General features: G+C 72.5%; 51 protein-coding genes (1 of these 51 running past the window's edge). 20 read left to right on the top strand and 31 right to left on the bottom strand.

Going from position 1 to position 56,091, the window contains the following annotated elements; all coding sequences use genetic code 11:
• Positions 1-815: the 3' portion of a cytochrome d ubiquinol oxidase subunit II gene (locus tag ACF08B_RS24390; protein WP_392319350.1), read on the top strand. Its footprint begins 226 nt before the window's first position; the window shows 815 of its 1,041 coding nt (coding positions 227-1,041); its start codon lies beyond the left edge, outside the window; its stop codon occupies positions 813-815.
• A gap of 51 nt (positions 816-866) precedes the next feature.
• Positions 867-2,633, top strand: coding sequence for a cation:proton antiporter (locus ACF08B_RS24385; RefSeq protein ID WP_392319349.1), 1,767 nt, complete (start codon positions 867-869; stop codon positions 2,631-2,633).
• 12 nt (positions 2,634-2,645) lie between these two features.
• On the opposite strand, the gene ACF08B_RS24380 is transcribed toward ACF08B_RS24385, so the two are convergent.
• Together ACF08B_RS24380 and ACF08B_RS24375 are read right to left on the bottom strand one after the other, a co-directional pair.
• Entirely contained in the window at positions 2,646-4,484 is a 1,839-nt protein-coding gene (locus tag ACF08B_RS24380) for a glycoside hydrolase family 15 protein (RefSeq protein WP_392319348.1), read from the bottom strand.
• Positions 4,485-4,593: 109 nt separating this feature from the next.
• The gene (locus tag ACF08B_RS24375) at positions 4,594-5,565 is read right to left on the bottom strand and encodes a DUF389 domain-containing protein (RefSeq protein ID WP_392319347.1); all 972 of its coding nucleotides are present in this window, start codon (positions 5,563-5,565) and stop codon (positions 4,594-4,596) included.
• A 273-nt stretch (positions 5,566-5,838) separates the two neighbouring features.
• Between ACF08B_RS24375 and ACF08B_RS24370 the strand changes: the two genes are divergently transcribed.
• Entirely contained in the window at positions 5,839-6,174 is a 336-nt protein-coding gene (locus tag ACF08B_RS24370) for a hypothetical protein (RefSeq protein ID WP_143611341.1), read from the top strand.
• A 9-nt stretch (positions 6,175-6,183) separates the two neighbouring features.
• On the opposite strand, the gene ACF08B_RS24365 is transcribed toward ACF08B_RS24370, so the two are convergent.
• The 3 genes from ACF08B_RS24365 to ACF08B_RS24355 all read right to left on the bottom strand — a co-directional run bounded on the left by ACF08B_RS24365 (position 6,184) and on the right by ACF08B_RS24355 (position 10,386).
• The gene (locus tag ACF08B_RS24365) at positions 6,184-7,170 is read right to left on the bottom strand and encodes a CorA family divalent cation transporter (RefSeq protein ID WP_392319346.1); all 987 of its coding nucleotides are present in this window, start codon (positions 7,168-7,170) and stop codon (positions 6,184-6,186) included.
• A gap of 155 nt (positions 7,171-7,325) precedes the next feature.
• The gene (locus tag ACF08B_RS24360) at positions 7,326-9,386 is read right to left on the bottom strand and encodes a discoidin domain-containing protein (protein ID WP_392319345.1); all 2,061 of its coding nucleotides are present in this window, start codon (positions 9,384-9,386) and stop codon (positions 7,326-7,328) included.
• 550 nt (positions 9,387-9,936) lie between these two features.
• A complete protein-coding gene (locus ACF08B_RS24355; RefSeq protein WP_392319344.1) occupies positions 9,937-10,386 on the bottom strand; it encodes a spore-associated protein in 450 nt (149 codons plus the stop codon).
• Between the two features lie 148 nt (positions 10,387-10,534).
• On the opposite strand from ACF08B_RS24355, the gene ACF08B_RS24350 reads away from it, so the two are divergent.
• A complete protein-coding gene (locus ACF08B_RS24350) occupies positions 10,535-10,978 on the top strand; it encodes a VOC family protein (RefSeq protein ID WP_392319343.1) in 444 nt (147 codons plus the stop codon).
• A gap of 31 nt (positions 10,979-11,009) precedes the next feature.
• Here the strand turns inward: ACF08B_RS24350 and ACF08B_RS24345 are convergent, their stop codons facing one another.
• The 3 genes from ACF08B_RS24345 to ACF08B_RS24335 all read right to left on the bottom strand — a co-directional run bounded on the left by ACF08B_RS24345 (position 11,010) and on the right by ACF08B_RS24335 (position 11,988).
• Entirely contained in the window at positions 11,010-11,183 is a 174-nt protein-coding gene (locus tag ACF08B_RS24345) for a hypothetical protein (protein WP_185091699.1), read from the bottom strand.
• Between the two features lie 25 nt (positions 11,184-11,208).
• Positions 11,209-11,565 carry a PRC-barrel domain-containing protein gene (locus ACF08B_RS24340; protein WP_392319542.1) on the bottom strand — a complete coding sequence of 119 codons (357 nt, stop codon included), beginning with the start codon at positions 11,563-11,565 and terminating at the stop codon, positions 11,209-11,211.
• A 72-nt stretch (positions 11,566-11,637) separates the two neighbouring features.
• Positions 11,638-11,988 carry a DUF3140 domain-containing protein gene (locus tag ACF08B_RS24335; protein WP_392319342.1) on the bottom strand — a complete coding sequence of 117 codons (351 nt, stop codon included), beginning with the start codon at positions 11,986-11,988 and terminating at the stop codon, positions 11,638-11,640.
• A 162-nt stretch (positions 11,989-12,150) separates the two neighbouring features.
• Here ACF08B_RS24335 and ACF08B_RS24330 point away from each other — a divergent pair, with 162 nt between their 5' ends.
• From ACF08B_RS24330 to ACF08B_RS24320, 3 genes are all read left to right on the top strand, one after another.
• Positions 12,151-12,357, top strand: a complete 207-nt coding sequence (locus tag ACF08B_RS24330) for a hypothetical protein (RefSeq protein WP_392319341.1) — start codon at positions 12,151-12,153, stop codon at positions 12,355-12,357.
• A gap of 174 nt (positions 12,358-12,531) precedes the next feature.
• On the top strand, positions 12,532-12,726 hold the full coding sequence (locus tag ACF08B_RS24325; RefSeq protein WP_093472014.1) for a hypothetical protein: 195 nt from the start codon (positions 12,532-12,534) through the stop codon (positions 12,724-12,726).
• Between the two features lie 291 nt (positions 12,727-13,017).
• Positions 13,018-13,974, top strand: a complete 957-nt coding sequence (locus ACF08B_RS24320) for a hypothetical protein (RefSeq protein ID WP_392319340.1) — start codon at positions 13,018-13,020, stop codon at positions 13,972-13,974.
• A 79-nt stretch (positions 13,975-14,053) separates the two neighbouring features.
• On the opposite strand, the gene ACF08B_RS24315 is transcribed toward ACF08B_RS24320, so the two are convergent.
• Complete coding sequence (locus ACF08B_RS24315; protein ID WP_392319339.1) at positions 14,054-15,766, bottom strand: RecQ family ATP-dependent DNA helicase; 1,713 nt, start codon at positions 15,764-15,766, stop codon at positions 14,054-14,056.
• A gap of 256 nt (positions 15,767-16,022) precedes the next feature.
• Here ACF08B_RS24315 and ACF08B_RS24310 point away from each other — a divergent pair, with 256 nt between their 5' ends.
• A complete protein-coding gene (locus ACF08B_RS24310; protein WP_392319338.1) occupies positions 16,023-18,101 on the top strand; it encodes a SpoIIE family protein phosphatase in 2,079 nt (692 codons plus the stop codon).
• 18 nt (positions 18,102-18,119) lie between these two features.
• On the opposite strand, the gene ACF08B_RS24305 is transcribed toward ACF08B_RS24310, so the two are convergent.
• Genes ACF08B_RS24305 through ACF08B_RS24270 form a run of 8 tightly spaced genes read right to left on the bottom strand, consistent with a single transcriptional unit; the run spans position 18,120 to position 26,619 of the window.
• Complete coding sequence (locus ACF08B_RS24305) at positions 18,120-19,055, bottom strand: NADP-dependent oxidoreductase (RefSeq protein ID WP_392319541.1); 936 nt, start codon at positions 19,053-19,055, stop codon at positions 18,120-18,122.
• A gap of 8 nt (positions 19,056-19,063) precedes the next feature.
• Positions 19,064-19,444: a nuclear transport factor 2 family protein gene (locus tag ACF08B_RS24300; protein ID WP_176985436.1), complete on the bottom strand. Its 381-nt coding sequence runs from the start codon at positions 19,442-19,444 to the stop codon at positions 19,064-19,066.
• Between the two features lie 5 nt (positions 19,445-19,449).
• Positions 19,450-20,493 carry a methyltransferase gene (locus ACF08B_RS24295; RefSeq protein WP_392319337.1) on the bottom strand — a complete coding sequence of 348 codons (1,044 nt, stop codon included), beginning with the start codon at positions 20,491-20,493 and terminating at the stop codon, positions 19,450-19,452.
• Between the two features lie 10 nt (positions 20,494-20,503).
• A complete protein-coding gene (locus tag ACF08B_RS24290) occupies positions 20,504-21,640 on the bottom strand; it encodes an acyl-CoA dehydrogenase family protein (RefSeq protein ID WP_392319336.1) in 1,137 nt (378 codons plus the stop codon).
• A 39-nt stretch (positions 21,641-21,679) separates the two neighbouring features.
• On the bottom strand, positions 21,680-23,590 hold the full coding sequence (locus ACF08B_RS24285; RefSeq protein ID WP_392319335.1) for a flavin-containing monooxygenase: 1,911 nt from the start codon (positions 23,588-23,590) through the stop codon (positions 21,680-21,682).
• Between the two features lie 35 nt (positions 23,591-23,625).
• The gene (locus ACF08B_RS24280) at positions 23,626-24,132 is read right to left on the bottom strand and encodes a flavin reductase family protein (RefSeq protein ID WP_392319334.1); all 507 of its coding nucleotides are present in this window, start codon (positions 24,130-24,132) and stop codon (positions 23,626-23,628) included.
• The gene (locus tag ACF08B_RS24275) at positions 24,125-25,354 is read right to left on the bottom strand and encodes a ketosynthase chain-length factor (RefSeq protein WP_392319333.1); all 1,230 of its coding nucleotides are present in this window, start codon (positions 25,352-25,354) and stop codon (positions 24,125-24,127) included. The genes ACF08B_RS24280 and ACF08B_RS24275 overlap by 8 nt, the downstream gene beginning before the upstream one ends.
• Positions 25,351-26,619 (bottom strand): beta-ketoacyl-[acyl-carrier-protein] synthase family protein, encoded by a 1,269-nt coding sequence (locus ACF08B_RS24270; RefSeq protein ID WP_392319332.1) that lies wholly within the window; start codon positions 26,617-26,619, stop codon positions 25,351-25,353. Before ACF08B_RS24270 ends, ACF08B_RS24275 begins: the two co-directional genes overlap by 4 nt.
• 251 nt (positions 26,620-26,870) lie before the next feature.
• Here ACF08B_RS24270 and ACF08B_RS24265 point away from each other — a divergent pair, with 251 nt between their 5' ends.
• Positions 26,871-28,175, top strand: a complete 1,305-nt coding sequence (locus ACF08B_RS24265) for a LuxR C-terminal-related transcriptional regulator (RefSeq protein ID WP_392319331.1) — start codon at positions 26,871-26,873, stop codon at positions 28,173-28,175.
• A gap of 96 nt (positions 28,176-28,271) precedes the next feature.
• Here ACF08B_RS24265 and ACF08B_RS24260 read toward each other — a convergent pair whose 3' ends face one another.
• Genes ACF08B_RS24260 through ACF08B_RS24250 form a run of 3 tightly spaced genes read right to left on the bottom strand, consistent with a single transcriptional unit; the run spans position 28,272 to position 30,248 of the window.
• Entirely contained in the window at positions 28,272-28,652 is a 381-nt protein-coding gene (locus tag ACF08B_RS24260; RefSeq protein ID WP_392319330.1) for a lipocalin-like domain-containing protein, read from the bottom strand.
• Positions 28,642-29,409, bottom strand: a complete 768-nt coding sequence (locus ACF08B_RS24255) for a cyclase family protein (RefSeq protein ID WP_392319329.1) — start codon at positions 29,407-29,409, stop codon at positions 28,642-28,644. Before ACF08B_RS24255 ends, ACF08B_RS24260 begins: the two co-directional genes overlap by 11 nt.
• Positions 29,406-30,248, bottom strand: a complete 843-nt coding sequence (locus ACF08B_RS24250) for an aromatase/cyclase (RefSeq protein WP_392319328.1) — start codon at positions 30,246-30,248, stop codon at positions 29,406-29,408. Before ACF08B_RS24250 ends, ACF08B_RS24255 begins: the two co-directional genes overlap by 4 nt.
• A 230-nt stretch (positions 30,249-30,478) precedes the next feature.
• Between ACF08B_RS24250 and ACF08B_RS24245 the strand changes: the two genes are divergently transcribed.
• The 3 genes from ACF08B_RS24245 to ACF08B_RS24235 all read left to right on the top strand — a co-directional run bounded on the left by ACF08B_RS24245 (position 30,479) and on the right by ACF08B_RS24235 (position 34,057).
• Complete coding sequence (locus ACF08B_RS24245) at positions 30,479-31,678, top strand: acyl-CoA dehydrogenase family protein (protein WP_392319327.1); 1,200 nt, start codon at positions 30,479-30,481, stop codon at positions 31,676-31,678.
• A gap of 42 nt (positions 31,679-31,720) precedes the next feature.
• Positions 31,721-32,809: a DUF6081 family protein gene (locus ACF08B_RS24240; protein ID WP_392319326.1), complete on the top strand. Its 1,089-nt coding sequence runs from the start codon at positions 31,721-31,723 to the stop codon at positions 32,807-32,809.
• A 309-nt stretch (positions 32,810-33,118) separates the two neighbouring features.
• A complete protein-coding gene (locus ACF08B_RS24235) occupies positions 33,119-34,057 on the top strand; it encodes an alpha/beta hydrolase (protein ID WP_392319325.1) in 939 nt (312 codons plus the stop codon).
• 98 nt (positions 34,058-34,155) lie between these two features.
• Here ACF08B_RS24235 and ACF08B_RS24230 read toward each other — a convergent pair whose 3' ends face one another.
• The 4 genes from ACF08B_RS24230 to ACF08B_RS24215 form a co-directional block, all read right to left on the bottom strand.
• Positions 34,156-34,740, bottom strand: a complete 585-nt coding sequence (locus tag ACF08B_RS24230) for a flavodoxin family protein (protein ID WP_093471988.1) — start codon at positions 34,738-34,740, stop codon at positions 34,156-34,158.
• 85 nt (positions 34,741-34,825) lie between these two features.
• Entirely contained in the window at positions 34,826-35,650 is an 825-nt protein-coding gene (locus ACF08B_RS24225; RefSeq protein ID WP_392319324.1) for a BTAD domain-containing putative transcriptional regulator, read from the bottom strand.
• Between the two features lie 342 nt (positions 35,651-35,992).
• A complete protein-coding gene (locus ACF08B_RS24220; RefSeq protein ID WP_392319323.1) occupies positions 35,993-36,727 on the bottom strand; it encodes a 4'-phosphopantetheinyl transferase family protein in 735 nt (244 codons plus the stop codon).
• Complete coding sequence (locus tag ACF08B_RS24215; protein ID WP_392319322.1) at positions 36,712-37,566, bottom strand: hypothetical protein; 855 nt, start codon at positions 37,564-37,566, stop codon at positions 36,712-36,714. The genes ACF08B_RS24220 and ACF08B_RS24215 overlap by 16 nt, the downstream gene beginning before the upstream one ends.
• Before the next feature lie 173 nt (positions 37,567-37,739).
• Here ACF08B_RS24215 and ACF08B_RS24210 point away from each other — a divergent pair, with 173 nt between their 5' ends.
• A complete protein-coding gene (locus ACF08B_RS24210; RefSeq protein ID WP_392319321.1) occupies positions 37,740-37,997 on the top strand; it encodes an acyl carrier protein in 258 nt (85 codons plus the stop codon).
• A 132-nt stretch (positions 37,998-38,129) separates the two neighbouring features.
• Here the strand turns inward: ACF08B_RS24210 and ACF08B_RS24205 are convergent, their stop codons facing one another.
• The 7 genes from ACF08B_RS24205 to ACF08B_RS24175 form a co-directional block, all read right to left on the bottom strand.
• On the bottom strand, positions 38,130-38,897 hold the full coding sequence (locus ACF08B_RS24205; protein ID WP_392319320.1) for an SDR family NAD(P)-dependent oxidoreductase: 768 nt from the start codon (positions 38,895-38,897) through the stop codon (positions 38,130-38,132).
• Entirely contained in the window at positions 38,894-39,910 is a 1,017-nt protein-coding gene (locus tag ACF08B_RS24200) for a carbohydrate kinase family protein (RefSeq protein ID WP_392319319.1), read from the bottom strand. Before ACF08B_RS24200 ends, ACF08B_RS24205 begins: the two co-directional genes overlap by 4 nt.
• A 1-nt stretch (position 39,911) precedes the next feature.
• Positions 39,912-41,075 (bottom strand): methionine adenosyltransferase, encoded by a 1,164-nt coding sequence (gene metK, locus ACF08B_RS24195; RefSeq protein ID WP_392319318.1) that lies wholly within the window; start codon positions 41,073-41,075, stop codon positions 39,912-39,914.
• A 115-nt stretch (positions 41,076-41,190) separates the two neighbouring features.
• Positions 41,191-42,153, bottom strand: coding sequence for an alpha/beta fold hydrolase (locus ACF08B_RS24190; protein WP_392319317.1), 963 nt, complete (start codon positions 42,151-42,153; stop codon positions 41,191-41,193).
• Positions 42,154-42,256: 103 nt separating this feature from the next.
• Positions 42,257-43,279 carry a TolB family protein gene (locus ACF08B_RS24185; protein ID WP_392319316.1) on the bottom strand — a complete coding sequence of 341 codons (1,023 nt, stop codon included), beginning with the start codon at positions 43,277-43,279 and terminating at the stop codon, positions 42,257-42,259.
• Between the two features lie 23 nt (positions 43,280-43,302).
• A complete protein-coding gene (locus tag ACF08B_RS24180; protein WP_392319315.1) occupies positions 43,303-44,562 on the bottom strand; it encodes an MFS transporter in 1,260 nt (419 codons plus the stop codon).
• Positions 44,563-44,587: 25 nt separating this feature from the next.
• Positions 44,588-45,436, bottom strand: a complete 849-nt coding sequence (locus ACF08B_RS24175; protein ID WP_392319314.1) for a glycosyltransferase — start codon at positions 45,434-45,436, stop codon at positions 44,588-44,590.
• A gap of 343 nt (positions 45,437-45,779) precedes the next feature.
• Here ACF08B_RS24175 and ACF08B_RS24170 point away from each other — a divergent pair, with 343 nt between their 5' ends.
• From ACF08B_RS24170 to ACF08B_RS24140, 7 genes are all read left to right on the top strand, one after another.
• Entirely contained in the window at positions 45,780-47,222 is a 1,443-nt protein-coding gene (locus ACF08B_RS24170) for a sugar transferase (protein ID WP_392319313.1), read from the top strand.
• Positions 47,222-48,301 (top strand): Gfo/Idh/MocA family protein, encoded by a 1,080-nt coding sequence (locus ACF08B_RS24165; RefSeq protein ID WP_392319312.1) that lies wholly within the window; start codon positions 47,222-47,224, stop codon positions 48,299-48,301. Before ACF08B_RS24170 ends, ACF08B_RS24165 begins: the two co-directional genes overlap by 1 nt.
• 29 nt (positions 48,302-48,330) lie before the next feature.
• A complete protein-coding gene (locus tag ACF08B_RS24160; protein ID WP_392319311.1) occupies positions 48,331-49,326 on the top strand; it encodes an NAD-dependent epimerase/dehydratase family protein in 996 nt (331 codons plus the stop codon).
• Positions 49,323-50,462 carry a DegT/DnrJ/EryC1/StrS family aminotransferase gene (locus tag ACF08B_RS24155; protein ID WP_392319310.1) on the top strand — a complete coding sequence of 380 codons (1,140 nt, stop codon included), beginning with the start codon at positions 49,323-49,325 and terminating at the stop codon, positions 50,460-50,462. Before ACF08B_RS24160 ends, ACF08B_RS24155 begins: the two co-directional genes overlap by 4 nt.
• Positions 50,459-51,148, top strand: a complete 690-nt coding sequence (locus ACF08B_RS24150) for an acetyltransferase (protein WP_392319309.1) — start codon at positions 50,459-50,461, stop codon at positions 51,146-51,148. Before ACF08B_RS24155 ends, ACF08B_RS24150 begins: the two co-directional genes overlap by 4 nt.
• Positions 51,145-52,263, top strand: a complete 1,119-nt coding sequence (locus tag ACF08B_RS24145) for a DegT/DnrJ/EryC1/StrS family aminotransferase (RefSeq protein ID WP_392319308.1) — start codon at positions 51,145-51,147, stop codon at positions 52,261-52,263. The genes ACF08B_RS24150 and ACF08B_RS24145 overlap by 4 nt, the downstream gene beginning before the upstream one ends.
• 115 nt (positions 52,264-52,378) lie before the next feature.
• Positions 52,379-55,939: a DUF4082 domain-containing protein gene (locus ACF08B_RS24140; RefSeq protein WP_392319307.1), complete on the top strand. Its 3,561-nt coding sequence runs from the start codon at positions 52,379-52,381 to the stop codon at positions 55,937-55,939.
• Positions 55,940-56,091: the final 152 nt, after the last annotated feature.

Raw genomic sequence — 56,091 nt, 5'->3', positions numbered from 1 at the left:
TCTTCCAGCAGGTGTTCGTCACGATGTGGCTGCCCCTGGTGCTCGCCGCCGTGGGCACCGTGCTGCGCGGCGCCGGCTTCGCCCTGCGCAAGCCCGCCCGGAAGCTGGCCGGCCGGCGCCTGTACGGAGCCGTGTTCGCCGTCGCCTCCCTGCTGACACCGTTCTTCCTGGGCGCCGCGGCCGGGGGAGTGGCCTCGGGCCGGGTGAACGCGACGACGACGGCCTCGACGGACGCCTGGGCCAACCCCACCTCACTGCTGTTCGGGCTGCTAGCCATCGCCGCCACCGCGTCGCTCGGCGCCGTCTTCCTCGCCGCCGACGCCCGCCGGTTCACCGCGCCGGACCTGGACGCCTACTTCCGGCGCCGGGCCTGGGGCGCCCTGGCCGGCCTCGCCGTCCTCGCCGTGATCACCCTGGTCGTCACCCACGGGGACGCCCCTCACGTGTGGCACGGGCTCACGCACGGCGTCGGCCTCGTCTTCGTGGTCGTGGCGGCGCTGGCCACCGCCGCCACCGCCTGGCTGCTGACCCGCCCCTCCGGAGCCTGGTCCCGGGTCACGGCCGTCGCCGCTGTCGCCTCGGCGGTCCTCGCCTGGGGCATGGCGCAGCGCCCCTACCTCATCCCCACCTCACTGACCGTCGCCGACGGCGCGGGCGCGCACACCACCATGCGCTGGCTGGGCTTCGTCACCCTCGTCGCGCTGGTGCTCGTGATCCCCACGGTCGTCCTGCTCTACTGGCTGGACACCCACGGCGAGCTGGAGAGCCTCACCGACGCCGACCTGCGGCGCGCCGGCACCGGTGACGAGGGCTGACCCGGCGGCGGACCGGCCGGTGCCGGGCGCGGGGGCGCGGGTGGAGTCCGCGTGACCACCGACGACATCCTGCTGGGCGTCGGGCTGACCGTCGCCCTCGCCGTCGGGTGCCAGATCCTGGCGAGCCGGCTGCGGATCCCGGCCCTGCTCCTGCTGCTGCCGGCCGGGTTCACCGCCGGGGCCCTGACCGGCGACATCCACCCCGCCCAGCTCCTCGGGCCGGCGTTCTCCCCGCTCGTCTCGGTGTCCGTGGCGATCATCCTCTACGACGCCGGGCTCGCCCTGGACCTGCGCCACCTCAGGGGCGCGACCCGCGCTGTCGTCGTCCGTCTGATGGTGCTCGGCGTGGTCCTCACCTGGGGAGCCGTCGTGCTCCTGGGACCGGCTCTGCTCGGTGTGCCGGTGGCCGTGGCCAGCATGATCGGGGTCATTCTCGTGGTGTCCGGGCCGACCGTCGTCGGACCGCTGCTGGAGCACGTCCGGCCGTCGGAGAAGGCGCGGCGGGTCCTGATGTGGGAGGGCACCCTGATCGATCCCGTCGGGGGCATCCTCGGCGCGGTCGCCTTCCACTCGATCGTCTCCGGGGGCCTGCGGAGCGGTCACTTCCGCTTCGGCGCGTTCTTCGCCGGCCTCGCCGTCGGGCTCGCCGGCGGGGCGATCGGTGCCGCGCTGCTCTGGTGCACCCTGCGCCGGCTGCGCCTCGGCGAGTCGCTGGGGACGCTCGCCCAGCTGGCCACCGTCGTCGCGGTGGCCGCGGGCTGCGACATGGCGTACGACGACACGGGCCTCATCGCCGCGATCGTCACCGGGCTGGCCGTGGCGAATCTGCCCGGGCTCGACATGCCCGCACGCAGGCCGTTCTTCGAGACGCTCGTCCAGCTGATCGTCGGCCTGCTGTTCGTCTCCATCTCGGCCACGGTGACACCGCGGTCCCTCGTAGGCGTGCTGCTGCCCTCGCTCGTGCTCGTCGCGGTGCTCGTCGTACTGGTCCGACCGCTGGTGGCCGTGCTGTCCACCGCTCGCACGGACCTCGTCGCCGGTGAACGGGCCTTCGTCGGCTGGATGGCCCCGCGCGGCATCGTGGCCGCCTCCACCGCCACGACCTTCTCCGCCTCGCTCACCGCCGCGGGGCTGCGCGGCGCCGGGAAGATCCTCCCCGTCACCTTCCTCGTCATCGTCGGAACCGTCCTCGTCTACGGGCTCACCGCGAAGCCGGTCGCCGGCCGGCTGGGCGTCAGGCCTCCCGAGCGGGCGCGTCCGCTGCTGGTGGGCGGCGACGGCTGGGTCGTCGAACTCGCGCGTGCACTGCGCACCGCCGGTGTGGACGTACTGATGTGGGCGGGCAGCTCACAGGAGCGGGAGCGGATCGAGCGGGCGGGGGTCGAACTGGCCGGCGGGGAGCTGATGGCCTTGGCCACCGAGCCGCAGGCGGAACTGGAGGGGGTCACCTCGGTCTTCCTGCTCACGGCCGACGACGACTTCAACGCGCTCGCCTCGATCCTCCTGGAGGACGGCGTCGACGGGCCGGTCTACCGCATCGCTCCGCCCCCGGGCGGCGAAGGCGTGGTCGCCCCCGGCACCGCCGGCCGCACGCTGTTCGGCCCGCGCCTGGTCCGCCACGCGCTCGCGGACCGCCACGGGCGAGGCGCCCGCTTCCACGTCCAGCCGGCGTCGGCGCCCCGGGCGCCCGGTCACGACGCCCTGTTCGTCGTACGGGCCGACGGTGCCCTGGAACCGGTCATCGGGGAGCCGTCGCTCGCCCCCGGGCGGCAGGGCGACACGGTCGTCCTGCTCGGACCGGTGCCGTCGCCCTCCTGAACCGGGCCCCGGCTACCGCTTCTCCAGAGCCTCGTTCAGGGTGAGCGCCGCGTCGATGAGGGCGAGATGGGTGAACGCCTGCGGGAAATTACCCAGTTGGCGGCCCGTCGGGTCGATCTCCTCGGAGTACAGGCCCAGATGGTTCGCGTACCCCATCATCTTCTCGAACACCAGCCGGGCCCGGGGGGTGCGCCCCGCGCGCGCCAGGGCGTCGACGTACATGAACGTGCACAGCGAGAAGGTGCCCTCGGAGCCGCGCAGACCGTCGGGCGAGGCCTCGGGGTTGTATCGGTAGACCAGGCTGTCGCTGACCAGTTCCTCCTCCATCGCGTCGAGCGCCGACGTCCACAGCGGATCCTCGGGGGTGATGAACCCGACCGTGGACATGCGCAGCAGCGCGGAGTCGAGCACGTCGCTGCCGTAGTGCTGCACGAAGGCCCGCCGTCCCTCGCTCCAGCCCTTGGCCATGACCTGTTCGTAGATCGCGTCCCGTGCGCTGCTCCAGCGGGCGGTCGAGGCCGGGCGGCCGTGCGACTCCGCGAGCCGCAGGGCGCGGTCGAACGCCACCCACGACATGACGCGGCCGTACGTGAAGTTCTTGCGGCCGCCGCGGGTCTCCCACAGCCCTTCGCCCGCCTGGTCCCAGTGGTCGACCAGCCAGTCGAGATTGGTCAGCAGGGAGGTCCAGCCCTGGTGTCCCAGCCTGATCCCGTGCCGGTGCGCGAAGTAGATGCTGTCCAACGCCTCGCCGTAGATGTCCAGCTGGAGCTGGCCGGCCGCGCCGTTGCCGATCCGCACCGGCGCCGAACCGGCGTAGCCCTCCCAGTGGTCGAGGGTCTCCTCCACCAGGTCGGAGGAGCCGTCGACCCGGTACATGATGTTCAGCGGGCCCGAATCGCCGTCACTGCCGGCCCGTTCCTTCACCCGGTCGCCCAGCCAGTTGATGAACGCCCTCGCCTCCTCGGTGAACCCCAGCCCCAGCAGGGCGTACACGGAGAAGGAGGCGTCCCGGATCCAGGTGAAGCGGTAGTCCCAGTTGCGTTCCCCGCCCAGTTGCTCGGGCAGCGCCGTCGTAGGGGCGGCCACCAGGGCACCGCTCGGGGCGTACGTCATGAGCTTCAGCGTGATCGCCGAGCGCTCCACCGTCTCCCGCCAGCGTCCCGAGTACTGCGACTGACTGAGCCAGGAGCGCCAGAATCTGATGGTCTCCTCGAAGAGCTCCTGGTACTGGGCGAGGCGGATCTGCCGCGGCGGCCCGTCGGGGGCCGACTCCAGGACCAGCCCCCGCTGCTGTCCGGCTTCCAGCGTCAGGGTGAAGTGCAGGTCGTTCCCCCGGTCGGTGAGGACGTCCACCAGCCGTTCGTCCTCCGGTTCGCGGATGGGGTGCACCGTGAGTTCCGTGCCGTCCTCCGCCGCGAAGAGCGCCCCGTGCTCGGTGATGTGCAACCGGTGCGCCGTACGGCCGTAGTCGAACCGCGGAGCGATCTCGACGTCGAACGTCATGGTGCCGCGCACACAGCGCACCAGCCGGACGAGGCGGTGGCTGGGGGTGGCGGTCGTCCCCGTCACGGGCATGAAGTCCAGGACCTCGCCCGCGCCCGCCTCGGTCATGAACCGGGTCACCAGGACCGCCGTGTCGGGCAGGTACAACTGCTTCGTCGCGTACATCTCGTGCACCGGCCGGACCGTGCAGTGGCCGCCCTTGTCCTTGTCCAGCAGCGCTCCGAACACGCTGGGCGAGTCGAACCTCGGCAGGCACAGCCAGTCGACCGTTCCGTCGGTGGTGACCAGCGCCGCCGTCTGCAGATCGCCGATCAGGCCGTGGTTCTCGATGAGCGGGTAGTCGTCCATCGGGCTGCCCCTTCCGGTGCGCGGTTCGCCCGAACGCGTCCCTTCGGATCAGCGTAAGCCGGGGATGCGGCGGCGGCCCGTCGGACTCGCGCCTGGTGATATGCCCAGGTCAGGATGGAGGGCCGGCCTGTCGGCGCCGCGTCTGCGCGGCAGCCCGGCGGGCGGCGCGGCGCCACAGGCGCCGCTGCAGACGCAGGGTGGCGACACCGACGGCCACGAGGACGATCACGTTCAGCAGCAGCTGCACCAGCGAACCCCACGCCTGGTGCCAGTCGGCGAAGGCGACCGACACCGCGACGTCCGAGGCGGCGGGGATCGTGGTCACGGAGATGAAGACCCCCAGCAGGGCGCTGCCGCGTGCCTCGGTGAGCGAGACGATGCCGACGACGCCGGCGAGGGCGGCCACGGCCACGGAGAAGAAGTCCGGCGTGTCGATCAGGTGGGACACGGGGCGCACACCCCGCTCGAAGGCGGGGGACTGCAGGCCGAAGGCCCGTACCAGGGCCGCGAAACCCAGCGTGACCACGATGGCCAGCAGAAAGCCGGCGGCCAGTGCCCGCATCCCCTCCCGCACCCAGGGGCGGCTACGACGGTCCAGGCCGAGGGCGACGCCGGTGATCGCGTTGTACTCCGGACCGACCACCATGGCCGCGACGATGAGGATCTGCGAGTTGGTCATGATGCCGACGGAGCCGATGAGGCCGGCGATGACCAGAAAGAGGTAGAAGGAGGGCGGATAGGTGCCCGCCTTGCGGATCCGGGCTTCGACGGCGGCCCACAGCGGCGCGTGCACGAGTGCGCTGGGCAGGCGGGTCGCGATCCGCTCGGCGCGGTCCGAGAACATCGTGTCGACGTCGTCGACGGCGATCGACCCCGTCCGGTCGACGCCCAGCTCGCGCAGATCGGCCAGGAGGCCGTTCGCGGCGCCCGTCAGCACGTCGCACTCGACCCAGTCGCCGTCCGGCACATGGGCACCCCGCACCACCGTGAGGTTGAGGACGCGGTCGTTAGGGGTGAGCAGGTCCAGGACCGGCCGGGTGAGGTCGGGCGGCACCAGCAGCCGGAAGTGGATCAGATCCATCCGCGACCTCCCGTGAGCGCGGACCGGCTCGGCACGGCGGCCTCGCCGGCACACGCCTCCACTATCGCCCGGCACGGCGGAACGCGCCGCCCGCGCGAGTCAGCGCCGAGCGGCCCGTCACCCGGCCGGACGGCCGGTGGGGGAGGGGCGGCCGTGACCGCGAACGTGACCGCAACGGTCGTACTCAAAAGGCGTGTCCGCCCGCTCTGGCGGATAGTGGTGGGCGGGAGGACTCCCCGGCAGCTTTCCCCGTCCCCCGGCACAGGAGGCTCGATGCCCGCTTCACGGTCCGTGGCCGCGCTCACCGGCATCGCCGTGCTCGGCCTCGCGCTCACCGCCTGCGAGGATCAGGCCAACGGTCAGATCGTCGCCCACAACGGCGCCCGGCACGTGCAGACCATCTCGAATCCGGTGACCGAGGGGTGCTACCGCTTCCGCGAGGGCGTGACCCGCGTCGACAACTTCACGACGAGCAGTCTGCTCATGTACACCACACCGGACTGCACGGTGCCGCCCGGCGGTGAGAGCATCTACCTGGACGGGCCGTCGTCCGACCAGGTCGTCAGGTCCACCGGCCTGTGGCGCAGTTTCTCCTTCGCCCCCGACTGACGCGCTCGCTCAGTCGTCGTCCAGCCCGTCGTCGCGGAGCCTGCGCCAGATGTGGGTGCGGTGCAGCACGTACATCGCGCCGAACAGGACGACCACCTGCAACGCGACCGCGAGCAGCCAGAAGACGGCCCTGCTCTCCATCTCGTCCGTCAGATAAGAGAAGTTCATGCCGAAGTACCCGGTGATGAACGTCAGCGGCAGGAAGATCGTCGACACGATGGCCAGCCGGTTGATCACGCCGTTCTGCTCACCCGACACCAGGGAGGAGTAGCTGGCGAAGGCGCGCCGGTTGGCCTCCTGGAGGGACTGGATGTCGGTGAGCACCAGCCGGCCGGTGTGCTGGAACTCCCGGGCGAGCCGCTGGCGGTCCTCCGGGAAGGCGCGGTTGAGCACCCTGCGGTTGATGAGCTCGTCCGTCGCCTGGAGGTAGGGCAGCAGGTAGTGGTGCAGCAGCGCGGAACGCCGCCGCAGCTGGGACAGGCGGTAGACCTGCTGGGGACGCCGGCTCTCGAACATCTCGTCCTCCAGGTCCTCGACCACCAGGAGGTCGGCGACCGCGGCCCGGCGAAAGGTGTCCAGGGCCTCCTCCAGCAGCAGGAACAGCAGGGACACGGTGTCGGGAGGGCTCTCCTGCCCGAGCCGGACGAGGAGACTCTCCAGTGGCTGGGCCGGCCCCCGGTGGAGCGTGATCAGGTGCCGCTCCGTCACGAGGACGTGCACGTGGTCCACCTGGCCGTCGTCGACGACGGGGACGACGAGTCCGGCCCGGTCGCCCAGGAACTGGGCCCGCGCGGGCTCACCCGCCCTGCCGAACCAGGGCGGAGACTCGGCCGCGAGTCCGAGCCCGTCGACGACCGGTCCCGCCTCGCTCGCCTGCTCGTCCGGCAGCTGGACGTCGACGAGCAGGAAATCGGACGCGGCGAGGCGGTCACGTGCCTGCGCCAGGTCCGTACGCGTGGTGGTCCCCGCGGGCATCGACACCACCGACACGATCATCTCGTCTCCCCGTCGCCCGTCGGCCGTAGCTTCCACGGGGGGCACACTCCGGCGTCCCCGCCGCCGACACACGCAGGCGCAGCGACGGGTGCCTCGAACGGGTGAGGGCGGCGAGGAGGTCGGTGGAAGCGCCGCCCGGGACGGGACGGCCGGGGTCAGCCGCTGTGGACGCCGACGTCGTACAGCGAGTAGCCCCACTGGGTGCCGCGTTCCGTGCCGGTGACCCGGACGTAGCGGGCCGGTGTGCCGGTGAACCGCGCGGTGTCGAGGCCGCCGTCACCGGAGGTCGTCGACCAGGCGGTCCGCCAGTTCACGCCGTCGGTCGACAGCTCGACGCGGTACGACTTCCCGTACGCGCGTTCCCAGTCGAGTGTGACCCGGCCGACCAGGTGGGTGGAGCCCAGGTCGATCCGCAGCCACTGCCCGTCGCTCCAGCCGCTGGCCCAGCGGGTGTCGCGGCTGCCGTCCACGGCCCGGCCCGGCGCGTAGCTGGTGAACGGGTTCCACTCGGTGGAACTGGCCGTCGCCGGTGCGTCCTTGGCGAGGTCGGTGCCCGCCTGGTGCCGCTCGGTCGCTCCCCAGGTACCGAGATAGGACTCCGCCCCACGGAAGAGGTCGTCCACCACGTCCTGACCGCCCACGAGGCGGATGTCCTCGATCCAGTCCGGTACGAGGCCGTAGTGCGCGGCTCCGTCGGTGTTCAGGTCCCAGGTGCGCTCGCCGGTGGTCTGCCGGTCGATCAGGGAGCCCCCGTCGACGCTGCGGAAGGGGTACCTGACGGGGTTGGCGGTGTCGGCACCGCGGGGTCCCGGCCAGCCGCCCACGCCGTTCATGTCCGTGCCGTAGCCGTACCCGACGTGGTACTTGTCGCGGAGCGCGTCCGTGCGCTTCGCCTCGGCGCTGAAGCCCTCCGAGCCGTGCATGTACTGGGCGATGAAGCCGCCGAGTCCGTAGACCCGTTCGGTCCAGTTCAGGTCCATCCAGCTGTGCGAGGAGATGACACCGGGGTAGGACTCGGCCTCGAAGATGTCGAGCACACGGCCGACGGCCTTGACGCTCATGTGGTCGACTTCCAGCATCATCTTCCGCTTCATCATGCCGCGTACGGCGTACTCGCCGAGGTCCGTGAGCCCGCGGGTGTTGCACCGGGCGTCCGCGGCGTAGGAGGGGACGGCCACGCCCGCCGGGAGCTTCGCCTCGGCGCCGGCGGCCGCGGCGTTGCCGATCGGGTTGTCGGCCTGCGGCCCCGCGCACTTCTCCGTCTTCCAGAAGGTGCCGGTGGACAGGAACTGCCCGACGTTGATCGCCGTCCCGAGGCTGCCCGAGTCGAAGCGCACCCCGCACAGCGCGTTGTCGAACTTGTGGCAGAGGAACATGCTGCGCACGCCCAGCGCGTACAGCTCGTCCAGCCCCGCGTCGATGTCGTGCCTGTCGCACTGCGCGATGTCCAGGACCTGCTTGCAGCCGAAGGGTTCGGAGGTCTCCACGCCGAGGATGACCGCCAACTTGCCCTGCTTGATCACCTCGCGGGCCTGCGCGCTGTCGGTGACGATCCGGAACCAGCCCTTGCCGGTGCCGCCGTACATCGTGTCGACGTAGGCCTGGAGGTCGTACGTCATCTTCGCCTGGAGCCGGATGGACGTCATCTCGTCGCAGCTGCGGTCCTTGAAGAAGTACACCGAACAGATCACGCCGTTGGTGACGAGGTCGTTGACGAGCACCCGCTGGCCGCCGCGCCAGGCCCGCTCCACCCACGCGTAGTAGTTCTGCTGGTGGGTCAGCGAGTCGTGCGCGGGCCAGTCCTTGAACGTGGGCCAGCCGACCGGGTCGTGCCGGCCGTCACCGCCCTTGGTGATGAAGTCGAAGACGGCGAGCGAGCCGTCGGGGTAGTGCTCCGGGCAGTCCTTGAGCGCGTCGGCGATCCCCGCGGGCGAGAACGTCTTGCCACAGATCAGGCGCCCGCCGAAACCCTCGTTGGCGAACAGGTGGTCGTGGGCGTCGACGAAGCCGCGCACCCTGCCCTGGGCGTCGGTGCCCGTGAACGGCTCGCCGGTGACATCGATCCGGGAGTCCGGTGCGGGCCGCGAGACCGGCACCCACCATTCGTTCGCCGCCGCGGAACTCGGCGTCGGGCCGAGGACACAGGCGAGTACGAGAAGGAGCAGCGACACGACGGTCACTTCTTTGCGGCGGTACGGCCTGACACCTGCGCTCACGACCCACGTCCCTCGGTCGGCGGTCCGATTGTCATGTACTGGGCGGTCTGCTGCCCAGGAAGGATCGCTACTGACGCGTAGGAAATCAAGACTCGTGCGGGGCGGGGGAGCGGCCGGGAGGCCGGGGGTGCCGACGTGAACTCGGCCGTCATCGTCGCCGTACGGCAGTGCACCGCTTCTCGAAAGGCCGGCTAAAACGTCCGGCACGCGCACGGAGCCGGCGGGAGGGGTACGTCGCTTCAGCGCCCGGACCGGGCGCGGTGAACGGATGTCGCGGATTCCGGGAGCATGGCCGTGTCGCGACGCGAGAACTAAAAGGAGGGCACCGGGAATCGCCCTCCTGACGTGAATTCCGTGAATCCGGTGAATCCGGTTCCGTGAAGGAACGGAAACCCTTGCGTGGTGCGCGGCTCGGCGGTTCTCCGGCTCCCCGAAAGCGCCGTGATCGACGAGCGCGAGCGAATGCGCGCAGGGAACGAAAGCCCCCTGGCACCTCACCGCCGCCCGGAACGGAGGGCGTTCCGGGCGGGGGTGGGGAATAGCCGGCGGGTCAGCGGGTGAACGTGACCCGGCTCTCCTTCAGAGCGGCGCAGTTGGAGCCGGTGACCTGCACGTACACGTTCTTGATCTGGCCGCCCCAGTCGACGCAGTGGGCCTTGCCGTAGACGTACGTCGGACCCGCGTACGAGGTGTACACGCCGTAGTCGTCGTCACCCTGATCGGTGTCGGAGACGTACACCCACGCCGACATGGAGAGGGCGGTGCCCGGGTTGTTGCGGATGGTCGTGACGCAGTTCTTGCCGTTGGTGGCGTTGTACGTCAGGTAGACGGTGCCCAGCGAGCCCACAGGTGCGGAGTTCACCGTCTTGTAGCTGCTCCCGCAGACCTTCTGCGGGGTGGTGTTGGCGGCCGCGGAAGCCGGGGCCGCCAATGCGGTCGTGGCTCCCACGGAGAGGGCCGCCAAGGCGGTGGCGGCCAGAGCGGAACGAGTGAATCGCATTTCTCCCCCTAGTAAGTCCTGGAGGTAATTGCTCCTTGCATCATGTGACCACCGAAGGAACGGATTGGTTGTACCGCTGTCCGCGGGATATTTCGAAACGGCGTCACGCCTCCGCGGTCCGCGGCCGGTCGGCGCCCAGACTGGGGTCATGGACGAAGGAGACGGCACCCTGCTGGCCCGCGGCCGGGTGGCGACCAGGCTTCCGGCCCAGGACCTGGACCGGGCCCGGCGTTTCTACGCCGAGCGGCTCGGACTGCGGCCCGCCGAGGAAGGACCCGGTGGGCTGCTGTACCGGTGCGGAGGCGCGGAGTTCCAGGTGTTCCACTCCGCGGGCGCCTCGTCCGGCGGCTTCACGCAGATGTCCTGGGAGGTCGACGACATCGAGGCGGTCGTCGCGGAACTGCGGCGGCGCGGCGTGGAGTTCGAGGAGTTCGGCCTGCCCTCCGTGTACGGCGGAGCGCACACCCGGGACGGCATCGTGGACGTCGAGGGGTACCTGAGCTCCCGTGCGCCGGGCCCACGGCGGGCGCGGGGCGCCTGGTTCCGGGACAGCGAGGGGAACATGCTGGGCATCGGTCAGGCGGTGGACTGACCCGGCCCGATGCGCCGGACGGCCGGCCGGGTCAGCGGACGATGCGGTGTTTCCGCCCACCGCGCCGGAAGCGCGTCGCGGCGTAGACGAGATCGAGGACGAGCACGACGGCGCCGATGATCAGCAGGAAGAACAGGCCGTGAACGGCGAACCCGATGATGCCCAGGACGAGGGCCACCAGAATCAGCAACAGGAACAAGACCATCGGATCTCCCGAGTCCCGCGGCGCGTCAGCGGCGGCCGAGACGTCGTTCGCCGCCGGCGCCCGTCGCGTAGTCCAGCTCGTAGTAGGCGAAGACGCCCGGCTCCTCGGCGGCGGGCAGTTCCCCGTCCGGGTCGATCGACGGGGCCTTCTTGACCACGTCCTTGCTGTGGGCGACCTTCACGTAGCCCGGCCCGACCGTGGCGCCGGGCAGGGGGACGAACGCCAGACGGCGGCGGGTGGGCATGCCCACGGTCACCGTGGCGAAGAAGGCCCGGTCGGTCGCCGTGTCCACGTAGACCGACTCCAGCGTGCCGATCTTGTGGCCGTCCCGGTCCACCACGTCGTGTCCCCGCCACTCACGGATGTCTCCAGCCTCGAACATCATGACCTCCACCAGCGGGGTACCCCCGATCGCGCGTGTGATGTCGGCGCCGGCCGAGCGGGGCCCGCGCGGTCAGCTCTCGTCCAGGGGGTCGTGCCCCCAGTTCATCAGCGAGTGCCGCCACCGGCTGTCCCGCACGTCCCCGGACGGGCGCTGCGCCAGGTGGCGGTGGACGTACCCGTTGACCTTGCGCATGTGGGCGTAGTCGGAGTCCGTGAGATCGCCCTTCTTCTTGCGCAGGATGTCGACGATGGCCCGGCCCGAGGCATGTCCGGTCGACTCGTCGCCGTCCTTGTGCTGCCCCGCCGACCACGACGCGTCGGTCGCCAGCCACTTCTCCAGGGCGGACGGTGTCATGTTGACCAGTTCGCCGAAGGCGTCCCAGGTCTCGCGCTTCTCGTCGTCGCTCGTCGTGTCGGCCACTGCCGCCACCTCTTCCTCCCGGGTGCGTGCGCCCTCCGATCCTGAGGGAGGGGCGCGGGGCCCGCACCCGGGAGGCCGGGACCGTGGGCGGGGCCCCCGGACCACCACCCGCCCGGGGGCCCTCCGCATGCGCCACGGCCCGGCCCGGGCGAAGGTGGCTCCATGGACCAGGTGACCGTGTTTCCGCCCGCGGAGGACGGTGGCCGCCGCGTCCGCATCGGCCGGTCCTTCGCCGGGATGGCGTACACGCTCATCGACATCGTCGAGTTCCTGCGGGCCGCCGGTCTGGAGGACGTCGAGCCGGCGGACGTCACGCACGCCGAGTGGATCGAGTGGCGGGGCGCCGGCCCGGAGGCCTGGGAGCACTGACCGCCCCGGGAACGCTCCGTCGGCCCGACGCCACCACTCTGTGACCAATTCCCTCGTCCGGTCGGCCTCAACTGGTCACCGGGCCGGCCCTCGGCATCGGATACTCGATCAGTCCATGATCGGCGGTCGCGGCCGGCGATCGCCGGCGCGAGCGCCCGAAAGGCAGATTCCCGCGTGTTCCACGAAACCCCGATCTTCAACCGCCTCGTCGCCGAGCGTGGTGACGTCCCCGCACAGGTCCGTGACGAGGCCAACCGCGTCCGCGACCAGCTGTCCCGGGTGCTGCCCTCGGCGCCCTGGCCCGTCGTCAACGTGCCGCGGCAGCGGGCGCACGCGCCCGGCGGGAACCTCCCGCCCGGCTCTCTGTGAGCAGTGCGGACCGATCGGCCGCGCCCGGACGCCGGGCGCCCGGAGAGGCCGGTGCCGAGCGTTCGGTCGCCGGCCTCCGCGCTGTCACCCCGCACCCACGCGTAGCCGTCCCGGACGCACGCGTGCCCGGCGACGTGCCGGACCGGCCCGCGCACCCGTGGCGCCGGAGCAGGCCACCCTACGAGCGGGTAACCGGGAGTTGAGACGTGTCATCACGCTCCTGAGTCGTGTAATCCATAACGATCTTGGCGCAAACCTTGCGTACCGCCCCGTCCCCTTTAGCCTCCCGGCATGGGATTTCTTTCAGGTCGCCGCAAAAGGTCGCGCCTTGCCCCGGAACTGGACGACCAGGACCTCGGCAAGCTTCTGAAGTCGCTGCTGGCGACCACGAAGACCGGGATGATCGCGACGACGGACCTGTGCGTGGCGCAGATCTCCCGGCTTTTCGACCAGGACCGCGGGGACTGGGACCGCCGGGCGCACCGGATGGGCGTACTCGCGGACTACCTGACCGAAACGCAGCTGTCGCGCGCGTGGGCCGCCCGCGAACCGCGCAACGCCGACGCGCTCGCACTGCACGCGTGGACGCAGGTCGAACGCGGTCGGCGGCAGGGCTTTCTGGAAGACGCCGACGCAACCGTGGACCTGTGCGTCCGGGCGGCCGAGACGTCCCCGGACGACCCGACCCCCTGGGTCATCCTGCTGGCGGTCGCCCGCCTGGAGGCCTGGGAGCAGTCGCAGGTCTTCGGCGTGTGGAACGAGGTCCTCGCGCGCGACCGCTGGAACCGCGAGGCCTATCTCGGCATGCTCGGCTACCTCAGCCCGGAGGAGGCCGGATCGCGCGTCCAGGTACTGGAGTTCGTGGATTCCCTGGGCCTGCGCATGCCGGCGAACGTGCCCTGCGTGGCCACGGAACTCACCGCGCAGGTCAACCAGTACCACTCGCTCATGGGCCGGGGCGGAGTGGAGGCACTGGTGGCCCGGAACCACTGGTCGCAGCCGATGGCCACGCAGGCCGTCGACAAGGTGGCCCACACGTGGGCGCAGCCGGGCTTCCTCCGCCACGCCAGGGCCCTCGCCGACCTCAACGTCCTCGCCTACGCGCTGATGGCCGCCGACCGGCGCCGGGAGGCCGGCGCGGTCTTCGAAGCGCTCGGCGGCGTCGTCACGGCGTGGCCCTGGCAGGCCGACGGCGACCCGCTGACCGAGTTCGAGCAGGCGCACCGCAGGGCCGCGGCCGGCATGTGACGACCGGTGCGGCCGACGGACCGGTGCAGGGCGGCCGTGCCTCCGACGCGCGTACGTCATCGGGGGGATGACCGCCCCGTCAGGAGTCGGGCCCTTGCCCGTCCGGTGCGTCCGTCACCGTGAGGAGGCCGTCCTGGCCGGCCAGGGCGTCCAGGGCGAGTGTCCGGTAGCCGACTTCGTCGAAGAGCACGGTGATGCGGTCCCTGTCCTCGCTCAGCACCGTCCCCCGGCCCCACCCCTGGTGCCGTACCGCGGCCCCGACGGGATAGCGGCCGGTGTCCGGATGCGCCGGACGACGCTCGCCCGGCGTCCCGTCACCGCGCCCGGCCTCCGGCCCGTCACAGACGTCGCAGCTGCCGCACGGCTCCTGGTACTCCTCGCCGAAGTAGCCCAGCAGGAAACGCCGTCGGCAACCGGTCGTCTCGGCGTAGGAGCGGGCCATGTCGACCCTCGAGCGGTCCATGCGTCTGTGGGCCTCGGCGCTGTCCGTGGCCCGGCGCACCGCGCCCGCCTCGGCCGTGCCCGGGACCGGCCCGACGGCGCCCGAGGCGTCCGTGACGACGGCGCCGGCCTCCTCCAGGAGGTTCACCGCCTTCGTCAGCCGGGTGCGCCCCATGCCGGTGTCCCGTCTCAGTTCGTCGAGCCCCGCCGGATCGCCGCGGCCGTGCACGGCCCGCACGACCGTCGCCAGGGTGTCCCGGCCGGGGGTGCGGCCGCTGAAATAGGCCTGCATCCCGGTGTCCTCGGTCCGGTAGTGCAGCACGGCGAGGGCGGAGCGACCGTCCCGGCCGCAGCGCCCGATCTCCTGGTAGTAGGCGTCCAGGGAACCCGGCAGCGAGGCGTGCAGCACGAAACGCACGTCCTCCTTGTCGATGCCCATCCCGAAGGCCGAGGTCGCCACGACGACATCCGTCCGGCCCGCGAGGAAGGCCTCGTGGATCCGCCGGCGCTCGGCGGCGCGCAGGCCCGCGTGGTACGCCTCGGCCGCGAGCCCGAGCGCGCTCAGCTCGGCGGCGTAGAACTCGCTGTCCTTGCGGGTCGCCGCGTAGACGATGCCGGGCTTCTCCTCGGCGGCGGCCCGCTCGACGACCGTGCGCCGCCGCTCGTCGTCGTCCAGGTGGCGGCGCGCCTCCAGCCTGATCTCGGGCCGGTCGAATCCGGTGACGAGCTGCCGCGGCCGGTCCATGCCGAGCCGTTCGACGATGTCCTGCCGGACCGGGGGAGCGGCGGTCGCGGTGAGCGCGAGGACCGGTGGCCGGCCCAGGCGCCGCGCGGCCTGCGCCAGCCGCAGGTAGTCGGGCCGGAAGTCGTGGCCCCAGGAGGACACGCACTGGGCCTCGTCCACCACGAACAGCCCGGGGCGCGCATCGGCGAGCCGTCGTACGACGTCGTCCTTGGCGAGCTGCTCGGGGGAGAGGTAGACGTACCGGACCTCCCCGCCGCGCACCTGGTCCCAGGCGTCCTCCGTCTCCGCCGCGCCGAGGTCGGAATTCAGGGCCACGGCGCCGGGGGAGCGGTCGCCGTCGGGCAGCCCGGCGATCTGGTCCCGCTGGAGGGCCAGCAGGGGTGACACGACCACGACCGGGCCGGCCAGCAGCAGGGCGGGGACCTGGTACACGGCGGACTTCCCGGACCCGGTCGGCATGACGACGAGCGTGTCCCTGCCCTGGAGCACGCACCCCATGGCGGTGACCTGTTCCGGGCGCAGCTCCTCCCAGCCGAACACCTCCGCGGCGGTGTCGCGCAGTCGCCGGGTCCGCCTTTCGTCCGATCCCAAACGCTCGTCGCTCATCCCCGCTCCTTCCGGCCACCCCGAAAGTCCTGGGCACGGACCACGGGTGCCCGCCGGCTCCGCCGCCATGCCGCGCCGGGCGTCCGCCGCCGGCCGACCGCCGCCGGGGGCGGTCCGGTCCGCCGCCGTGGCCGTCCCCGGTCCGGTGCTGCATCGTGGAGAGAGCTGCTGATCTCCCGGGAGGACGCCGTTCCGCCCGACCGCGAGGCGAAGCCGGTACGGCCGCCGGGACCGGCAGGTGGAAGGAGCGCGTGCGATGACGCGAGCGAGCCCGGGCTCGCAGCCGTCCGATCGTCCGGCGAGCGGCGCGGTGGCCCCGAGCGGGCTGATGGACCTGCTGAACGTCGCCGCCGTGCTGCTGAAGGCCGACGGCAGGATCGACATGTGGAGCCCCCAGGCCGAGCAGCTGTTCGGCTACGCCCGCAGTGAGGCGGTCGGGCAGTACGCCGCACCGCTGCTCGTCCGCCCGGAGCACCAGGACGCGGTGATCGAACTGTTCGCCGAGGTGATGGCGAGCGGCCGCGCCTGGGCCGGGGCGTTCCCCGTCCGGCACAAGGACGGCAGCACCCGGATGGTCGAGTTCCGCAACATGCGGCTCACCGACAACCTCGGTGACCACTACGCCCTCGGGCTGGCCGCCGACCGGGCCACGGTTCGGCACGTGGAACGCAAGGTGGCCCTGTCCACCCGTCTGGTCACCCAGGCACCCATCGGGCTGGCCGTCCTCGACCCCGACCTGCGGTACCTGGCCATCAACCCGGCCCTGGCGGCGATGCACGGCGTCCCCGAGTCCGACCACGTGGGCCGGAAGTTCCGCGAGATCCTGCCCGGCGCCCCCTTCCTGGGAGCGGAGACCGTGATGCGGCACGTGCTGGCGACCGGCGCGCCCGTGGTGGACCAGCAGGTGGTGGGGCGCACCGCCGCCGACCCGGAGACCGACCACGCGTGGGCGGTGTCGACCTACCGGCTGGAGGACCACCTCGGTCATGTCCTGGGCCTCGCCTATGTCGTCGTCGACGTCACCGACCGGTACCGGGCGGCGAAGAAGGCCGACGAGGCCCAGCACCGGCTGCGTCTCCTCGCCAACGCCTCGGGCCGGATCGGCACCACCCTGGAGGTGGAGCGCACGGCACGGGAACTGGCCGACGTCCTGGTGCCCGACCTCGCAGACATGGTCGCCGTGGACCTCCTGGACTCGGTCCTGCAGACGGGCCGGGCGGACCTCGACCAGGGCCCGGCCCTGTTCCGTGCCGTCGCGGTGAAGACCGCCTACCCCACCGACGCCGACCGGGCCATCGTGCCGCCCGGCAGCCTCGTCACGTACCACGCCGACCATCCGGCGTCCCACTGCGTCCGCACCCGCCGCCCCCTCCTGATCACCCATGTGAGCGGCGACGATCTGGGCCGTATCGCCGCCGACTCCGAGGCCGCCCGCCTGCTGGCCCGGGCGGGTGTGCACACCGACATGGCCGTTCCGCTGATCGCCCGCGAGCAGATCATCGGCGTCATGGGCCTGGCCCGGGCCCGCAACCCCCTGCCGTTCGACCAGGACGACCTCACCCTCGCCTGCGAGATGGCCTCGTCCGCCGCGCTGAGCATCGACAACGCCGTACTCCACCAGCACATCCGCGGTGCCGCGGAGACGCTGCAGCGCAGCCTCCTCCCGCGGCTCCCGCCCGGACGACCCGGCCTCGAGGTCGCCGCCCGCTACCGGCCCGCCCAGGCCTTCAGCGAGGTGGGCGGCGACTGGTACGACGTGATCGCCCTCGACGACGACCGGACCGCCCTCGCGGTGGGCGACGTCATGGGCAGCGGTGTCACCGCCGCCACCACCATGGGCCGGCTGCGCACCGCCACCTCCACCCTGGCCGACCTGGACCTCGACCCGGCCCGGATCCTCACCCACCTCGACAAGATCACCGCCGATCTGGACCACCTCGCCACCTGCCTGTACGCGGTGTACGACCCCCACCGCGCCCTGCTGCACGTGGCATCCGCCGGCCATCTGCCCCCGGTCCTGGTGCGGGACGGCCGGCAGCCGGAACTGCTCCGGCTGCCCACCGGCACCCCGCTCGGCGTCCGCGGGGTGCCCTTCGAGGTGACGACCCTCGACCTGGAGTCCGGCGACCGCCTCGTCCTGTACACCGACGGACTCGTGGAAACCCGCCACGACCCCATCGACGAGCGGCTGGACGACCTCATGCGCCTCCTGACACCACCGGACCGGTCGACGGAGGAGACCTGCGACCGGCTCCTGCGGGAGCTGCGGCACCCCGCAGGACACGACGACGTCGCCCTGCTCATCGCCCGCGTAGAACCGCTCGCGCCCGCCTGACGGAGCCGGCCCCCGAGGTCAGGCCGTCTCCAGCACCACCTTCCCGGTCAGCGTGCCCGTGTCCAGCAGCCGGTGGGCCTGTGCCGCCTCGTCCAGCGGCAGCGAGCGGTCGATGTGCGGGCGCAGCAGACCGGCGTCGACCAGGTCCGCGAGGGCCGCCAGACCCACGTGGTCCGGTTCCGCCGTGACACCGTGGAAACGCAGCCCGCGCGCCTCGGCCAGCCGGGCCAACTCCGTGTTCCGCATCTCCACGATCGTCACCAGCGCGCCACCGGGCCGCAGCACGTCCAGCGAGCGTACGGCCGTGTCGCCGCCGACGCCGTCGAGGACCACGTCGACGTCCCGGACCTCGGCGGCGAAGTCCACCGCCCGGTAGTCGATCACCCGGTCGGCGCCCAGGGCCCGCACGAAGGCCGCCTTGCCGGCGCTCGCCGTGGCGATCACCTCGGCCCCGCGGGCCTTGGCGATCTGCACGGCGAGATGGCCCACGCCGCCGCCCCCGCCGTGCACCAGCACCCGTGTGCCCCGCCCCGCCCACCCGGTCTCGACCAGCGCCTGCCACGCCGTCAGCCCGGCCAGCGGCAGCCCCGCCGCCGTACGGTGATCGACGGACGCCGGTTTACGGGCGAGCTGCCGGGAGGGCGCCACGACGTACTCGGCGTAGGCGGCCGCCGCACGCGGGATGCACGGCATGCCGTACACCTCGTCCCCCACGGCGAACCGGGTCACGCCCGGAGCGGTCGCGGCCACGACACCGGAGACGTCCCAGCCGACGGTGAAGGGCGGTGCGCCCAGCAGCGGAAGCTCCCCCGACCGGACCAGGGCGTCGATCGGGTTCACACCGGCCGCGTGGACCCGGACCAGCACCTCGTTGAGCGCCGGGGCCGGCCGGGGCACCCGAGCGGGCTCCAGGACGCCCGGCCCGCCGAAGGCGCGCTGGACGACGGCCCGCATCAGAGCGGTCATCCGGCGCCCTCGATCATCGCGTCCAGGGTCGAACCCTCCGGCACGGGCTGGCCGACGTCCCAGTGCTCGGCCAGCCGGCCGTCCTCGACGCGCCAGATGTCCACGACGACCGACGGGTGCGCCCCCGGCGCCGCCCTGGCCACGCTGTGGGTCCACACCTGGTCGCCCTCCGCGACCACGCGCCGCACGGTGAGCGAGAACTCGGGCATCACCGAGACGGCGGCCCGGAACGTCTCGACGGTACGGTCCCGGCCGGCGCCGACGCCGTGGTGGTGGTTGACGAAGCCCTCGGTCAGCAGCTCCCGGGCCCGGTCGAAGTCCTTCTCGTTGTAGAAAAGCCGGATGTATTCGGAGACCAGTTCCTTGTTCTGCTTCATCGCGTTCATTCCTTGACCCCTACCACGATCGAGTCGGGCCCCACGAGGTGTTCCGTCCAGGTGCGCTCGAAACCGGCCTCCCGCATCCACTCCTGGCACTCGAGGCCGGTGTAGCCGAAGCCGCCGTCCGTGACGGCGAGCATGTTCAGGCTCATGAGCAGGGCGAACGCGTTCTCGGACCGGTCGTCGTCGATGAGGGTGTCGTACACCACCACCGCGCCGCCCTGCGGCAGCGCCTCCCACGCCTTGCGCAGCAGGACCTTCTTCCTCTCCAGGTCCCAGTTGTGCAGGATGTGGCCGAAGGTCAGCACGTCGGCCCGCGGGAAGGGGTCGGTGAAGAAGTCACCGCCGGTGAAGCCGAGCCGGTCCGTCAGGCCGTGCCGCTCGGCGTACTCGGTGAACACCGGCTCCGCCTGGGGCAGGTCGAAACCGGTGCCGGTCAGCCGCGGGTTGGCGAGCAGCACCTGCACCGCGAGGTCGCCCTGCGCGGTGCCCATGTCGGCCATCGTCGTGTAGTCCTCCCAGGGCACCTGACGTGCGATGCGGAGATTGGCGCGATGGCTGATGCCCGTCATCGACGAGAGGAACGTCCGCAGGCGGGCGGGGTCCGCGTACAGGGCGTCGTAGGTGTCCCGGTCCACGTCCTTCGACTCGTCCTGGGAGAGGCCGGTCCGCAGGGAGTCCGACAGCCGGTTCCAGATGCCGAACAACCGGGACCCGGCCATCTCCAGCATCGGTGCGACATGCCCGTAGCCGGGCTTGGCCCGGTCCAGGTGGGCCTCGGACTCGGGGGTGTTGTGGTAGACGCCGTCCTCGCGGCGCAGGAAACCCAGCGCGACCAGCGCGTCGAAGAAGTCCCGGGCGCCGCGCGGATGCAGACCGAGCCGCTCCCGCAACTCGTGGACATCGGCCGGTTTCCTGGCCAGCTCGGTGAAGACGCCGACCTCGACGGCGCTGAGCAGCGTCCTCGACGCCTGGAAGGCCAGGGCCGTCTCCAGGATGCGGTCGGCCGAGGGGGCGGACTCCGGGGGCGGGTTCGTGTTCTTCATGACGTCCTCCTCAAGGGGTGGTGAACAGGGCGCGCGCGTAGTGGTGCGCGGCCGGCTCGAACTGCACGGCCTGGTGGGTGGCGACGGCGTTGACGTCGTGCCAGAAGCGCTCCAGCGGGCCGTGGGCCGTCTGCCCGCCGGTGCCCGCGGCGCGAAAGACGCGGTTGACGGCGGAGAGCAGCAGCTCGACGGTGAAGGCGCTGTCGCGCATGTTCCGCGCGATCGTCCGCCCGGTGAACGGGCCGCCGTCGTCGGCGAGTCGGGCGATGCGCGTGAGCAGCAGACGCGCGCTGTCGATCTCGGCGGCCGAGCGGGCCAGGGTCATCTCCTGGGTGGCCAGGCTGCCGCCGGGGCCGGGCATGCCCGGCGTCGGCGTCACCTCCGCGAGCTTGCCCGCCAGGTGCCGGGTGAGCTCGGCCAGGGCGCCCTGTGCGGCGCCGAGCGCGGGGACGACGAACGTCAGGCCGTTCACGGCGGCCAGCGGGGCGATGGAGGTTCCGTCGGCGGCCCGCCCCGCGAACACCGCGTCCCGGTCGACGTACCGGGCGGCGGGGACGGGCACGTTCTCCAGGACGACGGTGTCACTGCCGGTGGCGCGCATCCCCACGCTGTCCCAGGTGTCCTCGATGCGGACGGCCGACGCGGGCACCGCCACCAGCGTGAGCCGGGACCCGCCGGCGCCGGTGGTCCGGGCGCAGACGACGATCCAGTCCGCGTGCTCCGCGGCGCTCATGTACGGCCATCGTCCGCTGACGCGCAGCCCGTCGGCGTCCGGCACCGCCTCGCCGAACGGCAGCACCGAGCAGACGAACGCGGTGTCCGGACCCTCCGCCCAGAACTCCTTCTGCCCGGCCTCGGGGAAGCAGGGCACGAACCGGGGCGTGCTCGCGAAGAGCGAGGCGCACCACGCGGTCGCCGGGCAGGCCTCGCCCAGGGTCGCCACCGCGTCCAGCAGGTCGGCGAGGGTGCCCCCGGCGCCGCCGAACCGCGCGGGTGCCAGGTGCCTCATGAAGCCGGCTTCGCGCATCGCCGTCACCAGGCCGGCGTCGATGTGCCGCTGCTCGGCCATGCGGGCGGCGAGCCCGGCGGCGGTCGCCGCGATGTCGCGGGCTGCCGTGGCCAGCGGGCCGGCGGCTGTGTCCACCATGTGTGTGTCCCGTCCTAGATTCGGAAAAGCCGTCGCGTGTCAGCGGAGTCGGAGGTGGTCCGGGTCGGCGCGCCGGGTGCGTGTCCAGTACTCGGCCGCGGAGAAGGGCCAGTTGGTGGCGGAGCGGGAGCCGTCCTTGTACCAGCCGCTCACCTTCGACCAGACCCAGGCCCGGTCGGCGCTCGCCGCGTCGACCCAGGCGTTGTAGTCGTCGTGCACGTCCTCGCGGACCTGGACCGCGTCCGCGTCCCGCGTGAGCAGCAGGCGGATCGTGTCCAGGACGTACCGGGTGGCGCACTCGGAGAAGTAGACGATGCTGCCGCCCTGTCCGACGAGATTGGTGTTCGGCCCGTACAGGCAGAACAGGTTGGGGAAGCCGGGGACGCTGATGCCCAGGTGGGCACGGGGGGCCCCGCCCCAGCGGGTGTGCAGGTCGACGCCCTGCTCGCCGGTCACCTTCATCGGGGTGAGGAACCGCGAGGCCTGGAACCCGGTGGCGTAGACGATGACGTCGACCTCGAACTCCTCGCCGTCAGCGACCAGTCCGAGCGGTGTCTCCCGTTCCACCGGGGCGGTCACCAGCGTCACGTCGTCCCGCTTGAGGGTGGCGAGCCAGGTTCCGTCGTCCCGCAGTACCCGCTTGGCGCCGACCGGGTAGCGCGGCACGACCTTCTCGCGCAGCGCGGGCGCGTCGGTGAGCTGGGCCTCCATGGACTCGAGGAGAGAGGCGCGCAGCTGCTCGTTGAGGGCGGAGACGGCGCGTTCGGTGGGCGGGTGGTCGTGGTCCACGATCCAGCCGTCGAGGATGCCGCGCAGTCCGGGCGCGAACAGCCAGAAGCGGTACCACTGGGCGTAGTACGGCAGATGCTCGCAGAGCCAGGAGGTGCTGCCGGACAGCGGCTCGTGGTAGTGCGGGGTGGGCCGCAGCCAGGGCGGATTGCGCTGGAAGACGACCACCTCGGAGGCGACACCGGCCAGTTCGGGCACGATCTGGTAGGCGCTGGCGCCCGTGCCGACGACCGCGACCCGCTTGCCCGCGAGGTCCGCCGTGTGGTCCCAGGCGGCGGAGTGGAAGGCGGGCCCGGTGAAGCTGCCGAGTCCGCCGACGGCCGGCAGCTGCGGCCGGTTGAGCTGGCCCACGGCGCTGATCACCATCCGGTGCGTGACCGTTCGGGGGCCGCCGGGGCCGTCCAGGGTGAGGTGCCAGCGGCGCTCCCGGTCGTCCCAGCGCAGCTCCCGCACCTCGGTGCCGAACCGGACGCGGTCGGCGACCCCCGACTCCTTCGCGAAGTCCCGCAGGTACTCCAGGACCGTGTCGCGCCGGCAGAAGTGGTCCGGCCAGTCGGCGCGGGGCGCGAAGGAGTAGTTGTACAGGTGGCTGGCGACGTCGGTGCGGCAGCCCGGGTAGGTGTTCTCGAACCAGGTGCCTCCGACGTCTTCGTTCTTCTCGTACACCACGACCGGCACTCCGGCCTGGGCGAGCCGGTGGGCGGCCAGCAGCCCGCTGAACCCGGCGCCGATCACGGCCACGTCCAGATCGGCGCCGGGGCGCAGCCGCTCCAGCGTCCAGTCGGGCGCCTTGGGGTCGTCCCGCGGCAGCGCGATCTCCTCCGCGAGCAGTTCCAGCAGGTCACCGGTGTCGGAACCCATGGCCCAGGTGGTGATCGTCCGCAGCAGCGCGGGGTCCGGCGGTTCGTGGGTGCCGCCCCGGTCCCGCCACGCGGTCAGCGCCTCGAAGGCGAGCCGGCGGGCCTCCTCCTGCCGCGCGGCGGTCAGGCCGCCCTGCGGCTGGAACAGCCAGCCCGGTGCGCGCAGGTCGTCGCGGAGCAGGGCGGTGTCCCCCGTCAGGTGGGCCACCGTCAGCAACAGCGCCGGCACGTCCGCGCCCGCCAGATGGCGGCGCAGGGTCTCGTCGTCGGGAATCGGCCGCAGCGGCCGGCTGAACGCCATGTGCGTCACCTTCGAAGTGTCCGGAGTGGGGGTCGTCATGAGGCCGGGCCGAGCGCGGCGAACCGGCGGTTGAAGTAGACGGCGGGCGCGCCCGACTCGGTGAGGTGCGTGCCGACGACCCTGCCGACGACGATCACGTGGTCACCCGCGTCGTGCCGCTGCTGCACCAGGCACTCCACGACGGCGAGGGCGTCGTCGACGACCACACCTCCCCGCGCGGTGCGCCCCAGGCCGCCCGGGCCGAACTTCTCGGCCCCGGCCGTCGCGAACCGCACGGCCAGCTCCGCGTGGTGCTCGCGCAGCACGCTCACCGCGAACTCGGAGGCACGCGCGAACACCGGGAAGCACTGCGCCGACCGGGCGACGCAGAGCAGGACCAGCGGCGGGTCCAGGGAGACCGAGCAGAAGGAACTGACGGTCAGCCCGTGGGGCCGCCCGCGCTCGTCGCGCACGGTGGCGATGGCGACCCCCGTCGGGAACCGCGCCATGGCCTCCCGGAGCCCGCCGGTCGTCTCCACGACCTCCTTGAGTCCCTCAGTCATCCCGGGCCCCCGCGGCGCGTACGACGACCGCCGAGTTGAAGCCCCACTTGCCGCGCGCCAGCACCAGCGCCGCCCGGACCGGGACCTCCCGGGGCGCGCCGCGCACGAGGTCGATGCCGTACTCCTCGGGCACCTCGTCCGTGCCGTACGTCGGCGGGATCACGCCCTCGCGCAGGCTGAGCAGCGCGGCGGCCACGTCCAGCGGGCCGCCGCCGGAGCACAGCCGGCCGGTCAGGGCCTTGGGCGCGGTCACCGGTACGCCGTGCGGACCGAACAGCCCGCTGACGGCCTCGGCCTCCACACGGTCGAGGTCCGGGCTGCCCGCCGCGTCCGCGAACACCACGTCGATGTCATCGGGCGCCAGCCCCGCGTCCGCCAGGGCGAGTTCGGCCGCCCTGCGCAGGCCAGGCGGCCGGCCGGAGCCCGGAGCGGGGTCGAAGGTGGAGGCGTAGCCGGCGATCTCCCCGTACACCTGCCGGGCACCCCGCTCCCGCGCCGTCCGCGGGTCCTCCAGGACGAGGATCGCGCCGCCCTCGCCGGGCACATGGCCGCCGGCGTGCGTGCCGAACGGCTGGTAGGCCCGGTCCGGGTCGCCGGAGGTGGTCAGCCGCCCGCCGGCGATCTGCGACACCCAGCCCCAGGGGTCGAACGCCGAGTCGACGCCGCCCGTCACGACCATCGGCGTGCCGCGCCGGATCGTACGCCGGGCGTGCCCGATCGCGTCCAGACCGCCGGCCTGCTCGGCGACCAGGGCGCTGCTGGGGCCGCGCAGCTGGTGGCGGATGGAGATCTGGCCGGTGTTCACCGCGTAGAACCAGGCGAACGACTCGTACACGCTGACCTTCTCCGGGCCCTGCGACCACAGCTTGCGGAACTCGCGGTGCGTGAACTCGAAGCCGCCCTGCGCGTTGCCGGTGACCACGCCCATGTCGTAGTCGGCGTAGGCGCCGGGCTCGATCCCCGCGTCGGCGAGCGCCCGTTCGGCGGCGACCAGGGCGTACCGGGTGGAGACGTCCGTCTGCGGCAGCAACCTGCCCGGCAGCTGGGCGGACGCGTCGAAGTCCCGGATCTCACCGGCCAGCCGGACCGGATGGCGGGACACGTCGAAGCGGGTCAGGGTGCCGATGCCGGTCCGCCCCTCGACCGTGGCCGCCCAGTAGGGCTCCGGGCCGGTGGCGTTCGGCGCGATCAGGCCGATTCCGGTGACGAGTGCGCTGCTCACGCGGTACCTCCAGGGACGTGCCGGAGCACCATGGCGGACTGGAAGCCGCCGAAGCCGCTGCCGACGGTCAGGACGTTGCGCAGACCGCGCTCGCGCGCCGTCAGCGGCACGTAGTCCAGGTCGCACTCGGGGTCCGCCTCGTGCAGGTTGGCCGTGGGCGGGACCACGCCGTTCTCCAGGGCGAGGGCCGAGGCGGCGATCTCGATCGAGCCGATCGCGCCCAGCGAGTGCCCGACCATCGACTTGATGGAACTGACGGGCGTGCGCCGGGCGTGCTCGCCCAGGCTGCGCTTGTAGGCGGCGGTCTCGTGGCGGTCGTTCTGCTTGGTGCCCGAGCCGTGCGCGTTGATGTAGTCGATGTCCGTGGCATCGGTGCGCGCCTCGTCGAGGGCCGAGCGGATCGCCTCGGCCATCTCGCGGCCGTCCGCCTTCAGCCCGGTCATGTGGTACGCGTTGCAGCGCGTGGCGTAGCCGGTGATCTCGGCGTAGATGTGCGCGCCGCGGGCCCGGGCGTGCTCGTACTCCTCCAGGACGAACATCGCGGCGCCCTCGGCGAGGACGAAGCCGTTGCGGGTGCGGTCGAACGGCCGGGAGGCCCGCTCGGGTTCGTCGTTGCGCGAGGTGGTCGCCTTGATGGCGTCGAAGCAGGCCACGACGATCGGCGTGACCGGAGTGTCGCCGGCACCGGCGAGCATCACGTCGGCGCTGCCCTCCTCGATGAGCCGGCAGGCGTGGCCCACGGAGTCGATCCCGGAGGTGCAGCCGTTGGAGACCATGGCCACCGGGCCCTCGGCGCCCACCGTCCAGGCCACCTCGGCCGGCATCACGCTCGGCACCAGGTAGTCGAACATGTGCGGGGACAGGTTGGCGGTGTCCATCAGCCAGTCGCGTCCGCTGTCCGACAGCACCAGGTACTCCTGTTCCAGGCTGGTCGCCGCGGCCACCGCGCTGCCCAGACTCACCCCGATCCGGCCGGGATCCAGCCGCTCGAAGCCGAGCCCGCTGTCGGCGACCGCGTCCCGCGCGCAGACCACCGTGAACTGCGTGGCCCGGTCCATGCGCCGGATCTCCAGGGGGGTCAGTCCCTCCAGCACGGGGTCGAAGTCGGCCTCGCCGGCGATCTGCGACCGATAGGGCGACGGATCGAAGAAGGAGATGCGGCGGATGGCGCTGCGGCCGGAGGTCAGCAGCTCCCAGAACGCCTTCACCCCGTTCCCGCCGGGCGTCCGCACCCCCATGCCGGTGATCACCGTGCGGCGGGTCATCGCGTCCCGCCCGTCTGCCGAGCCGCTGCTGACTCGTTCACCTTGTGGCCCCCTTCGTGCCGAAGCTGACGGCGTACGGCCATGTGCCGTGCGCCGCGCCCAACATGACCGACACCGCCCTACGGGCCGCTGGGACGGCGCTGGGAGGATGGTGGGGCGCCCGCCGGGGCCCGGCGGACCACCCGAACGGCCGGTCACAACCAGCCATTCGGCGAGTGGGGAGCGGACGCCGGGCCCGTAGCATGAAAGACATGGCATATCGGGACTGGGGGAACCCGCAGCGTGCCCTGACGGTTGCGGCCGCGCTGATGCAGGCACCCATCAAGCAGGTACTGTCCACGCTCTCCGACGCGCTGTCCGACCTGGTGGCGCACGAGGCCCTGGTGATGCTGACCGGCGACTGCCCGACGTCGGCGACCTGGAGCCATGGGGACGCCGAGCTGACCGAGGCGGTCACCGCGGCCGAGATGGCCCAGCTCGCCACACACGTCGACATCGGCAGGCCGCGGTTCGACCGGGCGAGACTCGCCGACGCCTCACGCCCGGTCCTCGCGGTGGCCTCGGCGCCACCCGGCTCGGCGGGCGCGCTGCTCGCGGTGCTGCCGGTGGAGGGCACCGCACCCGACCCCGAAGTCCTGCCCGTCGTACAGCAGTTGTGGGATCTGGCGATGCTGCGGGTGATGGCCCTGTGGCCCACCGTCGTCCCCGTCAACCAGACGGCGCCCTGGATGGCGAACAGCGAACGCGCGCGCATCGTCTCCGATCTGACGGACTCCCACGCGTCGACGCTCACCTCGCTGATCGGGCTGCTGCGCAACCGCAGCCTCGACGACGGCACGGCCCGCCGGACCGCCGTCGACCTGGCGGTGTCCTCGCTGATCGAACTGCGCTCGGTCGGCGACACCGAGCGGGTACCGGGGGAGGAGACGGCCCACGACGCCTTCGGACGGCTCACCGAGATGCTCGGACTGCTGTCCCGGTACGGCAACGTGCGGCTGGAGTTCGAGGGCCCGGTGGGGGAGGCGGCCGAGCGGCTGATCCCCTCGGTGATCGCCCAGACGGCGCGCACGACGACCCGCGGCACCGTGCTGACCATGCTGGAGCAGGGCGCGGTGAGCCGGGTCCGGATCAGCTGGCACGTCGAGGAGTCCGAGGTGCGCGCGGTGATCCGGGACGACGGCCCCGGCACCCTGGCCGGTGACGCCCTCGCCGTGCACCGGCTCACCGACCGGGCGGCGGCCGTCAGCGGTGCCGTGGACGTCGACGCGGTACCGGGATGGGGAACGATCGTCACCGTCCGGCTGCCGCTGGCCGCGCCGGAACGGCAGCGCAACGACCCGCTCGGCGACCTCAACCCGCGGGAGCTCGACGTCCTGGAACTGCTCGTCCAGGGCCACCGCAACCGCGCCATCGCCGGGCGCCTGCTGATCAGCGAGCACACGGTGAAGTTCCACGTGGCGAAGATCCTGAAGAAGCTCGACGTCAGCACGCGGGGCGAGGCGGCGGCGCTGGCACTGGCGGCGGGGTTCCCGACCGCGCCGGCGTTGACGTCGTAACCCTGGTCCACCGACGTCGTCGTAGGAACGCCCTACGGCAGACCCGAGGGCCGCGACCACACATCCGTGGTCGCGGCCCTCGAACGTGCCCACTTCCTAGGCGCGGTCCCTGCGCCACACGAGAACCCTGCGGTGCTCCACCCCGTCGACGCGGGTGCGGGCGTGCAGCGTCAGACGGCCCTCTGCCAGCGTCGCCTCCCGGGTCTGCTCGGTGTCGGTCCAGTCGGGCCGGGGGGTGACCTCGATCCGGTGCACGATCCGGGAGCCCTCCAGACGCCAGGTCCCGGCGTAGCCCATGTACGGGACGGGGCCGGGGTCCGGACCGCGCATCATGTGCACCGAGACGTGCCCGTCCCGGGTGTAGAGGAGCCGGCCCCGGGGCGCGTCGCCCAGGGGGCCCACGCCGGGGGTGCCGGCGCCGTCCAGTTCCCGGAACGACACCAGGTGCCACACCCCGACCAGGTCGTCAGCGCGCATGACCGCCCTCGTCGTCGAGAAGGGCCACCACCCGGGTCCAGCCCGCCCCCGCCCCGGCGACCGCCACCGGGAAGCACACCACGGTGAAGCCCGTCGGCGCGGGCAGTGCGGCCAGCTGCGCGAGCTTCTCCAACTGGAGGTACTCGCGCGTGCGGCCGTAGACGTGCGCGGGCCACAGGGTCTTCTTGTCGCCGGTCCGGCGGTAGTCGTCGATCATCGACCGCATGGGCCGGTCAAGACCCCAGGCGTCGATGCCGATCACCCGCACCCCGGACTCCACGAGGAACGCCGTGCCCTCACCGGTCAGGCCCGGGTACTTCGTCAGGTACTCGGCCTCGCCCCACAGCGCGTCGGCACCGGTCCACAGCAGGACGATGTCGCCGGGCCGCAGGGTGTGTCCGGCCGCGCGCAGTGCCGCGCGCAGATGCTCCACCGTGATGCCCTCGCCGGGCGGCACATGCCGCACGTCCAGCCGTACGCCCGGACCCACGCACCACTCCAGCGGGACCTGGTCGATGCTCTTGGCGGGCGCGCCGCCGCTCAGCGGGCCGTAGTGCAGCGGCGCGTCCATGTGCGTGCCGGTGTGGGTGGTCAGCGTCACCGTCTCGTTGGAGATCGCCATCCCGTCCGGGAAGTCCTCGGGCGTCAGACCGAGGACGGTGGCGCCGGTGACGTGGTCGAGGAGTTCCACCGTGACGGGTGTCGCCTCGCTCGGCGTGTGCCGGGTGACCACGCTCAGGTCGACGAGGCGCCTCACTCGGCGGCGCCCTCGACGGCGAGCTTCTCCGCCTCGTCCTTGACCGCGCCGAGGTCCGCCACGCTGTTGCGCTCCACCGCCGCCTTGATCATCTCGTCGGCCTGTTCGTACGTGAACTTCCCGGCGATCAGGCCGTCCTCCGGCTCGCGGGGCTTGAAGTCGTGGGTCAGGACCAGCTGGGTGGTGTGCTCGTCGATGGGCAGGGCCCGCCACTCGCCGCCCATGTAACCCATCATCGGGGCGTTCTCCAGCTGCCGGTAGGCGATGACGCGGCGGCCGGCGTCGATGTCCCGCCGGGAGATCCAGGACTGCACCTCGCCGTTGACGTCGACGGTCAGGCGGGCGATCTGGTGCTCGGGCGACTCCTCCAGCATCTTCACGTCCTCCGTGGGCGGGAAGATGCGCGCGTAGCCCTCGACGTCGACGAGGACGTCCCAGACGATCGCGGCCGGGGCGTCGACGGTGACGGTGTGTTCGGTGTGGTGCATGGGACTCTCCTTCGTGAGTGCGGGCGCGATGACGTGGAGCAGGTCGTCGTGGTTGGCGTAGGCGGCGTCGTACTCGATGCGGGACCGCCAGCCGGCGATGTGCTCGTGCACGTGCGGAAGCTCCGAGAACGCCCGCAGGTCGTCGAGGTCGCGGCAGGCGAACTGGGCCACGGCGTTGGCGGTCGTCCCGGCGGCGTGGTCGTCGACCGGCAGCCGGTGGTGCGGTCCGTGACCGAAGTGCGTGACGAGGCCCGAGCCGCGCGCGATCTTCTCCAGGTCGGTGAAGAACTCGCGGCGCTGGGACTCGTCGACCGAGTCCGCGAACCGGTAGACGAGGGTGTGGATGATCACGGGCTCTCCTCCGAGGCACACGGGAAGCGGTAACGGGCCACAGCGTCCCGGCGGTGCCTCGCAGTCGGCTGGGAGCGCGCTGGTGTCCGGCGTGCACCGCGCCAGGCACGTCCAAGCGCCGGCCAAGCGAAATACGGGCGGTGGCGGCGAGGCTCCCGGTCGCCGACCGGCCGCGCCCGGCTGCGACAGCGCCCGGGGCGGTCCACCGTACGAGTCGAGGAGAGACCAGCATGGCCCCGACACCGAGCACCGACCCCCCGCACACGACGACCTCCGTACCGCCGGACCGTCAGGCGCTGGTGGCGGCCGCCCGGGACGTGGCCCAGGAGGCCGCCCGGTGCGCCGCCGCCGCCGAGCGGGAGCGGCGCCTGGCACCGGACGTCGTCAAGGCGGCCGTGGCCGCCGGCTTCGCGCGGCACCTGGTGCCCGCGGCACACGGCGGCACCGAGGGGACCTTCCTGGAACTCGGGCGGGCCGTGAGCGCCGTCGGCGAGGGCTGCGCGGCGACCGCCTGGTGCGTCTCGCTCGCCGCGCACGTCGGCCGGATGGCGGCCCATCTGCCGCGGGAGGGCCGCCAGGAGGTGTGGGCCGAGGGACCCGACGCGTTTATCGTCGCCTCCCTCACCCCGCTCGGCACCGCGCACCCCGCCCCCGGCGGCCATCGGCTCAGCGGCACCTGGCGCTTCGTCAGCGCGATCGACCACGCCGACTGGGCGCTGCTCGCGGCGAACCCGCCGGCCGGGTCCGGCCCGGCCGGCGCCCCCCGTGTCTTCGCGGTGCCCCGCGGCGCCTGGCGCACCGAGGACACCTGGCACAACGTCGGCATGGCCGCGACCGGCAGCCACACCGTCACCGTCGAGCACGTGTTCGTGCCCCAGGCCCGCTCCGTCAGCCGTGAGGACCTCTTCAGCGGGCGGGGCGCCGTCGACGTCGCGCCGGGCCTGGCGGTCCCGATGCAGGGCACGACCATGATGTTCGCGGCCCCCGCACTGGGCGCCGCCAAGGGCGCGCTCGCGGCCTGGCGGCGGCACGCCGAACGCAAGATCCGCGCGGCGGCGCGCAACCCCGCTCCCACGCTGCCCGGCATGCCGTCCTTCCACCGCGTCACCTGGGACGTGACCCTGACGCGGAGCGCCGGCGAGATCGACGCGGCCGAGCTGCTCCTGGAGCGCGCCGCCCGCAGCGCCGACGACAGCGGCCACGGTCTCACCCCGGCGCAGACCATGCGGGGCTGGCGCGACTGCGCCATGGCCACCGACCTCCTCGTCGGCGTCGCCAACCGGCTCTTCCGCGGCGTCGGCACCACCGGCCAGTCCACGGCCGAACCGGTGCAGCGGTTCTGGCGGGACGTCAACTCGATGGCCGGCCACCAGGGTCTCCAGGTGGAGTCCGCCGCCACCGCCTACGCCTACCAGTCGCTCGGCTTCTGATCCGCCCACCGACCCCGCGCACGTCCTTCGGAAGGAACCCGTATGTCCCTGAGCCGCCGCACGGCACTCACCGTCACCGCCGCCGCACTCGCCGGCACCGCCCTGTCGGCCGGACCGGCCTCGGCGAGGGGCACCGCCTCGTCCGCCGGCCGGCGCGTCCTGTTCGAGGACGACTTCTCCGGCGGCTTCGCCACCAGCGGCCCGGGCGCCCGCTGGACCCGGATCCCCTTCGGCGGCGGCGTCGGCGAGGACGCCGTGGCCGACACGTCCGGGCGCGGCCTGCGCCTCGCCGCCAAGGGCAGCAACCCGCACACCGGCGAGCCCGCCTTCACCCTGACCCTCGGCCAGCACGAGCCGAGCGGCCTGCCCGGCTCGCTCGACCACGTCAAGTGGCTGTCGTACCCGGACCAGCACACCGCCGAGGGCACGCTGGGCTTCACCGCCGAGCCCGGCCGCCTCCTGGTCGCCGAGGCGCGGCTGACGGCCGGCACGTTCGGCACGGCGGCGCACCCGTTCGGCTCCGCGGTCGCCGACCCGCACGACGATCTGCGCCTCGCCATGGCCGGACTGCCCGCGGAGGACCAGGAGACCGGCATCGCGGTCGACTTCTTCTTCACCGACAAGACGGTGTACGCGTTCTACGAGCGCCTCCCCAACCACCGCGACACCCTCGGTGACTACGCGGCCTTCACCTACGCCGTGCCGGTCGCCCGCCGCTCCTCGCCCACCGCCGAACACCACGTCCGTATCGAGTACGACCGCTCCCGGGGCGTGATCCGCTGGTGCCTGGAGGGGCGCGAGGTGTTCACCGTCGACCGGATCGGCCAGTTGCTGCCCTCCCGACGCCACCTGCTGCTCGACCACGGCGGCACACCGGCCACGGTGACGCCGCGCCAGTTCACCTTCGGGCTCGGTCTGTTCGACGCCCTCGACGGCGCGCGCCCCGGCGTGCCCGGTTCGGGCCTGGTCCGGCTGACCACGGAGACGGGGCACTACTACGACCCGGCGCGCGGCGAGCCCACCGCTCAGACCTTCCTCGACGACGCGAGCCGTCCGGAGAACCGTCTGTGGGGTCAGGGCGCGGCCCTCGGGGTCCGCAGGTTCACCGTCTTCAGCCGGAACGCCGGCTGACGGAGCCCCGCCCCGCCGTCCCTCCGGGGGCGGCACCACCACCGACCACCGTCCCACCCCCCTCGACGGGGGGGGGGGGGGGGGGGGGGGGGCGCGGGGGGGCGCCCCCCCCCCCCCCCCCGGGGGGCCGGCGGAGGGCGGCGACGACCGGCCGCACCCAAAAGACCCCCCCCCCCCCCGCCCCGCGGGCCCGCGGGGGGGGGCACCACCCCCCCCCCCGGGCCCACCCCCCTCGCGGGCGGCGGCGGCCGGGCGCGCCGCGGGCGGGGCCGCCGACGCCGTCCCTTGCCGTTCCCGAGGAGTTCCGTCATGCCGTCCTCCTACGACTTCGACCCCCAACTCGCCCCGGAGGCAAAGGGGATGCGGCCGCTGGACTACGCCGATCCCGAGTCGGCCCGGGCGGTCATGCGCCAGGTGATGGCCAAGCAGCCGCACTACGAGCACCTCGACCGGGTCCGGGTGAGCGACCGGGTGCTGCCCGTCGCGGGCGGCCCCGGCCTCACCGTGCGGGTGTACGCCCCGGCAGCCCGGCCCGGTGACCCGCTGCCCGCGCTCCTCTTCCCGCACTGGGGCGGGTTCGTCACCGGGGACCTGGACACCCCGCGCGCGTTCGCCGCCCGGATCGCGGACCAGGTGGGCGCGGTGGTGGTCTCGCCCGACTACCGCCTCGCCCCCGAACACCCGTTCCCGGCGGGCCTGGACGACTGCTGGGCCGCACTGGAGTGGACCCGCGCGCACGCCGGTGAACTGGGCGTCGACCCGGACCGGATCGGTGTGGGCGGGTTCAGCGCGGGCGGCGCCCTGGCGGCGGCCCTGGCACTGCGCGCCCGCGACACCGGCGGTCCGCGCATCCGCTACCAGTACCTGCTCTTCCCGCAGCTCGACGACCGCCTGGAGACCGTCTCCGCACGGGAGTTCACGGACACACCGGTGCTGGACCGGGCCGCCCTGGTGCTCAGCTGGAAGCACTACACCGGTTCCGGACCGGCTTCCCACCTCGCGGCCCCGGCCCGTGCCGAGGACCTGTCGGGGCTGCCGCCGGCGTTCGTCGGGGTGTGCGCGTACGATCCGCTGAGGGACGAGGGGATCCACTTCGCGCACCGGCTGATCCAGGCGGGCGTGTCCACCGAACTGGTCCACTACCCCGGGACGTTCCACGCTTCCGTCGGCATCGGGCACGCCGCCGTGTCCCGCCGGATGGTGCGCGACCAGATCGACGCGCTGCGCCGCGGTCTGCGGGCGGACTGAGCGGACCGGCGTACGAGGCGGAAGAGACAGAAGAGACAGAAGAGGGTGCCCCGGGGATGTGCGTCCCCGGGGCACCCTCTTCGTGCGTGGTGCCGGCGTCAGGCGGCCGTGCGCTCCCGCGCGGTGCGCAGCAGCAGGGCGTGTTCCGCCACCCGGCGCCCGAGGTGGGCAGCGGTGAGCAGGTCGCCCTTGCGCATGGACTCCGCACCCTGGTCGCCCGGGCACTGGCCCATGGCGCCCAGCCAGCCGCCCAGCCGGTTCAGGTCGTTCTCCGTGTCACCGGGCAGCAGGTCGAGGTTCACCCAGTGCATTCCGTGCTGTGCGGCGAGCACCGTGAAGTACTGGAGCGTGTTCAGCTTGTCGCCGCTCATCGCGCCGGACGTGGTGAAGCCGGCCGCGACCTTGTCCTTCCACGCCAGCCCGTACCAGCGCCCGCTGGTGGCCGCGGCGAAGGTGTGGAAGGCGGGGCTCGCCGAACCCATGTAGGTGGGTGATCCGAAGATGATCGCGTCGGCGGCGTCGAGCCGGGCCCAGTCCTCCTCGGTGATGCCGTCGACCTTGACCACCTCGACCGCGGCGCCCGCCACGGACCTGATGCCCTCCTCGACCCCCTCGGCCATTCTCGTGGTGTGCCCGTACCCGCTGTGATAAGCGATGGCGACGGATACCGGGTTCTCGGACATGCGTTTCCCTCCGGACAGCCAAGAATTGTGTGGGTGAATACCCGCCCGATCTCCGCTGCCGCGGCTCGGGCACGCTTCCAGGCTGTCAGCAATAGCTGCGCCGGGGGACTGCTCCTTCGGCTAACAGAACCTGCCCGAAGGAGTGGTCGGCGGACTGGCCCGCCGGAATTCCGGTCATGAGGTCCTGCTGCAGCGTCTGCAGTTCCGGTGCGGGTTCGATGCCCAGTTCCGTGTCGAGTATGCGACAGAGATTTCGGTAGGCCTGGATGGCCTCGGCCCGCCGCGCGCTTTTGTACAAGGCCTTGATCAACTGGGCGTGGAAACTCTCGTTGAGCGGGTTCTCCGCGACCAGCAGGCGCAGTCGCGGGATGATCTCCTGATGGCGGCCCAGCCGGGCGCAGGCCGCGATGTGCAGCTCGTGCGCGGACAGTCGCAGCTCGTTGATGTAGGTCAGGTGGGCGTCGAGCACCGGCCCCGTGATCATCCCGGCCAGTACCGGGCCGCGCCACAGGGCGAACGCCTGGTCGAGCAGCCCGGCGGCCTTCGCCGCGTCCCGCTGGTCGAGGGCCGTGCGGGCGCGGTTGACCAGGCCCTCGAAGACGACGCTGTCGACGGAGTCGCCGGGCACCTCGATGCTGTAGCCGGCGGGCCGGGTCACCAGGACGGACTGGCGGCCGGGGCCGATGCCGCAGAGCTTGCGGGCGTGGTAGATGTACGTCTGCAGGGTGGTCAGCGCGCTGCGCGGTACGTTCTCCCCCCACAGCTCCTCGATCAGTGTGTGGGCTCCGACGGACTCACCGTTCTGCACGACCAGCAGTCCCAGGAGCTGGCTGACTTTCGACCTGGTCAGGGTCGTCGGCCGGCCGTTGTTCAGTACTACTTCGAACTGTCCCAGCAGTTTGAACTTCAATTTCTTTCCCCCTGTTTTTCGAGCACGCGAAATGGTCCGCCGAATCGTGCAAACGATCTCCGTCCGCTACGGATGATGTAGGCGACGTCGGATGTGGCGAGAATGCTTCGCGGTGCCCCCGTGTGGCCGACCGCGTACCACCTGATGGTCCAGTCCACGTCTGTTTTGAACGGTATAAGAGCAAACGCAATCAATGCCAGCGGCTCAGAAGTGATCGGCGTCACACTAGCCGTGGACTGCTCTAATTGGCGGGTGCATTCACCGGCGCCCGGGACGGTCTTCACACAATGGCGACGAAAAGGCGTACGAATTTCCGCCGGAGTTCGTGTACGCCAAGCGGAATCACCCCGCGGGGGAACCCGCCGCGACGCTGACCAGGTGCCCGGTGCCGGTGAGATGGGTCGTGAACCGCGACTCCACGGGCCGCACCGGCCGCCCCCGGTCGTCGGTCAGCACCGCCGTACGGCCCAGCAAGCGGAATCCGAAGCCGGTGAACGGCAGCCGCAGTCCGGCCCCGAGCGCCTTGGCGTGGGCTTCCTTCAGGGTCCACAACCGCAGCAGTACGGCGGGACGTGCGGCCGGCGGCAGGCCCGCCAGCACTGCCCGTTCGTGGGGTGTACAGATGCGGCCCGCGAGTGTCTCCACCCGCACCGGCCGGTCCGCACGCTCCACATCCACCCCCACCGGCACCCCGCCCGCACCGAGCGCGAGCACCAGCCGGCTCCCGGTGTGACTCAGACTCACCTGGAGGCGGGCGTACCCGCGCAGCCGGGGCCGGCCGCCCGGATCACGGGTGAGTTCCAGGAGAAGCGGATCGACCCCGAGGACGGCCCCCGCCACGCATCTGACCAGCCGCCGGGACGCCACGAGCCGCTGCCGCACCGGCGCGGGAAGCGGCCCGGCCAGCCGCCCGCGCTCGGCGCCCGCCCACAGCGCGGCCTCCTCCTCCCGGTCCACGGCCCAGTCCGCGGCATCCGCGTGCACGGCCACATCGCCGTACCGGGCGAGCGCCGCCCGCACCGGCCCGAAGGAGTCCGCCGGCGCCACGGCGAGCAGCGGCGTCACGCCACGGCGCATCGCAGCACGTCCGCCCGCCACGCCGTACGCGCCGCCTCGGACACCGGCAGATCGAGCCGCACGGAGAGCCGGCACAGAGCCCCGCACAGGCGGGCGCGACGGGCACCGATGCCGAGGGTGGTGTCGTGGACACCGGTGTCGCGCGGCTGCCAGCCGTCGACACACGCGGCCGCGGCGGTCAGCAGGGCGTACCGCTCGGCGGGACCGTACCGCACGTCGGCGGCCGGCTCGCGGGCCACGGCGGCGGCCAGGCGGTGCCGCTCCTCCTCCAGCCCGCCGACCAGTTCCGGCAGCGGACGCGGCAGCGCGCGGTGCCGTACGGCGGTGAGGGGGTGGGCCAGACGGTCCTCGCCCGCCGCGAGGCGGTCCATCCGCCGGGCGAGCCGCCCCCACACCTGCGGCGAGCGCTCCCGTGCCGCCCGTACCAGCACCCGCCGCCGGCGCCGGTACTCGACCGCCGCGGGCTCGGGCCGGTGCAGTCCGGCCCCGAGAGCGGCAGCCAACCCGCCGACGCCCTCCAGCAACAGCAGCGGGACGAGGCACTGGGCCGCGGCCGACCGGCCACCCCCGTCGTGGCGCAGGAGCCGATCGCAGATCCACAGATCGAGGTAGCAGGCGCCCACGGCGTCCGACGGCACCCGGCCGAGGCGGCCGGTGGCAGGACCGCCCACGGCCCCGACGACGACCTCCAGCGCCGCCTCCGCGTGTTCGACCAGCCGCCGGGGCTCCAGCGGACCGAGCCCGCCGGGCACCACCCTCAGCCCGTTGGACCGGGCGCCTCCCGTCCGGGCAGGCCCCCCGCCTCCCGCGACCCGTACCCGCCGGTCGTCCGTGCCCATGGCCCACCGCCCCTTCCGAAGCCCCCCGTTGGGTGCTCCTCAGGGTGGGAGACCGGCATCGCGGGCGGCTGGGAGGCCACCGGAGCGCCGCTGGACCGGTTCCAGCGGCCTCCAAGACGGTGGCCGCACGATGCCCGGGACCACGTCACACGCCGATCGAGGAGACGACTGCCATGGCAACCCTGGACATCGAGGACCTGCGCCGCATCCTGGTGGACTGCGCCGGTGAGGAGGAGGGCGCCGAGGTGAGCGGTGCCACGCTCGACACCCCTTTCGAGGAGCTGGGTTACGACTCGCTCGCGCTCATGGAGACGGCGGCGGCGATCCAGGACGAGTACGGGATCGTGCTGCCCGACGACGACGTGTCCGAGGCCCGCACGCCCCGCAACCTGCTCGACCTGGCGAACGGGGCGGTCCGCACCGGCGGCTGACCGGCCCGGGCACACCCTCCGACGGGAACGGCCCCCGGCGGCACCTCTGCCGCCGGGGGCCGTCCCGCTGCGACGCGACCCGCGTCCTCTCGGGCCGCGTTCAGCCCGCCTTCCGTCCCGCGCCGGCGATGGTCACCACGGCACCCGCTCGGTCACGTCCCCCTCCATACCGCCGTGGAAGCCGCCCGTGCCCCCCGCGCCCAGCGCCAGCCTCACGGGTACCTCGGCACCCTGCTCCACCGTGCGCGTGCCCCGGCTGAACGGCGAGTCGGCGTTCAGGTCCGTGGCGACGAGCCCGGGGTTGGCCGCGTTGACGCGGATCCCCTCCGCGCGCAGGGCCTCGGCGTACACCAGCGTGACCGCGTTCAGCGCCGCCTTGGAGGAGCTGTAGGCGAGCAGACCGCGGGAGGCCGCCGGGTGACCGCCGGGATCGCTCAACAGGCTCAACGAGCCCAGCGGGCTGGACAGGTTGACCACCCGCGGATCCTTCGAGCGCCGCAGCAGCGGCAGACAGGCCTGGGTCAGGGCGACCGCGCCGAACAGGTTGACCTCGAACGCCCGGCGCAGGTGATCCTCGGTGACCTCCGCCACGGGGACGCCCCACTCGGTGACGATCCCCGCGTTGTTGACCAGGACGTCGAGCCGCCCGCACTCCTCCTCGATCCGCCGCACGGCCGCGTCGACCTGCTCGCGCACCGTGACGTCCAGCCGGACGAACCGCACGTCCCCGCCGGCCGGGACCGCTTCCCGCCCGGCCCGCGCCAGCTCCCTCGCGGCCCCGAGACCCCGCTCCTCGTCCCGGGCCCCGAGGTACACGGTCAGGCCCTCGGCGGCCAGTCGCCGCGCGATCTCCTTGCCTAGCCCCTTGTTGGCCCCGGTCACCAGTGCGATCTCCGTCATGCCGCCTCCACTCGTGTCAGGTCCGCCGACGCGGCCGCGTCCCGACCGTAGGCCCGGGTGAGCGCCGCGCCCAGCACGCCCGGCTCGACGGTGTACGTCTGCGTGCCCACCGCGGCCAGGGCGAGCGAGGCCATGGCGCAGCCCAGACGGGCCCGGTCCGCCTCGGGCCGGCCGCGGCTCAGACCCGCCAGGTATCCGGCCCGGAAGGCGTCGCCCACCCCCGTGGGGTCGATCGGAGTCGCCACCGGCACGGCCGGTACGACCGTCCCGTCGCCGGTGACCCGCTCGATCCGGCAGCCCCGGGCGCCGAGCGTGGTCACCCAGGTGCCGACGCGGTCGAGGACCTGCGCACGGCTCCAGCCGGTGCGGGTGAGCAGCAGGTCGTGCTCGTACTCGTTGGTGAACAAGTGGTCCGCCCCGTCGACGAGTTCGCGCACCGCGGGACCGTCGAGCCGGGCGAGCTGCTGGGCCGGGTCGGCGGCGAAGGGCACCCCGAGGGTGCGGCAGGCGCGGGTGTGGCGCAGCATCGCCGCCGGGTCGTCGGCCCCGATCAGGACGTAGTCCACCTCCCGGGCCCCGATCACCTCGGTCAGGTCGGTGCGGTCCGCCTCGGCCATCGCGCCCGGGTAGAACGTGGCGAGCTGGTTGCCGTCGGCGTCCGTGGTGCAGATGAATCGGGCGGTGTGGCGGGTCTCGGAGACGTGCACCGCCGAGACGTCCACCCCGTGTGCCGCGAGCGCCCGGCCGTACGGCTCGAAGTCGGTGCCCGCGGCGCCGACCAGCACCGGCCGGTGCCCCAGCGCGGCCAGTCCGTAGGCGATGTTGGCGCCGACCCCGCCCTGCCGCACGTCGAGGGTGTCGGCGAGGAAGGACAGCGACACGTGGTCGAGCCGGCCGGGGAGGAACTGCTCGACGAACCGCCCGGGATAGGTGAGCAGATGGTCGGTGGCGAGGGACCCGGTGACGGCGAGGGTCCCAGAACCGCGGCCCAGGGGCGTCGGTGCGTCCGTCATGTCAGAGCCCCGTCGCCGACAGCAGCGCGTCCACGCGGTCCGTGCGCTCCCAGGTGAAGTCCGGGAGTTCCCGGCCGAAGTGCCCGTACGCGGCCGTCTGGGCGTAGATGGGCCGCAGCAGGCCGAGGTCGCGGATGATCGCGGCCGGGCGCAGGTCGAAGACCTCGGTGACGGCCGCCTGGATCCGCTCGACCGGCACCTCCTGCGTGCCGAAGGTCTCCATGAACAGCCCGACCGGTTCGGCCCGGCCGATCGCGTACGCCACCTGCACCTCGCAGCGGGCGGCCAGGCCCGCCGCCACCACGTTCTTGGCCACCCAGCGCATCGCGTACGCCGCCGAACGGTCCACCTTGGAGGGATCCTTGCCGGAGAAGGCACCACCGCCGTGCCGGGCCATGCCGCCGTACGTGTCGATGACGATCTTGCGGCCGGTCAGGCCCGCGTCACCCATCGGACCGCCGATCTCGAACCGCCCCGTCGGGTTGACGAGCAGCCGATGGCCCTCGGTGTCCACCTTCACCCCCTCCTCGGCCAGCCGGGCCAGCACGGGCTCCACCACGTACCTGCGCACGTCCGGCGCCAGCAGCCCGTCCAGGCTGACGTTCGCCGCGTGCTGCGAGGAGACGACCACCGTGTCCAGCCGGACGGGCCGGTCACCGTCGTACTCGATGGTGACCTGCGTCTTGCCGTCCGGGCGCAGGTAGGGCACCGTGCCGTCCCGGCGCACCTCGGCGAGGCGGGCGGAGAGCCGGTGCGCGAGGTGGATCGGCAGCGGCATCAGCTCCGGCGTCTCGTCACAGGCGTAGCCGAACATCAGCCCCTGGTCGCCCGCGCCGCCCGTGTCGACCCCCTGGGCGATGTCGGGCGACTGGGTGCCGAGCGACACGGACACCCCGCAGGACGCCCCGTCGAACCCCTTGGCCGAGGCGTCGTACCCGATGCGCAGGACCGTGTCCCGGACGAGCTGGGCGACCGGCGCGTACGCCGTCGTGCCGACCTCGCCCGCGACGTGCACCTGACCGGTGGTGATCAGGGTCTCGACGGCCACCCGGGCGGCGGGGTCGGCCGCCAGCAGGTGGTCCAGGACGGCGTCGCTGATCTGGTCGGCGATCTTGTCGGGGTGCCCCTCGGTGACGGACTCCGAGGTGAACAGACGTGTGGACACGGCTCTCCTTGGGTTGCAGCGGCTGCTGACTGCGCGCAGTGTGCGGGGTCCCGGTCGGGGACCGCTTGGAGAGCCGAGGGGGCCCGGCCGGCCTGTCGGGCCGGGCGGACGGGCCTCAGCCGCAGGCCCGGAGGAACTCGATGAGGGCCGCGTTCACCTCCGTCGGGCGTTCCTGCTGGGTCCAGTGCCCGCAGCCGGCCAGTTCGAGGGGCGGACGCCACAGGCTGGGCATCAACTCGGGCAGTTCGGCGATGAGTTCGGGTGTGCCGGGGAAGGCGGGGACCGCGTCCCGGTCGCCGTAGACGTACAGGGCGGGCCGGTCCACCACGGCGCCTTGCCAGGCAGCGGTGAGCTCCCAGTTGCGGTCGAGGTTGCGGTACCAGTTCAGGGCGCCGGTGAAGCCCCGGGAGAAACTCTCGGTGAGGGCGTCGAGATCGTCCTCGGTGAACCACCGCGGCAGCACCTCGGGATCGGGCATGGTCGCGAGCCAGCCGCGCTCGGGGTCGACGAGCGGCTGCTTGCCCGCACCGGCGTCGGGAGCGTCACCGGAGGCGAAGAAGAAGAACTTCCGCAGGGCGGTGCGCGGGTCCGCCCCGAACTCGGCGTCGGCGACACCCGGGCGGGCGAAGTGGTTCCAGTAGAACCGGCCGCCGAACATCTCCTCCATGGTGGCCAGCGGTGGCCGCGTCCCGCGGAACGGGGGCGGCACACTGAGGCCCGCCACCCCGCGCACCACGTCCGGTCGCAGCAGCGCGGTGTGCCAGGCGACCGGCGCGCCCCAGTCGTGCCCGACGACGTACGCCCTCTCCTCGCCCAGGGTCCGGATCAGCCCGACGACGTCGCCGACCAGGTGGAGGATGGTGTACGCGCCGACGTCCTCGGGATGGTCGCTGCGCCCGTAACCGCGCTGGTCGGGCGCGACCACCCGGAAGCCGGCGTCGGCCAGCGGGCCGAACTGGCGGTGCCAGGAGTGCCAGGACTCCGGGAAGCCGTGCAGGAGCACCACCAGCGGGCCGTCGCCCTGTTCGGCGATGTGCAGCCGAACGCCGTTCACGTCAACCATGCGATGCCGGACCATGCGCCCGAGCGTACGGCCGTGATCCCGGGGCGACGGCGTCCGGCGCGGGCCTGTCGCCGTTCCGCCCCCCGTTCGCCCCAGGGACGCCGCCGCCGGCCCGGGGCTACAGCGGAGCGGGGGAGGAGGCGCCCGCGATCAGCAGGCGCGGGGTTCCCGAGCCGTCCGCGGGCACGCTCCACAGGTCGCTGCTGCCGACCTTGCCGTCGCTGGGCAGGGCGTAGGCGAGGGTGTGGTCGTCCAGCCAGGTGGCCTGGTCGTCGACGCTGTGGCGTTCGGCGAGCGCGGTCTCGCGCAGCGTCCTCAGATCGAGGACGTACTCGTGCCAGAGGTTGGTGCGCGACAGGATCCGCTTCTTGAAGGCGACGCGCGTCCCGTCGGGGGACAGCGAGGGGCACTCCACGTTCTGGACCAGCGTGGTGACCGTACGCCGGGACAGCGAACCCCGCACCAGGTAGGTGCGGTTGGCGGTGTTGAGGGTGGCGTAGAACGTGTCGTCGTCCGCGGCGAAGGTGACACCCCAGAAGTTGACGTCCGAGGCGTGGTAGGGCTTGCCGTCCTTGACGACGGCGAACGTCTCCAGACTGGGGGTCAGCCGCATGGTGCGGGTGTCCAGGATCGAGGTCCGGGTGGAGAAGAAGGCGGAGGAGTACGACTCGCCGGAGACGAAGACGGTCCAGGCGGCGAAGCGGCCGCTGGGCGAGACCCGGGCCCGGCTCGGGTTGCCCGCGAGCGGGAAGGTGCGCACCGTGCGCAGACCGGCGTCCAGGAGCAGGGCCCGGTTGCTCTGCTTGAGCACGCCGGGGACGGACTGGAGGCAGACGCCGGTGCCGGCGGCGGCGTAGAAGCGCGCGCACTTCAGGCTCGCGGCGGTGCGCCCGGACCCGGGGTCGCCGGCCGGGACGGACGCGACCGCCGTGCGGTGCGGGCCCGCGGCCGCGTTGACGAACATCAGGCGGCCCTTCTGATCGAGCGACACCTTGCCCGCGCTGACGCCGGGACCGCCCGACCGCGGCTGGTTCGCGCGGTCCGCCCGTGCGGCCGCGTGCAGGACGATGCCCGTGCCCACGCCCGCGAGGACCAGTACCGCCGTGACGAGTACGAGCAGGCGGCGGCCCAGCGGTGTCATCCGGATCCTTGTCGTCGTCGAGGTCATCGCTCACCGCCGGTGGGCCGCAGCACCATGCCCGCGACGGCGGCGCAGCACAGCAGGCCGACCGCCGATCCGGCCAGCGCCGGGCCGTCCCCCCACACCGTCCAGGCGGCGCCGAAGGCCAGCGAGCAGCAGAACCGGGCCAGCGCCTGGCTGGTGCCGACGACGGCCAGGCCGGTCGCGCGCAGCTGCTCGGGCACGACGTCGGCGAGGGCGGCCGGCAGCACGCCGTCGGTGGCCGCGTAGAACGAGCCGTGCAGGGCGAGCACGAGGAGGGGGAGGGCCGGTGTGGACGGGGTCCACAGCAACAGGGCGTAGGCGGTGAGCAGACCGGCGTGCCCGGCGAGGAACACGGTGCGCCGCCCGATCCGGTCCGCCAGCGCGCCGAGGGGCACGGCCAGCAGCAGGAACACCGCCGCGGTCCCCAGCGGCAGCAGGGTGAACCACTCGTCGCCGATGCCCGCGCGGCGTTGCAGGAGCAGGTAGACGAAGGCGTCGCTGACGGTGGTCAGGCCGAGCAGCGCGGCACAGCCGGCGAGGGCCCGCAGCCGAGGCAGCCGCAGCAGCGCCAGTGCCTCGCGGACGCCGACCGGCGGCCTGTGCTCCTCCGCCCCCGGCGCGCCGCGGCGCCTGCCCGGTACGAACAGCACCAGCACGAGCACGCCGAGCACGGCGACGCACGCGCTCACCCCGAACACGGCGTCGTAGCCGTCGGCAGCCGTGCGCAGGATGAGGAAGGCCGCCAGCGGGCCGAGCATCGCGCCGGTGGTGTCCATGGCCCGGTGCACGCCGAAGGCCCGGCCCTGGTTCGCGGACGGTGTGGACAGGGAGATCATCGCGTCCCGCGGGGCGGTGCGCAGACCCTTGCCGGTCCGTTCCAGGGCGAGAACGGTGCCGAGCGTGCCGACGCTGCTCGCGAGCAGGAGCAGCGGCTTGCACAGCGCGGACAGGCCGTAGCCGAGCCCGGCCATCAGCTTGTGGTTGCGCACCCGGTCGGCGAGGTGGCCGCCGGTGAGCTGGACGAGTGCGCTCACACCGTTGTAGACGCCGTCGAGGGTGCCGAATCCGAGGGGGCTGAAGCCGAGCCGGGTGACGAGGTAGAGCGGCAGGACGGCGGTGACCATCTCGGAGGAGATGTCGGTGATCAGGCTGACCGTGCCCAGCACGAGCACCACGGGGGCGACCTTGCGCGCCGGGCCGCGTCCGCGGGCGGTCCCGGTGTCCGCGTCGGGAGGGGTGGAGCGGTCGGTGAGGTACATGTTCAAGGACTCCGGTGCGGTGCGGTCAGTTCTGCCGGCTGCTCTCGTCCCGTAGCCAGGTGCCGAAGTCCTCGGCGCGGATGGCCTTTTCGGCCTTCCGCCGCGCGACGACCGCCGCCGCGACGAAGACGACGACGCCGGCGAAGAGCCTCGGCTCCCCGCGGAGCAGGTCCTTCAGGTCCGCCTTGCTCGTCCGTGCCGAGGCCTGCTGCGGTGGCTGGTGCCGCTCCACCTGGGCGGTGGACACCGCGGCCCGGACCCGTCGCCTGATCAAGTCCGGCCAGGTGCGCGGCGGGTGGACCACGACACCCGCCTCACGGACGACGAGCCGTTCCTCGGGGGTGAACGCCAGGGAGGCGGCCAGGTCGTCCGCCATCAGCGGCGGCAGTGCGGCGATCCGGGCGTGACCGGCCTTGGAGACCGCGATGACCCCTCGGCCGAACAGCCCCTCGCGCACCGCGGGGAGCCGCTGCCACACCCGGTAGTAGGCGCGCACCCGCCAGGCGCAGCCGGCCAGCGGGACGCGGCGTTCGGGGGCGGTGGCGAGGACGCCCGAGGTGTCGTCCCGCAACGGTCCGGTCAGCCTCCGTACGTCGGAGCCCGTGAGCACGACGTCGGCGTCCACATAGACGCGCGGGAAGCCCCGCGCGTGATCGTCACCGGCCCGCAGCGCGGCGTGCTTGGAGGGGACGGGAATCTCGATCACCCGTACGCGCGGGCCCCGTTCGGCCGCGATCCGGGCGGTGTCGTCCGTGCAGCCGTTGCACACGACCACGATGTCGGTGTCGTCGTCGGAGGGATCGGTCAGCAGCGAATCGAGGAGCCGGCCGATGACGCGCTCCTCGTTGTGCGCCGGTATCACGATGCTCGTCACCTGGGCAGTATGCCGTCGTCATCAGCCGTGCGCCGAGTGTTTCGTCCAACTGTTCCCGCGACTGCGTCCAGTGGTCTAGATTGATGACCGCCGGACCGGTTTGGGAGGGGGAAGCGGCCTTGGCGGGACGCCAGGGCGCGGCCTTGTGAACCGGATCAGGATCGGCAATGCGCACCATGCGGGGGGCATGAGGCGGTTGGGGAACCGTCGAAGCTCCCTCGTTTTCCAGTGCCGCTGTGTGGAGGAGACGCAGCGGTGCTGATCCAGCCCTGACCAAGGACTGGCGACCGAATGTGCCCGTTCGGTTCGGTCAGGGATCGCCGCGTATGTGGTGGGGGGGGGCATGACCATTGAGGTCACGCATGAGCAGCTGGTTGTGGAACGGAGCATCCCGGATGCTCGCCGAAGACGCTGGGAACGGAAGTACCGGCTGGTCCTGCTGGCCGCGGACGGCCTCGCCGCCGTCGCCGCGGCCTTAATGATCCACACGGTGTACGGCCGCTGGGCGGTCGCCCTGGTGCTGCCGCCGATGTGGATCGTGACGATGCTGGCCCATCGCTCCTACGACCGCGGTGCCCTCGGTCTGGGGTCCGAGGAGTACGTGCGGGTGCTGCGCGGTGCGGTCGCGCTGCCGGCTCTGGCGGCTTGCGTGCACTGGCTGTTCACGCACGACTGGGGGCTTCTCCATGACATGATCATGGCCGCCGTGCCGGCCGCCGCCTTCGCCCTGCCGGTCCGCTACGCGCTCCGCCGCCGGCTCTACCGGCGCTGGGCGCGAGGCCGGGACCGCAGCACGACGCTTCTCGTCGGACCGTCGCACTCGGCCGTGGAACTGGTCGCCGCCCTGCGGCGCGCCGGTGGCGTGCACGAACTCCAGGTCGCCGGTGTGTGCCTGAGCGATCCGGAGAACGCCGCCGGGATCCGCGAGCTGGGCCTTCCCGTCGTCGGCGGCGTCGGTGACATCGACGACGCCGTCCGAGCCCTGGGCGTCAGTACCGTGGTGGTGCTGCCGGCCCCCGAGTTCGACGCCTCCGTACTGCGCCGGATGTCCTGGACGGCGGCGGTGCAGGACGTCGACTTCCTGCTCGCCCCCGTACTCGCCGACGTGTCCGCCCCCCGGCTGACCGTACGGCCCACCAACGGCGTGCCGTTGCTGCGCATCCAGGCCCCGAACCTCTCTCCGATGTCCCGGCTGCCGAAGGAACTGCTGGACCGTTCGCTCGCGGCGGCGCTCCTGCTGTTCCTCGCCCTGCCCATGCTGCTGATCGCCCTGATCGTCCGCCTGGACAGCTCCGGGCCCGCCCTGTTCAGGCAGCAGCGGGTGGGCCGGTACGGCGACCACTTCACCATGCTCAAGTTCCGTACGATGCGGCCGGATTCGGAGGACCTCCGGACGGAACTGGAACACCTCAACCAGAACAGCGACGGGCTGCTGTTCAAGGTGAAGGAGGACCCGCGCATCACCCGCGTCGGATCCTTCCTGCGCCGCAGCTCGCTCGACGAACTGCCCCAGCTCATCAACGTGGTCAAGGGCCACATGTCCCTCGTCGGACCGCGCCCGCCGCTGCCCGACGAAGTGGAGGAGTACACGCCGGAGGTCAAGCGCCGGCTGCTGGTCAAACCCGGCCTCACCGGGCTCTGGCAGGTGAGCGGCCGCTCCGACCTGCCCTGGGACGAGGCGGTCCGGCTCGATCTCGGCTACGTCGACAACTGGTCGATGGGCCTCGACCTGGTGATTCTGATGCGCACCGGCTCGGCCGTGGTGCGGGGAACGGGGGCCTACTGATGAACCACAAGGAGAAGGACACGGTGAGCGGCACCACGCAGCCGTTGGGCGTCGCGGTCGTCGGGGCCGGCTACTGGGGCCCCAACCTCGTACGCAACTTCCAGGCCAGCGACCGGTTCCGGCTGCGCTGGCTGTGCGACCTGGACGTGGACCGGGCCCAGCGTGTCCTCGGCGGCTACTCGACCGTCCAGGCCACCGCGGACTACGCGGCCGTCCTCGCCGACCCCTCCGTGGACGCCGTCGCCGTGGCCACACCCGCCGGCACCCACCTCGACATCGCCCTGGCCGCCCTGCGCGCCGGCAAGCACGTCCTCGTGGAGAAGCCGCTGGCCGCGACCTACGCCGACGGCCTGCGCCTGGTGACGGAGGCGGAGGAACGCGGACTCACCCTGATGTGCGACCACACCTACTGCTACACCCCCGCCGTGGGCCGCATCCGGGAACTGGTCCGCTCCGGGGAACTCGGCGAGATCCACTTCGTCGACTCGGTCCGGATCAACCTCGGGCTCGTCCAGAAGGACATCGACGTGATGTGGGACCTGGCCCCGCACGACCTGTCCATCCTGGACTTCATCCTCCCCGACACCGTCGAACCGGTCGCCGTCGCCGCCCACGGGGCCGACCCGATCGGTGCCGGACAGGCCTGCGTCGCCTACCTGACACTCCAGCTCAACACCGGTGCCATCGCCCACGTGCACGTCAACTGGCTCTCCCCGACCAAGGTGCGCACCACCATGGTCGGTGGCGCCAAGCGCACCCTGCTCTGGGACGACCTCAACCCGCTCCAGCGCGTCTCGGTCTACGACCGCGGAGTGGACCTGGCCGCGCCCCAGGAGATCGGCGCGGACGAGCGCCGGGAGATGCTCGTCTCGTACCGCTCCGGTGACATGGTCGCCCCCGCCATCGGCGAGAAGGAAGCGCTGCGCAGCATGGTCGACGAGTTCGCCGACGCCATCCGGCACCGGCGTGCCCCGCTCACCGACGGCCGGGCCGGCCTGCGCGTGCTGGACATTCTCGAAGCCGCCTCCCGGAGCCTGGAGTTCCGCGGCGCGGTCGTCGGCCTCCGCGCCGGGCATTGACAGTTCCACCCACCGAGAGGGCAGTTCAGTTGAGCAGCGTACGAGGCAAGAAGATCCTGGTCACCGGAGGGGCGGGCACCATCGGCTCGAACCTCGTCGACCTCCTGGCCGAGGGCGGTGCCCGCGAGATCGTCGTACTCGACAACTTCGTGCGCGGACGGATGGGCAACCTCGACCGGGCCCTGGGCAGCGGTGTCGTGGAGGTCGTCGAGGGCGACATCCGCGACGCCGCCACCGTACGGAAGGTCACCGAGGGCGCCGACCTGGTGTTCCACCTCGCCGCGATCCGCATCACCCAGTGCGCCGAGGAACCCCGGCTCGCCAACGAGGTGATGGTCGACGGCACCTTCAACGTCCTCGAGGCGGCCGTCGAGGCCGGCGTCGGCAAGGTGATCGCCTCCTCCTCGGCCTCCGTGTACGGCATGGCCGAGGAGTTCCCCACCACCGAGCGCCACCACTCCTACAACAACGACACCTTCTACGGCGCTGCCAAGGCGTTCAACGAGGGCATGCTGCGCAGTTTCCACGCCATGTACGGCCTGGACTACGTGGCCCTGAGGTACTTCAACGTCTACGGCCCCCGCATGGACATCCACGGCCTCTACACCGAGGTCCTCATCCGCTGGATGGAGCGCATCGAGTCGGGCGAGCCGCCGCTGATCCTCGGCGACGGCAGCCAGACCATGGACTTCGTCGACGTCAGGGACATCGCCAGGGCCAATGTGCTGGCCGCCGAGTCGGACCTCACCGACGAGGTGTTCAACGTCGCCAGCGGCACCGAGACCTCGCTGAAGGAGCTCGCCCAGGGCCTGCTGGAGGCGATGGGCGCGTCCGGCCTGGAGCCGGAGCACGGACCCGCGCGCGCCGTGAACGGGGTCACCCGTCGCCTCGCCGACACCGGCCGGGCCGCCGAACGACTCGGTTTCACCGCACGGATCGACCTGCGCACGGGCCTGCGGGACCTGGTGGACTGGTGGCGTGCGGAGCGCGCCGCCGACACCGCCGCCGGGGAGGCCGCGCGATGAGCACGGACCGCATCCCGGTGATGATCCCCTGGCTGGGCGAGGAGGAGGCCGCGGCCGCCTCCGACGCCGTGCTGTCCGGCTGGGTGGCCCAAGGGCCCCGGGTCGCCGCCTTCGAGCGGGCGTTCGCGGAGCGGGTGGGCGCCGAGCACGGCATCGCGGTGAGCTCCTGCACCACCGCCCTGCACCTGTCGCTCGTCGCGCTGGGCCTGGCACCCGGCGACGAGGTCGTGGTCCCCTCGCTGTCGTTCATCGCCACGGCCAACGCCGTGCGCTACGTCGGCGCCGAGCCCGTGTTCGCGGACGTGGACCCGGCCACCGGCAACCTGACCACGGCCACCGTGGACGCGGTCCGCACCCCCCGCACCAGGGCCGTCCTCGCCGTCCACCAGGGCGGGGTACCCGCCGACGTGGCCGCCCTGCGCGCCGCCTGCGCCGAGTGGGACGTGCCCCTGGTCGAGGACGCGGCCTGCGCCATCGGCTCCACCGCCGGCGGCAAGCCCGTCGGACACGGCGCGCTGCTCGCCGCCTGGTCCTTCCACCCCCGCAAGGTCGTCACGACCGGCGAGGGCGGCATGATCACCACGGACGACGCCGCGTGGGCCGCGCGCCTGCGCAGGCTGCGCGAGCACGGGATGAACGTCTCGGCCGCCGAGCGTCACGCGAGCGACCGGCCGGTCCTGGAGAGCTACCTCGAGGTCGGCTACAACTACCGCATGACGGACGTCCAGGCCGCGATCGGCCTGGTCCAGCTCGGCAAGCTCGACGCGATGATCCAGCGGCGCCGCCACCTCGCGGCCCGTTACGACGCCCTCCTCCAGGACGTCCCCGGCCTCGTCCCGGTCCGCGACCCCGCCCACGGCCAGAGCAACTTCCAGTCCTACTGGGTGCTCCCGGCCGAGGACTTCCCCGTCGGACGGGACGACCTGCTCGCCGCGCTCGCCGCGGCCGGCATCTCCGCCCGGCGCGGGATCATGGCCACACACCTCGAACCGGCCTACGCGGACCACCCCCGCGCACCGCTGCCGGTCACCGAGCGGATCAGCCGCGACTCGCTGATCCTGCCGATGTACCACACGATGACCGAGGCCCAGCAGGACCGGGTGGTGGCGGTACTGCGCGAACAGGGCCGCCCATGAGCGAACTGCTGATCATCGGCGCGGGCGGCTTCGCCCGGGAGACCGCGCAGGCCGTACGGGACGCGGGCGACCTGAAGCTGCTCGGGCACCTCGACGACGACACCGCCCTGCACGGCACGGAGGTGGACGGCGTACCCGTCCTGGGCGGCTGCGACCTGGTCCACGAGCGTTCCGCGGCACAGGTCGTGATCTGCGTCGGCAACCCCCGGGACCACGCCTCCCGCGCCCGTCTGGTGCGCCGGCTCGGCCTGCCCGGGGACCGCTACGCCACCGTGATCCATCCGACGGCGGCGGTCTCCTCGACGTCGCACGTCGGCCCCGGATCGGTGCTGCTCGCGCACTGTGCCCTCACCGCTGCCGTGCGGGTCGGCGCGCACGTCGCGGTGATGCCGCACGTCGTCCTCACCCACGACGACGTGGTCGAGGACTTCGCCACCCTCGCGTCCGGCGCCCGGCTGGGCGGGGGAGCGCGGCTGGAGCGGGGCGCCTACGTCGGTGCCGGGGCCCTGGTGCGGGAGGGCACGACTGTCGGCGCGTGGTCGCTGGTCGGGATGGGCAGCACGGTGCTCGGCGATGTGCCGCCGGGCGAGGTCTGGGCGGGGAACCCGGCGCGGCGGCTGCGTGCGGCGGCCGCCCCGGTGCTGGACGAGCTTGGGACACGGACAACGGGGGGACCGGCCACATGAACCAGATTCCGCTTGTGGACCTCAAGGCGGCCCACGAGGAAGTCGCCGACGAGGTACGGACCGGATTCGAACGGGTCCTGGCCGACACCGCGTTCGTCGGCGGCGAGGAGGTCCGCCGGTTCGAGCGCGAGTACGCCGAGTTCGGTGACGTCGCGCACTGCGTGGGCGTCGCCAACGGCACCGACGCCCTCGAACTCGCCCTGCGGGCCGTGGGGGTCGTGGCCGGCGACGAGGTCGTGGTGCCCGCCAACACCTTCATCGCCACCGCCGGCGCGGTGGCCAGGACCGGCGCGCGGCCGGTGCTCGCGGACTGCCTGCCCGACGGCTACCTGCTCGACCCACAGGCCGCGCTGGACGCGGTCGGCCCGGCCACCCGGGCGGTGGTGCCGGTGCACCTGTACGGGCAGTGCGCCGAGGTGACCGGGCTGGCCGGCCGGCTGCCCGGCCGGGTGCGGGTCGTCGAGGACGCCGCGCAGAGCCAGGGCGCGACCCGCGACGGCCGGTCGCCGGGCAGCGGCGGGATCGCGGCCACCAGCTTCTACCCGGGCAAGAACCTGGGGGCCTACGGCGACGCGGGCGCGGTGCTGACCGACGACGAGGAACTGGCCGGTCTGGTGCGCGCCATCGCCAACCACGGCGGCGTCGCCAAGTACCGCCACGACGTGCCCGGGTTCAACAGCCGGCTGGACGGGCTCCAGGCCGTCGTGCTCCGGGCGAAGCTGGCCCGGCTCGCCGACGGCAACGCCGCCCGGCGCGCCGCCGCGGCCCGCTACGACACGCTGCTCGCCGATCTGGCCGCGGCGGGACGGATCGTGCTCCCGGCGACGGCCGCGGGCAACATCCACGTCTGGCACCTCTACGTCGTCCAGGTCACCGGCGCCGACCGCGACGACGTCGTGGGCAAGCTCAACGCGGAGGGTGTCGGCGCGGGTGTGCACTATCCCGCCCCGGTCCACCTCACACCGGCGTACCGGCATCTCGGGCACACCCGGGGCGACTTCCCGAACGCCGAGAGGGCCGCGGAGCGGATCCTGTCGCTCCCGCTCTACCCGCAGATCACCGCCGACCAGCAGCAGCGGGTCGTGGACGCGCTCGCCGACGCGCTTCGAGGCTGATCGGTACCTGGCCTCACGCACCACCCCGACCGCACGGGTCGGTCCTGCACAGCACCGCTGAGAGGTACACATGAAAAGATGGAGCAGACGGATCCGGGGCAGAAGCCTCGCCGTCGTGGCAGCGTTGATCTGGGCGGTGCTCCCGCAGGCCGTGCCGGCCCAGGCGGCGTCCGATCCGTGCGGTTCGGGCTCGAACCCGATCGTCTGCGAGAACTCCAAGCCGGGCAACCCCAAGTCCGACTGGTTCTCGCCCAACGCCTATGGCGACATCAAGGGCTTCTCCACCAAGGAGAGCGTGCAGGCCGGCGACACCGTCCAGTTCAAGGTCCAGTCGAAGACCTCGTACCACATCGAGATCTACCGCCTGGGCTGGTACGGCGGCGACGGCGCCCGTGAGATCTCGACCGCGGCGCAGGCAGCCGTGACCTATCCCGCCAACTACACCACCAAGCCCGCCAACTGCACCACCAAGGCCGGCACCGGCCTGGTCGACTGCGGCAACTGGCCGGTGACGGCGAGCTGGACGGTGCCCAGCGACGCGGTGTCCGGCCTGTACATCGCGAACCTGACGCAGACCGACGGAGACGGCCTGATGCCGTACCCGTTCGTCGTCCGCAAGGACTCCAGCACCTCCGACGTCGTCGTGCAGACCAGCGACCAGACCTGGCAGGCCTACAACGACTACGGCGGCCAGGATCTGTACGGCGGCGCGGGCCCCGCGCCGGACGGCCGTGCCTACGAGGTCAGTTACAACCGGCCGCTGGACATCGGCGGCGACAACGGCATCTACGGCTCCGAGTTCATGATGCTGTCCTGGCTGGAGCGCAACGGTTACGACGTCAGCTACCTCTCCGGGGTGGACGTGTCCACCAACGGCGCGACCCTGCTGAAGAACCACAAGGTGTACGTGTCCTCCGGGCATGACGAGTACTGGACGCAGAGCCAGTACTCCAACGTGCTCGCGGCCCGCAAGGCGGGGGTCCGGGAGGCCTTCTTCAGCGGCAACGAGGTCTTCTGGAAGACGCGGCTCGCCCCGAGCATCGACGGTGCGAACACCGCGAACCGCACCATGGTCTGCTACAAGATGACCAAGATGGCGCAGGGCAACGGCATCGCCGACCCCAGCGGCACCTGGACGGGCACCTGGATGGACCCGACCAGCACCCAGTACGGGCAGACCTACCAGCCGCCGAACATCCTCACCGGCTCCATGTTCACGGTGAACGGCTACCGCAGCGACGCCATCACCGTCCCCGGTTCGTACGGCAAGAACCGGATCTGGCGCAACACCTCCGTCGCGAACCTCTCCGCCGGCCAGACCGCCACCTTCCCGACCGGCACCCTCGGCTACGAGTGGGACAGCGACCTCGACAACGGCACCCGTCCGGCCGGAGCCATCGACGTCTCGTCGACGACGGTCGACATCAACGACGGCAAGCTCCGCATGGACTGGGGCAACGTCTACGGCAACGGCACCGCGACGCACAATCTCGTCGAGTTCCGCGACCAGGACTCCGGGGCCCTGGTGTTCGGGTCGGGGACCGTGCAGTGGTCGTGGGGACTGACCAACGTGCCCACGTACAACCCCGACGACACGGTCGTCACCGCGGACAGCCGCATGCAGCAGGCGACCGTGAACGTCCTCGCCGACATGGGCGTCCAGCCGAAGAGCCTGCAGAGCAACCTCACCGCCGGCACGGCCACCACCGACACCACCGGCCCGGCCGTCACCGTCACCGCCCCGGCCTCCGGGGTCACCGTCCCGGCGCTGAAGCCGGTCACCATCAAGGGCACGGCCGGCGACTCGGCCGGCGGTGTGGTGGCCCGCGTGGAGGTGTCCACCGACGGCGGATCCACCTGGAACGCCGCCACCGGACTGACCTCCTGGAGCTACAGCTGGACCCCGACCACCCCGGGCGCGACCTCCATCAAGGTCCGCGCGGTGGACGACAGCGTCAGCATCGGCGCCGTCACCACCGTCCCGGTGACCGTCGGCCCGCAGGCCTGTCCCTGCACCGTCTGGCCGGCCTCCGCGGTGCCCGGCACCGTCAACGCGGGCGACGGCAGCTCCGTGGAGCTCGGCGTCAAGTTCCGCACCACCGCCGCCGGTTCGATCACCGGTGTCCGCTTCTACAAGTCGCCCGCCAACACCGGCTCCCACACCGGCAGCCTGTGGAGCGCCTCCGGCACCCGCCTGGCCACCGGCACCTTCACCAACGAGACGGCCTCCGGCTGGCAGCAGCTCAACTTCTCCACCCCGGTGTCCGTCAAGGCCAACACCACCTACGTCGCCTCGTACTTCGCCCCCAACGGCGGCTACTCCTACGACGGAGGCTACTTCTCCGACAAGGACGCCGGCCTGGCCCCGCTCACGGCGCTGAAGTCCGGCACCGACGGCGGCAACGGGGTCTACCACTACGGCTCGACCAGCGGCTTCCCGTCCTCGGCGTCCTCCGGCAGCAACTACTGGGTCGACGTGGTGCTGGACACCTCGACGGCCAGCACCACCCCGCCCACCGTCACCTCGACCTCCCCGACATCCGGCGCGACCGGCGTCTCGATCACCGCACCGGTGTCGGCCGTCTTCAGCTCGGCCATCGACGCCGACACCCTGACCTTCACCCTGAAGGACGCGAACGGCGACACCGTTCCCGGCGCGAAGACACTGCCCGCCTCGAACAAGGCGACGTTCACCCCGTCGACCGAGCTGGCGCTGCACACGACGTACACCGCGTCCGTCCAGGCCTCCGACCTCTGGGGCAACGCCATGGCGGACCCGGTGACATGGAACTTCACCACCAGCTCCACACCGCCCGCGGTCACCTGCCCGTGCACGCTGTGGAACTCCTCCACGGTGCCGGCCACCACCGATGTCACCGGTGACACCAACTCCGTCGAGCTCGGCACCCGGTTCACCTCCTCGGCGGCCGGCTGGATCACCGGCGTCACCTTCTACAAGGGCACCGGCAACACCGGCACCCACACCGGCAGCCTGTGGTCCGACGACGGCACGCTCCTCGCCACCGGCACGTTCACCGGCGAAACCGCGTCCGGCTGGCAGCAGATGACGTTCACCACCCCGGTGGCCGTCACCGCGGACACCGCGTACGTCGTCTCCTACCACGCCCCGAACGGCCACTACGCCGTCGACGGCGGGTACTTCACGGCGGCCCACCAGTCCTACCCGCTGACCGGCACCGCCGACACGACCGCGCACCACAACGGTCTCTACCGGTACGGCGCAGGACCGGCCTTCCCGAACAGCTCCTACGGATCGGCCAACTACTGGGTAGGCCCCGTCTTCACCGCGGACAACCCCAGTGGCTCGCTGGCCAAGGTCACCTCCTCGGAGGTGACCACGTCCTCGCTGAAGCACACCGCGGACGCGTCCGACCCCCTGACCGTGACGCTTCCCGCCAGGACGAAGCTGTCGTCCGTCAAGGCGACCGTGACCGTCCTGTCGGGCACCAAGGCGGCCGCCGCCAGGAAGCTCCACGTCACGGCCGTCACCTCCTACGACCGGGCCACCCACAGGATGGCCGTCCACCTGTCCGCACCGCTGCCCGACGGCACCCGGTTCAAGGTCACGCTCACGGCCCGGGACACGCACCGCCACCCGGTGAAGTCCCACAGCTGGACCCTGACCAGCAAGACCGTCCGCAAGAAGAAGAACTGACCGACCGCACCCACCGGTGGTGGGGGCGCCCCCCCCGGGGGGGGGCCCCCCCCCCGGGGGGGGGGGGCCCCCCCCGCCCCCCCCCCGGGGGGGGGGGCCCGGCGAGACCGAACGCGCGATTCACCCCCCCGCCGGCACCCCCGGGCGCGAAG

The sequence above is a fragment of the Streptomyces sp. NPDC015139 genome (assembly GCF_043079785.1).
GTDB classification, from domain to species: Bacteria; Actinomycetota; Actinomycetes; order Streptomycetales; family Streptomycetaceae; genus Streptomyces; species Streptomyces albidocamelliae.
Note: the sequence above shows the minus strand (reverse complement) of the source record. Positions and strands in the feature narration are given on the sequence as shown.

Excerpts from the sequence above, each read along its gene's own strand:
- ACF08B_RS24380 (WP_392319348.1), bottom strand. The coding sequence starts at position 4,484 with ATGGACGACTACCCGCTCATCGAGAACCACGGCCTGATCGGCGATCTG.
- ACF08B_RS24375 (WP_392319347.1), bottom strand. The coding sequence starts at position 5,565 with ATGGATCTGATCCACTTCCGGCTGCTGGTGCCGCCCGACCTCACCCGG.
- ACF08B_RS24370 (WP_143611341.1), top strand. The coding sequence starts at position 5,839 with ATGCCCGCTTCACGGTCCGTGGCCGCGCTCACCGGCATCGCCGTGCTC.
- ACF08B_RS24365 (WP_392319346.1), bottom strand. The coding sequence starts at position 7,170 with ATGATCGTGTCGGTGGTGTCGATGCCCGCGGGGACCACCACGCGTACG.
- ACF08B_RS24355 (WP_392319344.1), bottom strand. The coding sequence starts at position 10,386 with ATGCGATTCACTCGTTCCGCTCTGGCCGCCACCGCCTTGGCGGCCCTC.
- ACF08B_RS24350 (WP_392319343.1), top strand. The coding sequence starts at position 10,535 with ATGGACGAAGGAGACGGCACCCTGCTGGCCCGCGGCCGGGTGGCGACC.
- ACF08B_RS24345 (WP_185091699.1), bottom strand. The coding sequence starts at position 11,183 with ATGGTCTTGTTCCTGTTGCTGATTCTGGTGGCCCTCGTCCTGGGCATC.
- ACF08B_RS24340 (WP_392319542.1), bottom strand. The coding sequence starts at position 11,565 with ATGTTCGAGGCTGGAGACATCCGTGAGTGGCGGGGACACGACGTGGTG.
- ACF08B_RS24330 (WP_392319341.1), top strand. The coding sequence starts at position 12,151 with ATGGACCAGGTGACCGTGTTTCCGCCCGCGGAGGACGGTGGCCGCCGC.
- ACF08B_RS24320 (WP_392319340.1), top strand. The coding sequence starts at position 13,018 with ATGGGATTTCTTTCAGGTCGCCGCAAAAGGTCGCGCCTTGCCCCGGAA.
- ACF08B_RS24315 (WP_392319339.1), bottom strand. The coding sequence starts at position 15,766 with ATGAGCGACGAGCGTTTGGGATCGGACGAAAGGCGGACCCGGCGACTG.
- ACF08B_RS24310 (WP_392319338.1), top strand. The coding sequence starts at position 16,023 with ATGACGCGAGCGAGCCCGGGCTCGCAGCCGTCCGATCGTCCGGCGAGC.
- ACF08B_RS24305 (WP_392319541.1), bottom strand. The coding sequence starts at position 19,055 with ATGCGGGCCGTCGTCCAGCGCGCCTTCGGCGGGCCGGGCGTCCTGGAG.
- ACF08B_RS24300 (WP_176985436.1), bottom strand. The coding sequence starts at position 19,444 with ATGAAGCAGAACAAGGAACTGGTCTCCGAATACATCCGGCTTTTCTAC.
- ACF08B_RS24295 (WP_392319337.1), bottom strand. The coding sequence starts at position 20,493 with ATGAAGAACACGAACCCGCCCCCGGAGTCCGCCCCCTCGGCCGACCGC.
- ACF08B_RS24290 (WP_392319336.1), bottom strand. The coding sequence starts at position 21,640 with ATGGTGGACACAGCCGCCGGCCCGCTGGCCACGGCAGCCCGCGACATC.
- ACF08B_RS24285 (WP_392319335.1), bottom strand. The coding sequence starts at position 23,590 with ATGGCGTTCAGCCGGCCGCTGCGGCCGATTCCCGACGACGAGACCCTG.
- ACF08B_RS24280 (WP_392319334.1), bottom strand. The coding sequence starts at position 24,132 with ATGACTGAGGGACTCAAGGAGGTCGTGGAGACGACCGGCGGGCTCCGG.
- ACF08B_RS24270 (WP_392319332.1), bottom strand. The coding sequence starts at position 26,619 with ATGACCCGCCGCACGGTGATCACCGGCATGGGGGTGCGGACGCCCGGC.
- ACF08B_RS24265 (WP_392319331.1), top strand. The coding sequence starts at position 26,871 with ATGGCATATCGGGACTGGGGGAACCCGCAGCGTGCCCTGACGGTTGCG.
- ACF08B_RS24260 (WP_392319330.1), bottom strand. The coding sequence starts at position 28,652 with ATGCGCGCTGACGACCTGGTCGGGGTGTGGCACCTGGTGTCGTTCCGG.
- ACF08B_RS24245 (WP_392319327.1), top strand. The coding sequence starts at position 30,479 with ATGGCCCCGACACCGAGCACCGACCCCCCGCACACGACGACCTCCGTA.
- ACF08B_RS24240 (WP_392319326.1), top strand. The coding sequence starts at position 31,721 with ATGTCCCTGAGCCGCCGCACGGCACTCACCGTCACCGCCGCCGCACTC.
- ACF08B_RS24235 (WP_392319325.1), top strand. The coding sequence starts at position 33,119 with ATGCCGTCCTCCTACGACTTCGACCCCCAACTCGCCCCGGAGGCAAAG.
- ACF08B_RS24230 (WP_093471988.1), bottom strand. The coding sequence starts at position 34,740 with ATGTCCGAGAACCCGGTATCCGTCGCCATCGCTTATCACAGCGGGTAC.
- ACF08B_RS24220 (WP_392319323.1), bottom strand. The coding sequence starts at position 36,727 with ATGCGCCGTGGCGTGACGCCGCTGCTCGCCGTGGCGCCGGCGGACTCC.
- ACF08B_RS24215 (WP_392319322.1), bottom strand. The coding sequence starts at position 37,566 with ATGGGCACGGACGACCGGCGGGTACGGGTCGCGGGAGGCGGGGGGCCT.
- ACF08B_RS24210 (WP_392319321.1), top strand. The coding sequence starts at position 37,740 with ATGGCAACCCTGGACATCGAGGACCTGCGCCGCATCCTGGTGGACTGC.
- ACF08B_RS24205 (WP_392319320.1), bottom strand. The coding sequence starts at position 38,897 with ATGACGGAGATCGCACTGGTGACCGGGGCCAACAAGGGGCTAGGCAAG.
- ACF08B_RS24200 (WP_392319319.1), bottom strand. The coding sequence starts at position 39,910 with ATGACGGACGCACCGACGCCCCTGGGCCGCGGTTCTGGGACCCTCGCC.
- ACF08B_RS24190 (WP_392319317.1), bottom strand. The coding sequence starts at position 42,153 with ATGGTCCGGCATCGCATGGTTGACGTGAACGGCGTTCGGCTGCACATC.
- ACF08B_RS24185 (WP_392319316.1), bottom strand. The coding sequence starts at position 43,279 with ATGACACCGCTGGGCCGCCGCCTGCTCGTACTCGTCACGGCGGTACTG.
- ACF08B_RS24180 (WP_392319315.1), bottom strand. The coding sequence starts at position 44,562 with ATGTACCTCACCGACCGCTCCACCCCTCCCGACGCGGACACCGGGACC.
- ACF08B_RS24170 (WP_392319313.1), top strand. The coding sequence starts at position 45,780 with ATGACCATTGAGGTCACGCATGAGCAGCTGGTTGTGGAACGGAGCATC.
- ACF08B_RS24165 (WP_392319312.1), top strand. The coding sequence starts at position 47,222 with ATGAACCACAAGGAGAAGGACACGGTGAGCGGCACCACGCAGCCGTTG.
- ACF08B_RS24155 (WP_392319310.1), top strand. The coding sequence starts at position 49,323 with ATGAGCACGGACCGCATCCCGGTGATGATCCCCTGGCTGGGCGAGGAG.
- ACF08B_RS24150 (WP_392319309.1), top strand. The coding sequence starts at position 50,459 with ATGAGCGAACTGCTGATCATCGGCGCGGGCGGCTTCGCCCGGGAGACC.
- ACF08B_RS24145 (WP_392319308.1), top strand. The coding sequence starts at position 51,145 with ATGAACCAGATTCCGCTTGTGGACCTCAAGGCGGCCCACGAGGAAGTC.